Raw genomic sequence first — 55,775 nt, forward strand, 5'->3', positions numbered from 1 at the left:
CGCCCAGGACGGCGGCGGCCCCGACGTCTTCGCCCACTTCTCCGCGATCTCCTCGACCGGCTTCCGCAGCCTCGACGAGAACCAGCGGGTCGAGTTCGACATCACCCAGGGCCAGAAGGGCCCGCAGGCGGAGAACATCCGCTCGCTCTGATCAACAGCTTCTCGCCGAACGGCGACCCGACTGGTTCAGCGGGCCGCCGTTCGGCGTTTCTGTAAGCGGTAGCTCGAGCGGGGACCATGCCCGTGTCCCACAGCAGCTACCGGGCACCCCCGTCGGTCGAGGTCCTTCCACCCGGCCGCATCGATCGTGCGCCACCCCGTGTACGCGAGCACCTCACGCAGATGATCCGTACGGGTCTGCTCCCGATTCCCCATAGCGGTGCCTGACATGACACGGCGCATCGCGGACCGCCGCTGGGGCTCACCGGGTCAGCGGCGCTTGTGAACTGGTCAGCGCCTCCAGCAGGCCGATGATCTGCAGAACTCGCCGGACCCCGGGCTGAAGGTTCGCCAGCCGAAACGAAAGACCTCGCGCGGCGGCGTCGGCATACAGCTCGTCGAGGGCGGCGATGCCGGACGAGTCGCAGAAAGTGACCTCGGTGAAGTCGACGAGGAGCGAGTCCGGTGCTTGCATGTCGGCCATGGATGATCGGAGCCGGGTGAGGAACTCGTCCGCTGTGGCAATGTCGAGCTCACCGGCCATGTTCAGCCGCGTGCCGCTGTCGGCGTCGCGGTTGCTGATGATGATCACCGGGGAACTCGCTTTCGGGGTACGAAGCCGGCACCGCCAGATGCGGCCCTGACAGTGTGCACGGCAGAGTGTGTGCTGCCGCTTCTTGGTGGGTAACCTCCCACTCCTGGTGCGCGCACACAACGCCAGCCCAGCCGGGTACGGCTAGCATCGAGGCTCCTTCTGGGAGGGGTAGCGTGGATCAGACTGCGTTGATAGATGTCGAGCTTGACCGCGGTCATCTGCCGGCGGCGCTGGTTGTCCGGATCAGCGGCGAGCTGGATTTTGGTACCACGCCGAAGGTGCTGAGCGTGATCGAGGGTGAACCGCCGGCCGGATCTTCGATGATCGTAGATCTCAGTGAGGTGGGTTTCTGCGATTCCAGCGCTCTGGGTGTGCTGATCCTGGTTCAGCAGGCCACGGAGACCGTGGGCGGCCGAACGTTTCTGGCCGGGGCACAGCGGCAGGTGTCCTCAGCGTTGAGGGTGACCAGCCTGGACCAGCTTTTTGTCATGTGCGCCGATGTCGACGCCGCTCTGCACGAGATCAGAACGGCGTGAATGCCTTATGTCGGCCGGGTACGGGGCATGCCCGTGTCGGGGTCGCATCGTGACACGCAAGCACAGTGAGAGTGACAAGCTGCGCGAGCAATTGGCGTCCCTGCAAGCGGCAGTCGATGCGCGCACGGCTGACCTGGCCGAGGCAGAGGCCCGTTTGCAGGCCGAACGGGACTTGGTCGACCGGCTGCAGGCCGTGGGGCAGCGGTTGACGTCACAGCTGGACATGGACTCCCTGGTACAGGACGCGACCGACGCCGCCACGCACGCCACCGGAGCGGCGTTCGGGGCGTTCTTCTACAACGTCGTCAACGAACGCGGCGAGGCGTACACCCTCTACACCTTGTCCGGGGCACCCCGGGAGGCGTTCTCGTCCTTCCCCATGCCCCGCAATACGGCGGTTTTCGGGCCGACGTTCGCCGGCGAAGGCGTGGTGCGCTCCGACGACATCACCACTGACGCCCGATACGGGCAGAACGCCCCCTACCACGGCATGCCTGCCGGGCACCTGCCGCTACGCAGCTACCTCGCAGTCCCAGTGGTCTCCACCACCTCCCGGGAAGTGCTCGGCGGCTTCTTCTTCGGCCACCCGGCGCCGGGGCAGTTCACCAGCCGTCATGAACAGCTCGCTGTCGGTATCGCCGGGTACGCGGCTATCGCCCTGGACAATGCCCGCCTGTTCGCCCTGCACCGCAATACCGCCGTTGAGCTGCAACGCAGCATGCTGCCGACCATCGATCCCGTTCCGGGCTTCGAGATCGCCTCCAAGTACCTGCCCGCGGCGACCGGATCCGAGGTCGGCGGGGACTGGCTCGACGTCATCGGCCTTCCCGGTCGGCGTACCGCGTTCGTCATGGGCGATGTCATGGGGCGCGGCGTCGGCGCGGCTGCCGTCATGGGTCAGATCCGTACCGCCGTACGCGCCTACGCAGCTCTCGATCTGCCCCCGGACGAGGTTCTGCGGCACGTGTCCGACCTGGCCCGTACCATGCCCGGCCACCAGTTCATCACCTGCGTGTACGCCGTGCACGACCCGGTGAACAGCACCCTCAGCTACGCCAACGCCGGCCATCTGCCACCCGCGGTCGTCGCTCCCGACGGCACCGTGACGTTTCTGCAGGAGCGCCTCGGGCTCCCCCTTCGCATCGGCACCCGTTTCCTCCAGCGCCAGGTCGACTTCCCACCCGGGTCGGGTCTGGCCCTGTACACCGACGGGCTCGTGGAACGCCGCGACCGACCGGTCGACGACGGTATCGACGAACTTGGCCATGCCCTGCGCGAGCTGGCCACGCGGCCGGACAGCGAAACCGACGTCGCGTGCGACAAACTCATCCACCAGCTCACCGGCGGCCACTACGACGACGATGTCGCCCTGCTCTACGTCCGTAACACCCACCCCGACAGCGTGCTGGCCATCCAGCCGCTGACCGCCAGCCCCCACGCCGCCGCTGAGGCGCGCCGCTTCGTCCGTAACGCTCTCACCGCCTGGCAGCTCGAACACGTCACCGACCAGGCGATCACCGTCGCGACCGAATTGATCAGCAACGCGGTACGCCACACCCAGGCCCCGCTGCAGCTACGCCTGCACCACTGCCACGACCGGCTCGTCATCGACGTCAGCGACCGCGACGGCCGCGTCCCCCGCCGCAGAGAACCCGTCGCCGACATCCCCGGGCATCGCGGATTGGTCCTGGTCGAAGCCCTCGCCCATCGATGGGGCACCCGCCCGATCAGTGATGGAAAAATCGTCTGGGCGGAACTAGTAGTGCCAGCCGCGTCCCCCAGCGACGAATCGTCATAGCGTTGGCGTCGTTCACCTTCTCGTTCGTGGAGGCCAACCACACCATGACGACGGTCCCCGCCAGCGACCGACGTTCGCGGATCCGGCGGTTGCAGGCAATCAGCCGACGAGTACCTCTCGTAGTTCCTCCACATGAGCTGGCAGTGCGTTACCGACAACGGCCGACAGTGCCCGAGCCTCTCGGTTGCCAGTGACGACCTTGTGCCCGATGGTTTGCCGCATGTAGTTCGGTTCCGGCCAGGGCTGCGTCGCCGAGAGACGCTGGCGCAGGTCAGCAGCGTCCACCTCGCCCCTGGGGCGTCGTGGTGGCGGCGATCTACAGTGACGGCGTACTGACCGGCTGGAGGGAGCATCACGTGGCGAAGTCTCGGTCGCAGAACGCGGGGCTGATGGGGGCATATGCCATCCTCCTCGCGGTTGGTGGTTGCGTTCTGGTCGGGGACTTCTTCAGTGCGGACCGCGACTGGTGGGACATCGGCTTCCACCTGTTGATGGTCAGCTTTTGGGCCGGTGCTCTCGTCAAAGAAATCAGGCTGCCGACGGCTGGGCCTGCCAGCTAGCAGGTCGATCCTGTCCGTCAGCGCCTCGACGACCGCCCAGAAGCTGTTCCGGTCACCTCGGTGATTTGTCTCAACGGAGCTACCGGCCTCCTCGACGCCGCTGACCTGCGCCCGCCAGGTTGGAGCCTGCTGGCTGGCTGTCGCGAGCGCCCGGCCGGCGCGCTTGTGCATGATCACGCCACCGCCTGGTTGTCCATGTCACGGCTGTCGCCGACGAACGGTGACCGGCCACGCGCAGGCTGACCTCGGCGAAACGGTGGGCGCCGTCCAGGGCCTCGCGGACGATGAGCAGGGACCAGCGCTCGCCCGAGGAGGACCGGAGGCGGTCGAGGCTTGGTCGCCGAGCATGTCCACGAGCACCTGGACGTTGTGGAGGCGGGGGCAGTGCCCCGGCGTTCTCTCGTTTGACGAGGCGGGGAACGTACTGTTCAGCAAGCCGCCGCCTAGCTTGGAGTCGTGTTGTCGCAGAACGACCGGAACGCCCTGACCCTGCCCGGTGTGCTGGTGACCGCTGGACTGGTCGGCAGCTCGGATTTCCGGGCTCAGGTCGGCGGCCGAACCGTGCTCACGCTGGAAGCCCACGGCGACCACTGGGCTCCCGGCGAAGACCTGAACCCCTCCGTGACGGCTCTTCCCCGATCGAGCGCCGGCCCCACCGAGCTGCTCCTCACCGGCATCGCACTGCCGTTCGTCCGCACCTGCCCGCTGGGCGGGTGGGTTCTGGACGTCGACGGTGTCCCGATCCACGTCGGCACCTCCTACCCGGATCCGCCACCGGCCGCCGGGCAACGCGTCCGGTTCCGCGGCACCGTGGAGGTCGCCGACGGGTACGTCGCCGACGAGGTGCAAGCGGCGTTGCGGCGCCCCACCGATCGGTCCTGGCTGGTCCAGCGCATCGTGCGGCTCAAGCCGGTCACCGGCGGCGGGCAGCGGACAGTCCGCCCGGAGCCCATCACGTCGATCCGTCACACCGCCGACAGCAGCAGCTACTTGATCGACCTGCGTGACCAACGCTGAGGACCGGTGGTCACGCCGTGGTCAGAGGGTTTCCGGGATGCGGATCGTCTCGATCCAGGGTGGCGGTTCGGGGGCCCGGCGGCCGACCAGCCCGGCCACCACGCGGACGCTGCCGGGCGCCGCGTCCGGCCATGGGGTGTAGCCGTCGGTGAGGACCACGACGATGCTGGGTTTCGGGCGGGCGCTCAGCGCGTGCGCGATGCCGACCCGCATGTCGGTTCCGCCGCCGCCGGCCAGTTCCACCTCGCCGACGCTGCCGACCCGGCGGACGGCGTGCACGTCCGCGTCGCAGGGGAGAACCGTGACGCGCTCGCGGCCGATGCCGACCGCGCGCAGGACGCCCGCCAGCTCGCCGAGGACGGTGCGCCGCCGATGGCGCCGGCCTCCGCCGGGCTGACCCGCGGCGCGTCCCCGGACTCCCAGGGCATCGGCTGCCCGTGCGCGCCGTGGCGAGTTCGGTGACGGTGAGCGCCCGGAAGTCCGACATGGGGCAGACGGTAGCGGCCGGGTACGACAACAACATCCGGAGCCGGGTCAGCGCCCGCGAGCGCGGTCGCGCCGAGTCCGGCGCGACCGAGTCGTACGCCGGCCGGCCGTCGTCACGCTTGACAGGTGACCAAAAGGTCACATAACTTTGCGTCATGACGGACGACGATCGGGTGTTCAAGGCGCTTGCCGACCCGAGCCGTCGCTTCTTGCTCGACCTGCTGTTCGCGCGGGACGGCCGCACGCTCACCGAGCTGCAGTCCGAGCTGGAGATGACGCGGTTCGGCGTCGCCAAGCACCTGAGGGTGCTGGAGGAGGCGGGACTCGTCGTCACGCGCCGGTCGGGCCGGGAGAAGTTGCACTTCCTCAACCCGGTGCCGATCCGGCAGATCCACGACCGGTGGATCGACAAGTACACCGAGCACCAGATCACCACCCTCATCGATCTCAAGCGCACGCTGGAGGAAGAGCCATGAGCGACACCAAGGTGTTCCGGATCTGGATCAAGGCCGCCCCGGAGAGGATCTGGCAGGCGATCACCGATCCGGAGTGGAACGCGAAGTACGGCTACGCGACTCCGCAGTACTACGAGCTCAAGAAGGGCGGCCGGTACCACTCCACGGCCAACCAGGGCATGCTCGACCACGCCGCGGCGCAGGGCTTCGAGCTGCCCGACCCCATCGTGGACGGCGAGGTGCTGGAGGCGGAGCCGCCGCGCCGGCTGGTGCTGTCCTGGCGGATGCTGATGGACCCGGGCACCGCCGCCGAGGGGTTCACCACGCTGACCTACGAGATCGAGGACTCGGCGCCCGGGGTCTGCCGGGTCACCATCACCCACGACGTGACCGACGCGCCGGTGACCGCCGCCATGGTCTCCGGCAACCCGGACGCGGCGGCCGAGGGTGGCGGCGGCTGGGCGTGGGTCCTCAGTGACCTCAAGTCGCTGCTGGAGACCGGCAGGGTGCTGGCCGACGCCTGATCGCCGACCGGCCCGCGCGGCCCCGCGGGAAGGGGGCCGCGCGCTGCCCGTCAGCCCACGTAACGGCGCGCCGTGGAGCGCCGTTGCGTCTCGTCGAGAACGCTGAGCCGGGCCTCCACCTGCAACGGGCGGGGCCTGCGGTGGGCCAGCACCCAGCCCAGGCCGCGGGCCGCGTCCAGGGCGGCGAGCAACGAGGTCCGATCGCGGGGCACGGTCCGCGCGAGAAAGAGCGTCCGGCGTACGGCCGGTCCCACCGGCCGCCGCAGCCAGGTGAACCAGAGCGTGTTGCGCAGGCCGACCCGACGCCGGTGGGTGGCGTCGCGCAGCCGGGACGCCCGGTGGTGCACCGTGAGATCCTCCAGATAGCACAGTTCCCAGCCGGCGGTGATCAGGTCGGTGGCGAGCAGCTCTTCCTCGCCACCCAGCCAGAGCCGCTCGTCGAAGCCGCCGGCCCGCTCGAACGCGTCCCGCCGGACGACCGAGGCGCCGGCCAGGAAACTGCCCAGCGCCGGGCCGGGCAGGCCGTCCGGGCCGGGCACCGGGGAGTCCCGCAGTTCCGCGACGATCGGGTCCTCCACGCCGGACGGCTCGACCACGATCCGGGCGTTCAGCAGCGCCACCCGCGGGTGGGCGTCGAGCACGTCGGCGGCCCGGGACAGCGAGCCGGGGCTCCACCACGTGTCGTCGTCGCAGAACGCGACATAGGGGGTGCGCAGCCGGCGTACGCCCACGTTGCGGCCCACCGCTCCCAGGTTCTCGGCGAGAGCGACCACCTCGACCCGCGGATATCGGGCGCGGACCGCGTCCGCGGTCCCGTCCGTCGACCCGTTGTCCACCAGCACCACGTGTGGTCGCTCCGGCAGCGCCAGCAACCGCTCCACACAGGCCAGCGCCTCGTCCCGCCGCTGCCAGGTGATGACAACGACCCCTACCCGCGAATCCTGCACGAACTCGCCGATACCCCGAATCCCGCGCCCGTCACCTACCCAGAAGGGTGAAGACGGTCCAACCGCCGCAAAAAACGCATTTCACCTGTCGACGGCGAGAGCACGGACAACGGCAAGCGAAGCGTGGCCGCTTTCCGCGCTCTCGCCATCGATTCAAAGGACGATGTGCCGCCGAGCGAAGCGAGGCGATCAGGCAGAGAACACATCCTTGATCCAGTTGACCGCGTCCATCACCCATTCGGTCTGGCGCAGGAACGTGAAACCGACACCGGTCAGGTAGAGCCCGGCGACGACGTGCGCGCCCCGGGCGGTGTGCCGGGGCCGGTTCAGGTACCGCTCCAGGACCAGGCGGCCGACCAGCCGGGCCAGCGCGAAGACGCCGACGCCGACGAGCAGCGTGATCACGAAGACCACCACCGGGGTGCCCAGCGCGCCACCCCCGGAGAGCGCCCAGATGCCCCAGCAGACGAACGCGAACAACGCGGCGGCCGTGCTCCACTCGCCGCCGCGGCGCAGCCGGCGCAGATGCCAGCCGATGCTGTGCTGTTCCCGCGGGACGTCGGCGCCCGGCCAGCCGGTGCCGGTCGGCTCGTGCACGGCGGTGTCGTCGCGCGGCGGGGTGCGCGGCGTCACCTGCGCCCGGCCCTGGCTGAACGGCGACTGCGGCGCCGGGGAGACCGGTTGGTGATACGGCCGGGTGGGCTCGCCCGCCTCCGGGGAGACCGGTTGGTGATGCGCCCGGGTGGGCTCGCCCGCCTCCGGGCCGGCCGGCGTGGTCACCGTCGGCGGCTCGGCCCACGGGTCCTGCGGCGGCATGTCGAGCGTCCGCTCGGACCACTGCGGTTGCTCCGGCATGATTCCCCTCTCCGATCAGGTGGCCGGACGACCACCTGATCCGAGAGTAACGAGCGCGCAAATGGCTGGCCCGGACCCACACGCGTCCGTTACACAAGCTCCATGGACGATGGCATCCGGGTCCGCCCGGGCACGATCGAGGACTTTCCGGCGATCTCCGAGCTGCTCGGCGTGGTCTTCCACGAGAATCTGGAGGGTGCGGCCCGGGCCGCCGAGGAGGCGGTGTTCGAGCCGGCGCGCTCGCTGGTCGCCGACGACGGCGGGCTGGTGGCCGGGCACACGGTGGCCTACAGCCGGGAGCTGACCGTGCCCGGAGCGGTGCTGCCGGCCGCGCACATCTCCTGCGTCGGCGTGCGGCCCACGCACCGCCGGCGCGGCCTGCTGACCGCGCTGATGCACCGCCAGCTGCGCGACATCGCGGAGGGCGGGCGGGAGGCTCTCGCGGTGCTGTGGGCCAGCGAGACCACCATCTACCCCCGATTCGGGTACGGCCCGGCGTCCTCCCGCCTCAAATTCTCGATCATGAATCGGGAGGTACGGCTCACCGTCCCGCCCGCGGAACCCGCCGGCCGGCTGCGGATGGGCGATCCGGCCGAGCTCCTCTCGGACATCGCCAAGACGTTCGACCAGCTGCGCGTCACCCGGGTCGGCTGGTCCGACCGCGACGACCGGTGGTGGCGGTACGTGCTCGCCGATCCGTGGGACCGCCGGGACGGCACGACCCGGCGGTACGCCGTGGTGCACGACGGCCCCGGCGGCCCCACCGGCTACGCGCTCTGGCGGGTCAAGCGGGGCTGGACACACCACGGGCCGGACGCCGAGGTGCAGGTCCGCGAGGTGGCCGCCGCCGACCCGGCGACGTATCAGACGCTCTGGCGGTTCCTGCTCGGCATCGACCTGAGCCGGACCGTGTCGTTCGACCTGGGCGCGGTCGACGAGCCGCTGCGCCACCTGGTGGACGAGCCGCGGCGGCTGGGCACCATGCTCTCCGACGCGCTCTTCGTGCGGCTGGTGGACGTGCCCGGCGCGCTCGCCGCCCGGCGGTACCAGGCGCCGGTGGACGTGGTGCTGGAGGTCGAGGACCCGCTCCTGCCGGCGAACGCCGGGCGCTGGCGGCTGACCGGCGGGCCGGGCGGGGCGTCCTGCGCGCGGACCGGGGACCCGGCCGACCTGGCGTGCTCGGTGACCGATCTCGGCGCTGCTTACCTGGGCGGGACGTCGCTCGGGGTGCTCGCGGCGGCCGGTCGGGTGCGGCAGCTGACCGCAAATGATCCGAGTCTGGCGTTCGGCTGGCACCACGCGCCCAGCGCCACTGAGGTGTTCTGAGGGTACCGTCGGGTTCATGGTCGAGCCCGAACGCCGCCGCCGGCGTGTGCGCCCTTCGTCCCGGACGAGCGGCGCCGCACCGGAGCCGCCGCCGGCTCCGGTGCCCGCCCCGCCACCGTCCGCGCCGGCGCCCGCCGGGCCGGGAAACGCGACGCCGGGAAACGCGACGCCCGGCAACACCCCGGTGCCGACCGCGCCGGCGAGCGCACAACCGGGAAACACGCCGGTGCCCACCCCACCGGCGAACGCGCGGCCGCCGAGGCGCCCCGCGGCTGCCGGCGGCGGTGCGGACCGGGAGGCCGAGCGCGGCCCGCGCGGCCCGGTGAAACGCCCGGCGACCGCCGGCAACGGCGAGGACCGGGAGACCGAGCGCGGTCTGCGCGGCCTGGTCGGTTCCGGATCCTCGCAGGTCAGCGTGGGTGCGGCGCTGCGCGCCCGGGACGCCGCGCGGCCGTCCGGGGAGCAGCTCGCGGCGGCCGACCGCGATCTGGTGATCGTCCGGCGCAATTGGCTGCCGCGCGAGGACCTGCCCCGCCGCTGACTACGATGGAGCCGACCACCGACCGCTCGTGGAAACGGTTGACTAGCCCATGCAGTGGAAGCACCGCCCCAACGGCCTGACCTGGTCAGGTGCCATCAAGAACGAGGAAGCCAAGCGGGAGGCGGCGGCGCGGCTGGCCGCCGAGCTGCAGGACGGGCAGACGGTCGGCATCGGCTCCGGCTCGACCAGCTTCCTCACCCTGCAGGCCCTCGCGGCCCGCGCCGAGAAGGAGGGGCTCGCCTTCACCGCGATCCCCACCTCGATCGAGGTGGCGAACGCGTGCGCCGCGCTGGGCGTACGCACCGCGACGCTGAACGAGGTCCGGCCGGACTGGTGCTTCGACGGCGCCGACGAGGTGGACCCGGCACATCGGCTGATCAAGGGCCGCGGCGGCGCGCTCTACCAGGAGAAGCTGATGATGGCGGCGGCGCCGAAGGCGTTCATCGTGGTCGACCGGTCGAAGATCGTGGACCGGCTGGGGCAGAACTTCGCGGCCCCGGTGGAGATCGACCCGGCCGCGCTCAGCCTGATCTTCGAGAAGCTGGCGGGCTTCCCCGGCCTGGCGGAGGTCACCCTGCGGGCGGCCGGCGGCAAGGACGGGCCGGTCCTCACCGAGCGCGGCAACCTCATCCTGGACCTGCGGTTCAGCGAGATCGCCGACGACGCCCACACCCGCCTGAAGCAGATGTCGGGCGTCGTCGAGACGGGCCTCTTCTTCGGGTACGACTTCGAGCTGATCCTGGCCGATTAGAACGTCAGCGCGGCGCGGAGGGCGGCGGCGACCTGGTCGGCGGCCGCCCGCGCCGCGTCGATCGTGGCGATCTTGCGGGCGAAGCCGTGGTTCACGCCCATGTACCGGGTGTGCACCACCGGCACGCCCGCGGCCACCAGCGCGTCCGCGTAGTCGGCGCCCTCGTCCCGGAGCGCGTCGTACTCGGCGGTGATGAGCAGGGTGGCCGGCATCCCGGAGAGGTCGGTGACGGCCAGCGGCGCCACGTCCTCGGTGAGCCGCCGCATCGGGTCCGGGACGTAGGTCTCCCAGGCCAGCTTCATCGAGGCGCGGTCCAGGCCGTACTCCCCCAGCTCGTCGTAGGACTCCGCCGAGGTGAGCGGGTCCAGAGCGGGATAGATCAGGACCTGGAAGTCGAGCGGGGTGCCCGCGTCCCGCTGCCGCCGGGCGGTGACGGTGGCCAGCTGGCCGCCGGCGCTGTCCCCGCCGATCGCCAGCCGGGACGCGTCGACGCCCAGCTCGCCGCCGGTCTTACGGACGTGGTCGAGCACCGTCTCGGCGTCCTGGAGGGCGGCCGGGTGGACGTGCTCCGGGGCGAGCCGGTAACCGACCGACAGCACGGCCAGGCCGGAGCGGTCGGCGACCCGGCGGCAGAACCGGTCGACGGTTTCGACGCTGCCGTAGCACCAGCCGCCGCCGTGCAGGTAGACGAAGACGGGCGCGCCGGCCCGGGTGGCGTAGAGCCGGCAGGGCACGCCGCCGGCGTCCAGGTCGGCGACGACCGGCAACGGCAGCGCCGGGCCGGTCTCCGCCTCGTTGGACTCCTCCATCGCCGCGCGGGCGAACTGGAGGCGTTCGTAGGGTCCGGCCGCGAGCTGCTCGGCGGAGGGGCGGCGGCGAAGCTTCGCCGCCGCCGTCACCTGGGGGTGGAGCATCCCGCCTCAGCCGAGTTGGGCGAGGACGAGACCGCCGCGGGCCTTCGGGGTGAACCAGGTGCTCTTGCGGGGCAGCTTCAGCCGGGCCAGGTTGACCTCGACGAAGTCCTCCACGGTGACCGGGGCGATCAGCACGGCAAGGGCGGCACGGCCGGCGTCGACCTCGCCGCGCAGCCACTCGACCGGGTAGTCGCCGCCGATGTAGGAGATCCGCTTGTCCCCCGGGTCCAAGCCCAGGGCGTCGTGCAGCAGCACCCGCTCGACCAGGGCGTGGTCCAGGTTCTCCACAGGCGTGCCGGCCGGGTCGGCGGGCAGGGCGACGGCGTACGAGCGGCCCGCCGCGTACACCTCGATCGTCCCCTTGCCGGGGAGCTCCGCGGCGCGCGGCAGCTCGGTGACCGTCGCACCGGCCGCGCGCAGGCGCTCCAGAAGCTCCTCCGGCCGTGCCGGGAGCTCGCTGATCAGCCGGTTGTACGGCTGGATGGCGACCGACGCGGGCGTGGTGATCACCGCCAGGAAGCGCTGCAGCCCGCCGGTCTGCGCGGCCAGGCTGCGGTGGTTGCCGTCGGCGACCACCAGCTCGCCGCCGCCGGCCAGCGCGGTGAGCCGGTCCTGCAGCTCGCCCGGTCCGACCACCCAGATGGCGTGGGTACGACCGGTCTGGTCGGTGTCGGTGGCCTCCGGCTCGCCCGCCGCGTCGCAGGCGTCGGCCAGAGCGGCGTGCAACTCCTCGCCCTTGCCGGTCTGCAGCAGCAGCACCGGCGACAGCAGCGTGGACAGCGCCTCGGCGAGCGCGACGCGCTCCCGGACCTTGGCGATGAAGACGTCCTCGTTGCGGATGACCAGGCCCGGCTCGTCGGCGCTGGTGGAGATCTGGGCGGTGTCCACCATGCTCCACAGGCCGTAGGCGGGGGCCTCGTCCTTCCCGGTGATCCGGTAGAGCACCACGACGTGCTCAGCCTGCCGGTAGTGGCCCTCGGACTTCTCGTTCTCCAGCCGGACGACGGCGTCCGGGAGGGATTCGGTGAAGGTCTTCCCGAGGGACTCGGGCGCGAGATGCGGCATTTCCACGGCCAGCGCGCTGTGCGGGTTGGCCGTGATGATGTCGGTGATTTCGGCGTCGTCGGCGAACTCGTCGTAGTTCTGGGCTCCGGTACCGCCAGTGGTGATCCAGGCCCGGCTGATCGGGTGCACGACCGTCATGGCAGGGAACTTACCCGGCCGGACGACGGCGCCTGCCCACCGGCATGTTCCCCCGTGACCGGCTCGACTGGGGCCGTCGATGCGGGTTCACCGGCCGTTCGACCGGCCTGGCCGTGACGATGATCGGCGGGGCCACGAATCCGGCCAGCTCAGGGGGCAAATCCACCCATACTTCGCGCTGAACGCCGATCGTCATGCCCGCGGCGTCGTTGAATGAGGTGTGCATCACCTCATCCAACGACGGGCTCGGTGAACAAGTGGCGAACTAATCGAAAATCGGACCGATCTCCCGGCTGCGCTTGATCTCGTAGAAGCCGGGCGTGCCGGCGACCAGCAGGACGCCGTCCCACAGCCGGCCGGCGGCCTCGCCCTTGGGCGCCGGGGTGATCACCGGGCCGAAGAACGCGACGGTGGAGTCCGGGTCCGGGCCGGGCGCGTGGATCACCGGGGTGCCGACGTCCGTGCCGACCGGCTTCATCCCGGCGTTGTGGCTGGCCCGCAGGGCCTCGTCGCGCGCGTCGGTGTGCGCCGCCGCGGCCAGCTCCGGATCGAGGCCGACCTCGGTCAGCGCCTCCCGGAACAGTTTCTCGTCCAGCTCGTACTTCTGCAGGTGGATGCGGGTGCCCAGGGCCGTGTAGAGGTCCCGCAGGACCTGCGGGCCGGCCGTCTCGGCGGCGGCGATGCAGACCCGGACCGGGCCCCAGCCCTTGGTCATCAGGGCCTGGTACTCCTCGGGGAGGTCCCGGCCCTCGTTGAGCACGGAGAGGCTCATCACGTTGAAGCGGATGTCGAGGGGGCGGACCTTCTCCACCTCGAGCAGCCAGCGAGAGGTGATCCAGGCCCACGGGCAGAGCGGGTCGAACCACATGTCGACGGTGGCGCGTTCAGTCATGGATCGATACTGCCACCGCCGAAGGCGGTGCGGATGAGGTGCGACTCGAGCGCGGCGAATAGGCTGCGAGGAAAAGCAGTCAGCTCGAAGGAGAGTGCACGTGGCCGGTGTTCACAACCTGACCCAGGTCGAGGCCGCGGAGCGGAGTCGATTGCTCGAGGTGACCGGGTACGACATCACCCTCGATCTGACCGACGGAAACGGCAACCCCGGTTCCGGCACCTTCCGCTCCACCACCATCGTTTCGTTCAACTGCAGCGAGCCCGGCGCCGAGACGTTCATCGAGGCCGCCGCGGTCGAGCTGCACAAGGCCACGCTCAACGGCGCGCCGCTGGACCTGAGCACCTGGTCGGCCGAGAAGGGCCTGCCGCTGCCCGGCCTGGCGGAGCGCAACGTCCTGGTCGTCGAGGGCGACTTCGCCTACTCGGCCAGCGGCCAGGGCCTGCAGCGCAGCGTCGACCCGGTCGACCAGGAGATCTACCTCTACAGCCAGTTCGAGACCGCCGACGCCCAGCGGGTGTACGCGGCCTTCGACCAGCCCGACCTCAAGAGCGAGTTCACCTGGCACGTGATCGCGCCGGATCACTGGAAGGTGATCTCGAACATGCCTGTCGACTCCGAGGAGCCGGCCGGTACGGGCGCGCGGACGGTCCACTTCACCACCTCGCCGCGGATGAGCACGTACATCACGGCGATCTGCGCCGGGCCGTACCACGAGGTCCGCGACTCGCACGACGGCATCGACCTGGGCGTCTTCTGCCGGGCCTCGATGGCCCGGTACCTGGACGAGGCCGACCTGTTCCTGATCACCAAGCAGGGCTTCGACTTCTTCCACGAGCAGTTCGGGGTGCGCTACCCGCTGCCGAAGTACGACCAGCTCTGGGTGCCGGACTTCAACGCCGGCGCGATGGAGAACTTCGGCTGCGTCACGCACGCCGAGGCGCACTACATCTTCCGCTCGCAGGTCACCGACTACGAGTACGAGCAGCGGGCCAACACGATCCTGCACGAGCTCGCCCACATGTGGTTCGGCGACCTGGTCACCATGCGCTGGTGGAACGACCTGTGGCTGAACGAGTCGTTCGCCGAGTGGGCCAGCCACTGGTGCAACACGCACGCCACCCGCTTCACCGACGCCTGGTCGACGTTCCTGTCCATCCGCAAGGCCTGGGGCTACCGGCAGGACCAGCTCTCCTCGACCCACCCGGTCTACTGCGAGATGCCGGACCTGGAGGCGGTCGAGGTCAACTTCGACGGCATCACCTACGCCAAGGGCGCCAGCGTGATCAAGCAGCTGGTGGCTTACGTCGGGCTGGAGCCGTTCCTCACCGGCCTGCGGGAGTACTTCGCCAAGCACGCGTGGGGCAACGCCACCTTCGACGACCTGCTCACCGAGCTGGAGACGGCGTCCGGCCGGGAGCTGCGCAAGTTCGCCGCGCAGTGGCTGGAGACCGCGCAGGTCAACACGCTGCGCCCGGTCGTCGAGATGGACGACCGGGAGCGCTACACGAGCGTCACGGTGCTGCAGGAGGCCCCGGCCGGGTACCCGACGCTGCGTACCCACCGGATCGGCATCGGCCTCTACGACCTGGACGGCGACCGGCTGGTGCGCCGGGAGCGGCTCGAGGTCGACGTGGCCGGCGAGCGCACCGAGATCACGGCGCTGGCCGGGATCAAGGCGCCGGACGTGCTGCTGATCAACGACGACGACCTGACGTACGCGAAGCTGCGCCTGGACGAGCGCTCGCTGGGGGTGCTGGTCAACCACATCGCCGGGTTCGACTCGGCGCTACCGCGGGCGCTGTGCTGGGCCGCCGCGTGGGACATGCTGCGCGACGCCGAACTGGCCGCCCGGGACTACGTGCGGCTGGTCTGCTCCGGCCTGCCGGCCGAGGGTGACATCAACCTGACCACCGCCACGTTGCGGCAGGCGGCCAGCGCGCTGGTGTCGTTCGCCGACCCGCAGTGGGCGCCGGAGGGCTGGACGATGCTGGCGCGGCTGGCCGAGACCCAGCTGGCGGCGGCCGAGCCGGGCAGCGGTTGGCAGCTCACCTGGGCCCGGGCGTTCATCACCGCCGCCCGCACGCAGGAGCAGGCGGCCGTGCTGCGCGGCTGGCTGACCGGCGGCGCCAAGCCGAAGGGCCTGGTCGTCGACACCGAGCTGCGCTGGTCGCTGCTGCAGGCGCTGGCCGCGATCGGCGCGGCCGACGAGTCGGAGATCGACGCGGAGCTGGCCTCGGACAAGACGGCCAGCGGTGAGCGGGAGGCGGCGATCGCCCGTGCCCTGCTGCCGACCGCGGAGAACAAGGCTCGCGTCTGGGCCGAGCTGACCGGGCCGCAGCAGCCGCCGAACTGGCTCAACCGGTCGCTGCTGCAGGGCTTCCAGAGCACCCGCCAGGTGGCCCTGACAGCGCCGTACGCGGAGAAGTTCTTCGCCGTGGTGGGCTCGGTGTGGGCGCGCTCGGACAGCGAGCCCGCGCAGGAGTTCGCGACGCTGGCGTACCCGACGTTCCAGATCAGCGAGGAGACGGTCGCGCTGACCGACGCCTGGCTGGCGCAGGACGGGCACCCGGCGTCGCTGCGGCGTCTGGTGGCCGAGGGCCGGGACGGCGTGCTCCGGGCGCTGAAGGCCCGCGCCAAGGACAGCGCGGCTGCCTGATCAGGGCGAAACGGCCTCTCCGACTCGGAGGGGCCGTTTTTCCTGCGTACTGCAAGTTGCATCGGCGTGCCGTCAGTAGGCTGACACTCCGCGGTGTTGGAGGTGGCCCGTGACGATGGTGAGCCAGCGGTGGAGCGCGCCGGACGGCCGGTGGACCGAGCCGGATCTGCATCTGTTCCCGCAGGACGGGCACCGGTACGAGATCGTCGACGGCAGCCTGCACGTCACCCCGCCCCCGGACGGGGTGCACGAGGCGGGCGTCGAGGCGGTGATCGCCGCGCTGCGCACGGCCGCCCCGCCGGACTGGTGGGTGTGTGACCGGCTGGGCGTCGGGATCGACATCAGCAGCCTGGTGCCGGACGTGATCGTGCTGCGGCCGCGGTCGTCCGGGGGGATCTGGGTGGACCCGGCGGACGTGGCGCTGGTGGTCGAGGTGGAGGCGCCGGAGACCCGGCGTTACGATCGCCTGCTCAAACCGGCGGTGTACGCGTCGGCCGGCATCCCCGCCTACTGGCTGGTGGAGCCGGGCGAGGCGCTGTCGGTGCACACGCTGGACGGTCCGTCCTACCGCCTGGCGCGCCGGATCGAGGGCGCCGAGCGGGTGAAGCTCGACGCCCCGTACCCGATCCGGGTGGGGGTCTTCTAGGAACGACCCGCGCGCGACGCCAGCTGGTCGAGGCCGATCAGCAGGCCGCCGATCAGGTCGCCCCCGGAGAACGAGCCGGCCATGCCGAACGCTGCCAGCTTCGCGTCGCGGTCGCTGACGCGCCGGCGGGCCTCCTCGCCCGTGACGATCTCCAGGCGGCGCTGGTTCGGCGAGACGGCGATCAGCACCGCCCGCTCCGGGCGCGCGATCTGGCTGTGCAGTTTCTCGGCGGACTCGCGGAGCGGCTCCTCCAGCTCGCCGAGGTAGATGCTGAACGTCAGGCCGGTCGCCTGGTCGGCGATCCGCAGCGCCTCGTCGAGGCGCAGCAGCTGACTGGTCGTGAAGGGAGTCTCGCGGTCGGCCTCGGCCAGCTCACCACTTGTCACTTGCGCCTCCTGTCGGGCCGGGCCGGACCGGAGCGCCGGAACTGTCCTCGATGACCAGTCCGCGCTCGATCGCCGGGGTGGCGTGACCGTGGCCCGCCGCGACGGTGCGCTCCGGCGAGGCCAGGAACCACATCGGCGCGAACTCGTACGGCCGGCCCGGGCGGTACCGGCGGGACGGCTTCGCCTTGTCGGAGGTGGCGAACACGATGACCGCCACCGTGCCGATGATCGCGGCCGGGATGATCACATAGACCAGGATGGTTGTGATTACAGACAACTGAACGCCCCCAGGCGCCGGTGATCCTATTTATGTCGAACGTCAATCACGGTAGCGGAGCACGAGTCGTGCCGGACCGTCGGGTCTCGAACCCGAGTCTCACGCCGTCGGGATCTACGCGGATCGTGCTCGACGGTGCGAAAATCACCTTCACGCGCCGTCCGCGGGCTTTTCGCCCGGGCACGGCTGGAGGGGGGATTCCATGGGCCTGGCCGTCGGACTGATTCTTCCGGTGACGCTGGTCTTCCCGGCGCACGCCGCCGTTGCCGTGTTCGTGGAGCTCAACCCGAGCACCGTGCGCGCCGGGGACCCGGTCACCCTGCGCGCCTCCTGCGACGACAACCTGAAAGCCGCCACGGTCGGCGCCGAGCCGATCGGTTCGGTGCCGGTCGAGCCGGAGTTCGGCTTCCTGACCGCGACCGCGAAGGTGCCGTCCGGGCAGCGGACCGGCGACTACCGGGTCACCCTGCGCTGCCCGGACGGGCGGACCGCGAGCACCACCATGCACGTGGTGGCCCGGGTGGAGCCGGCCCGCGGGCCGGCCACCGGCGGCGGCGGGACGGCCGCCGAGCGGACCACGCCCTGGCTGGTCGGCGGCGGCCTGGCCGCGATGCTGGCGGGCGCCGGGCTGGGCGTGCTGTCGATCCGCCGCCGGCGGCTGGGCTGAGGCCGCGATGACCGACGACCCCGGGCCGCCCCGCGACGTGCCGGAGTCGGTCCGGCGCAAACGCCCGGCGCAGGTGATCAGCGCCCCGCCGCCGGGCGTGGTGACCGGCCCGCTGCCGGCGCCCCGGCCACAGGGCGGCCGGCCCGCCTTCCGGGTGCCCCAGCCCCGCCGCCGGGTGCCGGCCCCGCCCGCGATCCGGGGCCGCCGGCGCCTGCCGATCGGCTGGATCGCGCTGCTGCTGTTCTTCGCCGGGCTCTTCGCGGTCAGCATGGGTCTCGGCGTGTCCACCGGCTTCGACCTGGACCCGTTCGGCGAGCCGGGCCAGCCGCCGCCGCGCGCCTTCCCGGTGCTGGAGCCGAGCCGGCCGGAGCGGCTGACCATCCCGGACCTCGAGGTGGACGCGCCGGTCCTGCCGGTCGGGCAGGCCCGCGACGGGTCGGTGGACGTGCCACCGCTGCGCCGGCACAACGAGGTGGGCTGGTTCGACGGCGGGCCGACGCCGGGACAGTTCGGGCCGGCGCTGATCGTCGGGCACGCGGACACCCGTACCGGGCCGTCGGTCTTCCACGACCTCGGCAGGCTCAAGCCGAAGCAGCGCGTCGAGGTGGGCCGGTCGGACGGCACGGTGGCCGTGTTCGAGGTGAACACGGTGGAGCGGTACGACAAGGACCGGCTGCCCGTCCAGCGTGTCTACGGTGACTACAGCCGGCCCTCGTTGCGCCTGATGACCTGTGGTGGCAAGTGGCTCGGCGGGGACCAGGGTTACTCCGACAACGTCGTCGTCTACGCGTCGCTCATCGAGGCCAGGAAATGATTACGCCGCCTCGGCGGGTGCCGGGGCGGCGTGGGTGTCGGGCAGGTCCAGCCAATCCATCCAACGGGGGTCGGGCGTGCGGTGCCCGAGCACCCGCCAGGCGACGCCCCGTGGCGCCTGCGGTATGGAGTGCAACCGCCAGCCCAGCTCGGCCGGCGTCTTGTCGCCCTTGCTGTGGTTGCACTTGGCACAGGCGGCCACCACGTTCTCCCAGGCGTGCAGACCGCCCCGGCTGCGCGGGAAGACGTGGTCGATGGTCTCCGCGGAGCCCCGGCAGTAGGCGCAGCGGCCGCCGTCGCGGGCGAAGATGGCCCGGCGGGAGAGGCCGACATGCGTGCGGTACGGCACCTTCACGTACCGCGTGAGGCGGACCACTGACGGAACCGGCAGTTCCTCGCTCGCGCTGTGCAGGATGCCGTCGCCGTCGGAGACGCACTCCGCCTTGGCGGTCAGGACGAGGATGGTCGCTCGACGCACCGATACGACGCACAGAGGCTCGTAGGTAGCGTTCAGCACTAACGCGGAAGAGCCCACCATGGGTCGTATGTCAGGCATCGCGATCACCCTTCCGGTGTCAGTTGCTGTGTAGCGCTCCCGTAGCTCAGCCGTGTGTGATCTGGGCCTCGCCGACGAAGCCTGTGCGCCAATAGTCCCTGATGGATGACCAAATTGCGAGCACAATCTGTGGCCACGCGGTAAACGTCTGAGGCGCCCGTTCAGTCGGACCCGGTACTTTGACTCTCCGTGCTCCTTGCTCCGTCTCCGGATCCCAGCCTCCCCACGGTCGACCTCACCAAGTCGTGCGACGCCGACTCGGTGTGCAGATGGCTGCTCGAACAGGATGTCAGCCCGTGGCTGGCCAAGAGCGGCTACGTCTTCGTGGTGAAGCCGGTGCGGGTCATCGCGATCGTCCTGATCGCGATGCTGATCCGCTGGCTGCTGCACCGGGCGATCAGCCGGCTGACCGCCAGCACCTCGCGGGCCGCGATGCCGGCGCTGCTCAAGCCGCTGAAGGAGCGGGCCGACGTCGCCGCCGAGGAGGCCCAGTTCATCCCGGAGCGCCGCCGGCAGCGCGCCGAGGCGATCGGGTCGGTGCTGCGCAGCTTCATCAGCGCGGTGGTCTTCACCATGGCCACGCTGCTGGTGCTGGGCGAGTTCGGGTTCAACCTGGCGCCGCTGCTGGCCAGCGCCGGGATCGTCGGCGTGGCGCTCGGCTTCGGCGCGCAGAGCCTGGTCAAGGATCTGATCGCGGGCCTGTTCATGCTGCTGGAGGATCAGTACGGGGTGGGCGACACGGTCGACCTGGGCGAGGCCACCGGCGTGGTGGAGAGCGTCGGTCTGCGGATCACCACGGTGCGCGACGCCCGAGGCGTGCTCTGGTACATCCGCAACGGCGAGATCGTCCGGGTCGGCAACAAGAGCCAGGGCTGGGCCATGGTGGTGATCGACATCCCGATCGGCTTCGTCAACTCGGAGGAGGCGATCGCGGTGCTGAGGGAGGCCGCCGACGCGGTCGCCGGGCACCCGGAGCACCGGACCGAGTTCATCGAGCCGCCGGACGTGGTCGGCGTCGAGCAGCTGACCGTGGACGGCGCGACGATCCGGACGATCGCCAAGACGACCGCGGACAGCCAGGTGGCCGTGCAGCGGGAGCTGCGCCGGGCGCTGACCGAGGCGTTGGAGAACACCGGGCTGTCCGAGCGGATCGCCGCGTCCCGCCTGGTGCCGCGCTCCGCGGTGCCGCCGCCCTGGTACTCGGGCCGGGAAAATTCTTCTCCGTCGATCGATGTGCCGCGCCCGGGTGGATCCGTCTGACCTGCGCTTACGCGACACGCCGCGGTTACACTCTCCACCGAACGGCTTGAAATCGGACCAACCGCCCTAGCATCCACTAGGACGATCGGGCAGAATCCGATAAAGCTCTTGCACATGCACGTTCGCGCCGGTCGATGGAGGACCCGTGGCCAACGACCCGGAGGGTCCGCAGCGTTCCAAAGAGGCTACGGAAGGCGACCAGTTAGTCACCTTCCGTAGCCTTTTTTCGCTGCGCGAATTCCGGGCGATCTACGCGTCCATGCTGATCAGCTGGGTCGGCGACTACCTGACCCGGGCCGCCGTCACCGTCCTGATCTACCAGCAGACCCGGTCGGTGCTGCTCTCCGCGATCTCCTTCGCGATCGGGTACCTGCCCTGGATCACGCTCGGGCCGGTGCTCTCCGCGCTCGGCGACAGGTATCCGTACCGCCGGGTGATGGTCGTCTCGGACCTGTTCCGGATGGCTCTCACCGGGGTGCTGCTGATCCCCGGCCTGCCCACCGCGGTGACCCTGCTGGTGGTGCTGCTGGCCAGCCTCGGCGCTCCCCCCGCGCAGGCCGCCCGGTCCGCGCTGATGCCGCTGGTCGTCGGGCGCGAGCGGCTCACCCTGGCGCTCGCCACCACCACCACGTCCGGGCAGATCGCCCAGGTGATCGGCTACCTGGCCGGCGCCGCGCTGGCGGTCAGCCTGAGCCCGCGCCTGGCGCTCAGCCTGGACGTCGGCACGTTCGCCCTCTCCGCGCTGCTGATCGCGACCTGCGTGCGGGTCCGGCCGGCCGGCGTGGCCCCGGAACGCCGCCGGCACCTGCTGCGCGAGACCGCGGAGGGCTTCCAGCTGGTCTTCGGCAGCCCGGTGCTGCGCGCGATAGCGATAGTGGTGTTCACCACCATCGCCTTCAGCGTCGTCCCGGAGAGCCTGGCCGCCTCGTGGGCCGCCGAGGCCACCCCGGACGGCATCCCGCAGGGACTGGAGCAGGGCCTGATCATGGCGGCTGGCCCGTTCGGCATCGTCGTGGGCGGGCTGCTGTTCAGCCGGCTGGTCCCGGACGAGCGGCGCTGGCGCCTGGTGCCGCTGCTGGCCGTCGCCACGCCACTGGTGCTCACCCCCACCCTGGCCGGTCCCCCGGCGACAGTGGTGGCGGCGCTGGTGGCGCTCTCCGGCATGGCCCAGGGGGCCGGGCTGCCCTCGCTCAACGCGTCGTTCGCGCTGGTCCTGCCGGCCAGCCACCGGGCCCGCGCGTTCGGGGTGATGACCAGCGGGATCCAGGCCAGCCAGTTCCTCGCCGTGCTGATCAACGGGGTGCTCTCCGAGCGGTTCCGGATCCCCCTGGTGGTCGGCCTGTGGAGCGTCGCCGGCACGGTCCTGATGATCCTGGTGGCGACCCGCTGGCCGGACCGGGGGAAGCTGTCCGCCGCCAACAGCGCCGCCGCCCCACTGGCCACCTGAGATCCGGCTGGCAAAATGGGAAGGTGAGCGCACCCGAGTCCTTCTTCGCCGCCGTGGGCGGCGAACCCACGTTCCGCAAGCTGGTCGGCAAGTTCTACGAGGGCATCGCGACGGACCCGCTGCTGCGGCCGATGTACCCGGAGGAGGACCTCGGGCCGGCCACCGAGCGGATGACGCTTTTCCTGATGCAGTACTGGGGCGGCCCGAGCACGTACTCGGAGACCCGCGGCCACCCCCGGCTGCGGATGCGGCACGCGCCGTTCCGGGTCGGCCCGGCCGAGCGGGACGCCTGGCTGACCCACATGCGCGCGGCGGTCGACTCGCTCGCGCTGCCCGAGGAGCAGCACACCATGCTCTGGGACTATCTGGAGCGCGCGGCCTATTTCATGGTGAACAGCGACTGATCGTGACTTATCTGGCGGTGACTCGTTAATCGGAGTGTCCGTCACGATCCGGGAGCCGCCCCATGCGCCGTCGCCTGCTGGCCGTCGCCACCGTTCTCCTCGCCGGCCTGGCCGCCTCCCCGCCGCCCGCGATGGCGGACATCGCGCAGTCCGGGGTGGTCTCGGAGAACCCGGTGGACTGGACGCCGCACGTGCTCGACGGCACCGTGTGGGCGCTGGCGGTGGTCGGTGACACGGTGATCGTCGGCGGCGCGTTCACCAAGGTCACGGACGCCGGCCGGCACACCACCCTGACCCGGAAGAACATCTTCGCGTACGACCTGCACGACGGCACGATCCGCAGTTTCGCCCCGGAGGTCGACGGCGCGATCTACTCGCTCACCGCGGGCGCCAACGGGACGGTCTACGTCGGTGGCGCGTTCAAGACGGTCAACGGCGTCAAGCAGCGCGGCATCACCCGCCTCTGGCTGGCCAGCGGCAATCGCGACACGTCGTTCCGCGCCAAGGTGAACTGGGGCGACGTGCGGGCCCTGGCCACCCGCGGCGACCACCTCTACGCGGCCGGCACGTTCTCCGCGATCAACGGCGTCGGCCGGGTCGGGCTGGCCCGGATGGACGCCCAGACCGGCACGGTGGACCAGGGATTCGACGCCCACCTGGCCGGGCCGGGCCTGAGCCGCACCCGGGTCGAGCACTTCGACCTGACCGCGGACGGCGGCAAGCTGGTCGCGGTCGGCGCGTTCCTCAAGGCCGGCAAGGACGACAGGACCCAGATCGCGATCTTCGACGTGGGCGGGTCGTCGGCGGAGCTGACCGGGTGGTACACGCGTGCCTTCGAGCCGCAGTGCATGAAGGGCTTCGACACGTACCTGCGCCAGGTCAAGTTCTCGCCGGACGGCTCGTACTTCGTGGTGGCCGCGACCGGCCGGGCCTCCTCGGCGCAGAAGCTGTGCGACTCGGCGGCCCGGTTCGAGACGAACCGGACCGGTGAGCAGTTGCCGACCTGGGTGCAGCGGACCGGCGGGGACTCGCTCTACGCGGTGGCGGTCACCGGGCCGGCGGTCTACCTGGGCGGGCACCAGCGCTGGTTCGACAACCCCTACGGCACGGACGGCAACGGGCCGGGGCCGGGTGCGGTCTCCCGGCCGGGGATCGGCGCGGTCGATCCGGCCACCGGCAAGGCCCTGTCCTGGAACCCGACGCGTGCCCGGGGGGTCGGCGTCCGCGCGTTCCTGACGGTGCCGCAGGGCCTGCTGGTCGGCTCGGACACCGACCAGCTGGGCAAGGAGTACCACGGCCGCATCGGCATGTTCCCGCTGGACTGACCCAACCGGCCGGGCGCCGGGAGGCGTCCCGGCGGCCGAGAGACCTTCCCGGACAGCCGGCTGTGCCGGGCCGGCCGTCAGGGCCGTGTCCAGGTTGTCGAGACGCCCCCGGGGGCCAGCCGGGAGCGGGGGCCGCGCCGCGACCTGGGCGGGTGCGGAGCCGGCGGGTCGTCACCGGGAGGGATCGGGCGGTGGGTTCAGAGGAGGGCGCCCTCGTCGTGGAGCCAGTCCACGAACGACGTCGCCACGGCCGCCCCGCAGTCCAGCAGCTCGACCAGCAGCGCGTCGTGGGCGCCGGCCGCCAGCGGCACCTGCAGCTCGGCGTATATCGGCAGCTGACCCCGCTCGGTCGGATCCCCCACGTACGCCTTGCAGAAGCGCCGCGTGTGGTTCCACTCGTTGACGATCCGGTACGCCCGGTCGGCCCAGTCCGGCGGGACCGTCGCGTGCGGACGCGCCCGCATCACCAGGATCTCGTCGTCCGGACCCTCCAGCGTGAACAGCACCGCGTGCCGCTCCCACATCGCCAGGAGGCTGCCGCCGCCGTCGGCCAGGAACCGGATGTCGAGCAGGTCGAGGGCCTTGCCGATGCGGGCCAGCGTCACCGTCTCGGCGGCCGGCTCGCAGGACGCGGCCGGGGGCAGTTCGGAGGGCGCCGGGGTCCGGGCCGGCTCGCGCTGGGCCGGGACTTCGACGCGGACGGTGCTCTGCACCGCGACCTCGCCACCGGTATCCGGTTCGTTCTCCGCGGCCGTTCCCGGACGCCAAGACCACCACGGCATCGTGCGCACCTCGCTCCCCATCGAACCCGCTGCCGGACGTTGCAGTAGATCCGAGGGCCGACGGTACCCAACCGTTTCCTAAAGGTCATCCCCCCAACGGGAGGGCGGGACCGGAAGGACGAGGTGGCCTCACCCGAACGGGTGATTCACCATCGGCATAACGGTCAATTTGTGGGCGCTCTGTCGCCACGCGACTCCATATGGTGCCGAAATTCCCACCCAGGTGCCCGCTGTGCGCACCCGAGCCACCACCGGCTCGGCGTCGTCCGAACCCGGAACAGTGGTCCGCGGACCCAGGAAACCCATCCGGGCGACCGCCTGAACGAGTCGCTGGGAGACCTCGACCGGGCCGCCGCTGGCCGGAGTGACGACCAGCGCGACGTGATCGAGAAGCGCGTCGCGGACCGCCCGCTGCCCGACCGCGCGTCCGGCGAGACCGCCCGCGGTGACCTCGCGGAGGGTTCCGGCGGCGGCCGCGGCGAGCCGGACCAGCTCCGTACCGGAAATCGATTCGACAGCCGTGCTGAGCGCCGGCGGCAGCGCCCAGCGCCACCGGGTGTCCCGGCGCTCCGGCAGGCGCTCGCCGCCGGTCGCGAGCACCGCCAGCAGCTCGGCGGCGGACACCGTGGCGTCGCCCGGACCGGGGCCGGCCACCTCGCGGGTGACCAGCACGTCCCAGGGGAGATGCGCCCAGAGGGCGGTTCGGCCGCCGGCCGACCGGAGCCGGACCGGCGCTCCCGGATCCAGCCGGGTCAGGCGGGCCAGGAACGCGCCCGCGTCGGGAACCCCGAGCAGGCCGTGCCCAGTCATGACCGGCCCCCGGCGGAGCCGGATCCGACCGTCCCGTCCCCGGCGGCGCCGGGCTCGGGTGACCCGCTGCCGACGTACGGCATCAGGAACTCCCTCTCCTCCGGCGTCAGCCGCCGGGGATGCCCGGCGACCAGGTGGTACGGCACACACACCGACTTCGCCCGGCTGGCCAGCACCCCGTCGTCGAACAGCTCGTAGGAGACGGTGAACGCCGCCGCCCGCAGCTCGGAGATCCACATCTCCACCCGCACCGGCTCGCCGAAGTCCACCGGCCGCAGGTAGTCGATCTCGTGGCGGGCGATGACGATGCCCTCCTCGAAGGACCCGAGCCCGTGCTTGCGGGCCCCGACGAAGAACATCGCCACCCGCGCCTCCTCGTAGAGGGTGAGGAAGCGCGCGTTGTTGACGTGCCCGTACGCGTCCATGTCGGACCAGCGCACGGGCACGTCGTAGACGAACCGCTCAGTCACGGGTGAGCTTGCGGTAGGTCACCCGGTGCGGTCGGGCGGCCTCCGCGCCGAGCCGGTCGATCTTGTTCTTCTCGTACGCCTCGAAGTTGCCCTCGAACCAGAACCACTTGTCCGGGTCCTCCTCGGTGCCCTCCCACGCGAGCATGTGGGTGGCCACCCGGTCCAGGAACATCCGGTCGTGGGAGATCACCACGGCGCAGCCGGGGAACTCGAGCAGCGCGTTCTCCAGGCTGCTCAGGGTCTCCACGTCCAGGTCGTTCGTCGGCTCGTCGAGCAGGATCACGTTGCCGCCGATCTTCAGCGTCATCGCCAGGTTGAGCCGGTTGCGCTCGCCGCCGGAGAGCACCTTCGTTGGCTTCTGCTGGTCCGGGCCCTTGAAGCCGAACGCCGCGATGTACGCCCGGGACGGCATCTCGACCTTGCCGACCATGATGTGGTCGAGCCCGTCGGAGACGACCTCCCACACGGTCTTGGACGGGTCGAGGCCGGCGCGGCTCTGGTCGACGTACGACAGCTTGACGGTCTCACCGATCCGCACGTCGCCCTCGTCCGGCTGCTCCAGCCCGACGATCGTCTTGAACAGCGTGGTCTTGCCGACGCCGTTCGGGCCGATGATGCCGACGATGCCGTTGCGCGGCAGCGAGAACGACAGGTGGTCGATCAGCGTCCGCCCGTCGAAGCCCTTGACCAGGTCGCTGACCTCGATGACGGTGTTGCCCAGACGCGGGCCCGGCGGGATCTGGATCTCCTCGAAGTCCAGCTTGCGGGTCTTCTCCGCCTCGGCGGCCATCTCCTCGTAGCGGTCCAGGCGGGACTTGCTCTTGGTCTGTCGCGCCTTGGCGTTCGAGCGGACCCACTCGAGCTCCTCGGTGAGGCGCTTCTTGAGCTTGGCGTCCTTGCGGCCCTCGACCGCGAGGCGCTGCGCTTTCTTCTCCAGATACGTCGAGTAGTTGCCCTCGTAGCCGATCGCCCGGCCGCGGTCCAGCTCGAGAATCCAGCCGGCCACGTTGTCCAGGAAGTACCGGTCGTGGGTGATCGCCAGGACGGTGCCGGCGTACTTCGCGAGATGCTGCTCCAGCCAGTGCACGCTCTCCGCGTCCAGGTGGTTGGTGGGCTCGTCGAGCAGCAGCAGGTCGGGGGCCTCGAGCAGCAGCTTGCAGAGCGCGACCCGACGGCGCTCGCCACCGGAGAGCTGGCTGACGTCGGCGTCCGGCGGCGGGCAGCGCAGCGCGTCCATCGCCAGCTCCAGCTGCGAGTCGACGTCCCACGCGTCGGCGTGGTCCAGCTCCTCCTGGAGCTTGCCCATCTCCTCCATCAACTCGTCGGAGTAGTCCGTGGCCATCTGCTCGGCGATCTTGTTGAACCGCTCCAGCTTGGCCTTGGTCTCCGCGACCGCCTCCTCGATGTTGCCGAGGACGGTCTTCGCGTCGTTCAGCGGCGGCTCCTGGGCGAGCATGCCGACGGTGTAGCCGGGCATCAGCCGGGCCTCGCCGTTGCTCGTCCTGTCGAGTCCCGCCATGATCTTGAGCAGGCTGGACTTACCGGCGCCGTTCGGGCCGACGACACCGATCTTGGCGCCCGGCAGGAAGCTCAGCGTCACGTTGTCGAGCACGACCTTGTCGCCGTGCGCCTTGCGCGCCTTTTCCAGGACGTAGATGTACTGGGCCACGGTGTGCCCTACCTCCGAGGTCGTCGATTTCCGGTGCCGAATCAAAGGACAATCTTTCCAGGTCCCACGGCCGCCGTGAACGCCAACCCCGGCCGGTCAGTCCGGAACCACCTTCCGCACTTCCTCGGCGCCGCTGGACCGGCGGATCACCACGCGCTCACCGCTCACCGTGAAGACCGTCCTGTCCCAGGTGGCGACGGCCCGGAAGCTGCCGTCCGGCAGACGCTCCACGTCCGGGAGGAAGAGCGCGGTCCGTCCCTCCTCCCACGGCGCGTCCTGGCCACCCTTGTTGGCGTGGTAGAAGAGCTTCCCCGCCTCGTCCTGGCAGATCCACACGACCGACTTGCGGTCGGTGGTGATCCGCAGGACCTGGGACAGTGTTCCCAACGCTCCCGCGCCGCCTCCCATTTCCTGGCTCTGCTTCGGGCACGGGCCGTCGGTGGCCAGCAGGATCGGCGCCGGCGAGGCCCAGGCCGAGGGCGATCCGGGGCCCGTGGTCACCGGCTTCCGGCCGCGGCGCTCGCTCAGCAGGTACCCCCCGATCATGCCGATGATCGTGAGCAGCACCGTGGCGATCACCACAGGAAAGAAGATCAGGCGGCGCGGCTGGGAATGATCATCGAGGGGGGCCACCGGCACAGGATGGCATCCCGGTCAAAACCATATGACCAGAGTGGGTACGACCCGGGCTGGCTACGCACAGTAGGCTCGGCTTGGGAACAGAAACCACCCGGAGGTGTACTCAGCGTGGCCCAACGAAGTTCCTTCGTCGTCGTCGCCAACCGTCTACCCGTTGACGAGGTCACTCTGCCGAGCGGGGAGCGGCAGTGGCGGCCCAGCCCAGGTGGCCTGGTCACGGCCCTGCATCCGGTGCTCACCGAGCACCGCGGCACCTGGATCGGCTGGGCCGGCGGGGACGGCCCAGCCCCTGAACCATTCGATCTCGAAGGCATTCACATCCACGCGGTGCCATTGAGCGCCGACGAACTCGAACGCTATTACGAGGGCCAGTCGAATGCGACGATCTGGCCGCTTTATCACGATGCGGTGGAAACCCCGGTCTACAAACGCCGCTGGCGCGACTCGTACCGCGCGGTGAATCAACGGTTCGCCGAGGCGGCGGCCGACGTGGCGGCCGAGGGCGCCACCGTCTGGGTGCAGGACTACCAGCTCCAGTTGGTGCCCGCGATGCTCCGGGACATGCGTCCCGACCTGCGGATCGGGTTCTTCCTGCACATCCCGTTCCCGCCGATCGAGCTGTTCATGCAGATGCCGTTCCGGGCCGAGATCCTGCGCGGCCTGCTCGGCGCCGACCTGGTCGGCTTCCAGCAGCGGCTGGCCGCGCAGAACTTCGTACGGCTGGCCCGGCACCTGCTCGGCCTGCGCTACGAGGGCCAGTCCATCCAGGTGGACGGGCGCAAGGTGAAGGCCGGCGCGTTCCCGATCAGCATCGACACCAAGGACATGGAACGCCTGGCCGCCGACCCCGCGGTGCAGGCCCGGGCCAAGCAGATCCGGGCCGAGCTGGGCGATCCCGAGACGGTGATCCTCGGCGTCGACCGGCTGGACTACACCAAGGGTATCGAGCTGCGTCTCAAGGCGTTCCGTGAGCTGCTGGCCGACGGCAAGCTCAACGTCGGCGAGGCGGTGATGGTGCAGGTCGCGACGCCCAGCCGGGAGCGGGTCGAGCACTACCAGACGCTGCGGGTCAAGGTCGAGCGCGAGGTCGGCCGGATCAACGGCGAGTTCGGCAAGGTGGGCGTGCCCGCCGTGCACTACCTGCACCAGTCGTACAGCAAGCAGGAACTGGCAGCGATGTACGTGGCGGCCGACGTCATGATGGTGACCCCGCTGCGGGACGGGATGAACCTGGTCGCCAAGGAGTACATCGCCTGCCGCGGCGACACCGGGGGCGCGCTGGTGCTCAGCGAGTTCGCCGGCGCCGCCACGGAGCTGCGCCAGGCCTTCCTGTGCAACCCGCACGACCCGGACGGCGTGAAGGACGCGCTGCTGCGGGCGGTCGGCTCGGAGCCGGCCGAGCTCAAGCGCCGGATGCGGGTGATGCAGCGCCACCTGCGCACCCACGACGTCGCCAGGTGGGCCCGCACGTTCCTCGACGAGCTCGGGGCCGACGAGCAGGAGTGACGAACCACGCTTCCCGGCGCCGGGCCGCTTCGGGTCCGGCGCCGGGAAGCCTGGGTACGCCGGTCAGCCGGCGGCCGGGCGGAACGCCGCGGTGACCGCGACGACGTCGCCGATCACCACCACCGCCGGCGGCCGGATCCCGGCGGCCGTGACCTCGCCGGCCACCGCGCCGAGCGTGCTGCGCAGCGAGCGCTGGTGCGCCGTCGACCCTTCCTGGATCACCGCGACCGGGGTGTCCGCGTCCCGGCCCTCGGCGACCAGGCGCTCCGCGATCCCCGGCAGGTTCTTCAACCCCATCAGCACGACCAGCGTGCCGCGCAGCCGGGCCAGCGCGGCCCAGTCCACCAGCGAGTCCGGGTGATCCGGCGGGATGTGCCCGGAGACCACCGTGAACTCGTGCGCCACCCCGCGGTGCGTGACCGGGACGCCGGCCAGCGCGGGCGCCGCGATCGAGCTGGTCACGCCGGGCACCACCAGCACCGGGACGCCTGCCTGCGCACAGGCCAGGGCCTCCTCACCACCGCGGCCGAAGACGAAGTTGTCGCCGCCCTTGAGTCGGACCACGAACTTGCCCTGCAGCGCCCGGTCCACCAGGACCCGGTTGATCTCCTCCTGGGCGGCGGACGGCCCGTACGGGATCTTCGCGGCGTCGATCAGCTCGACCTCCGGCCGCAACTCGCCGAGGAGCATGCCGGGGACCAGCCGGTCGGCGACCACCACGTCGGCGGCGCCCAGCAGCCGGCGGCCTTTCACGGTGATCAACTCGGGGTCGCCGGGGCCGGCGCCGACCAGCGCGACGCCCTTGAGCTCGGGCGCGGCCGGCGGCGTCGCCTCCAGCGCGTGCGCGACCAGGTCACGGACCGCCATGGCGCGCCGGCGGTCGCCACCGTCGGTCACCGCGACGGTCACCTGCCCGTGCCGGGTGACCGCGGGCGTCCACGCGGTGGCGGCGTCCCGGTCGTCCGCCCGTACACAGAAGACTCGCTGATCCTCGGCGGCGGCGCTGACCTGGGCCGCCGACTCCGGATCGTCGACCGCGACATGGACCAGCCAGGCGCCCTCGACATCGCCCGGCGCGAAGCGCCGCGGCGTCCAGGTGGCCCGACCGGCGTCGACGTGCGCCCGCAGCGCCGGCGTCAGCTCGGGCGCGACGATGTCGACACGCGCCCCGGCCGCGATCAGCCCCGGCACCCGGCGGGTCGCCACCGAGCCGCCGCCGACCACCAGCACCCGGCGCCCCTGCAGGCGCAACGCCATCGGATAGAGGCTCATTTCTCGGACACCCCCGCGCTGTCGAACGTGGACACCTCGTGCAGCACCCGGACCGCGGCCGTGACGACCGGCAGCGCCAGCGCCGCGCCGCTGCCCTCGCCCAGACGCATCCCGAGGTCGAGCAGCGGTTCCAGGCCCAGGTGGGCGAGCGCCACGGTGGCGCCCGGCTCGGCCGAGCGGTGCCCGGCGACCATCGCGGCCACCGCGTCCGGGGCGAACGCGGCGGCGGCCAGCGCGGCCGAGGCGGCGATCACGCCGTCCACGATCACCGGCACCCGGTGCGCCGCGGCGCCCAGAACGAGACCGGTCAGCGCGGCGTGCTCCAGCCCGCCGACCGTGGCCAGCACGCCGAGCGGGTCGGCCGCCACCGGCGTGTGCCGGGCCAGCGCCGCGGCGATCACCTCGGTCTTGCGCGCCAGCGTCGCGTCGTCGATGCCCGTGCCGCGGCCGGTCACGGCGGCCGGGGCGGAACCGGTGAAGACCGCGATCAGCGCCGCGGCCGGCGTCGTGTTGGCGATCCCCATGTCACCGGTGAGCAGGCACTTCGCGCCGGCCTCGACCAGTTGCCCGGCGACCGCGATCCCGAGCTCGACGGCGGCCAGCGCCTCCTCGCGGGTCAGCGCCGGCTCCACGGTCATGTCCCGGGTGCCCCGGCGGATGTTCGCGTCCAGCAGGTTCGGCCCGCCGTGCAGCGGGATCGCCACCCCGGCGTCGATCACCATCACGTCCGCGCCGGCCTGCCTGGCGAACGCGTTCACCACCGCGCCACCGGCCACGAAGTTCGCCACCATCTGCGCGGTGACCTCCTGCGGCCACGGCGAGACGCCCTGCGCGTGCACGCCGTGGTCGCCGGCGAAGACCACGATCGTGGCCGGCTCCGGCAGCGGCGGCGGGCAGGTCCCGGCCAGGCCGGCCAGCCGCACCGACAGCTCCTCCAGGCGGCCCAGCGAGCCGGCCGGCTTGGTGAGCCGGGACTGCAGCTCGCGGGCGGCGGCCATGGCCTGCCCGTCGGCCGGGCGGATGGCCGCCAGGGTGGTCTCCAGGGTCACGGTCGCTCCTCGATCACTTTGTCGGTGCGCTCTCGTATCACTCGTCGATGCGGTCGCGGATCACTTCTCGCAGAGTCTGCGCGAACCGGTCCGTGGTGGCAGTGTCGCGCACCGCTATCCGGAGCCAGTCGGGGCCCAGGCCCGGGAAAGTGTCGCCACGACGCACCGCGTACCCACGTTTTCGCAGTTCAGCGCGCACCTGGTCGGCGCCGCGCAGACGTACCGCGACAAAGGTGGAGGCCGGGTCGCCGGCAACCGTGACACTCGGCACGTGTCGCAACTGTTCCAGCAGGTGGGCGCGGTCGGCGGCGACCGCCGCCGCGATCTCGCGTTCGGCGGCGACCGCCGCCGGCGACGCGCATGCGGCCGCCGCCGCGAGTGCCGGCGTGGAGACCGCCCAGAGTGGCTGCGCCGCGGCCAGCCGCGGCAGCAGGCCGGCCGGGCCCAGCAGGTAGCCGACCCGCAGGCCGGCCAGGCCCCAGGTCTTGGTCAGGCTGCGCAGCACGACCAGGCCGGGCAGGTCCCGGCGCTGGGCCAGGGACTCCGGCTCGCCGGGGCAGCCGGCCCGGTACGTGGTGTCCGCGAACGCCTCGTCCACCACCAGCACCCGTCCCGGGCGGGCCAGCTTCGCCACGTCCACGGCCGGGTGCAGCACCGACGTCGGGTTCGTGGGGTTGCCGACGAAGACCAGGTCGGCGTCGTCCGGCACCAGCCCCGGGTCGAGCCGGAAGCCGTCCTCCGCGCGCAGCAGCACCCGGTCCACCCGGTGGCCGGCGTTGCGCAGCGCCGCCTCCGGCTCGGTGAACTGCGGATGCACCACGACCGGCCGGCGCGCCCCGCGCAGCGCCTGCGCGAGCAGCACGAACGCCTGCGCGGCGCCGGCCGTGAGCAGCACCTCGGCCGGGTCCCGGCGATGCCGCGCGGCGACCGCGGCGGTGGCCGCGGTGGCGTCCGGGTACGCGGCGAGCCGGCCCAGCGACTCCCGGATCGGGTCGGCCAGCCAGGCCGGCATCTCCTGGTGCCGGACGTTGACCGCGAGATCGATCAGGCCCGCCCCGACCTCGGCGTCGCCGTGATGATCAAGATCGAACGTCATGCGCACAGCATGCCGCAGCCCGGACTGTCGCGGAAATGTCTCACTTCTGGCGTTCGTGAGGAACATGAGGGCTTCTGTCATAACTTCAGGGGGTGACTGACCGCCGCCCCACCGCAGCCGGACGAGTCGCCCTCCTGATCCGCGCCGGGCTCATCGCGGGCCTGGTGATCGCCGGGCTGGCCTATCCGTTCACGGCACTGGCCGGGATGGGCATCAAAGCCGGCAGCGACGCCCTGGAGGACATGCCGGAGCGGCTCACCGAGACGCCCGCGGCGCAGACCACCTACGTCTACGCCAACGACGGCAGGACGCCGCTGACCATGTTCTACGAGGAGTACCGGCGGCAGGTCCCGCTCAAGGACATGTCGCCGTACATCGCCCAGGCCATCGTGGCGTCCGAGGACACCCGCTTCTACGAGCACCACGGCGTCGACGTGAAGGGGGTGGCCCGCGCCTTCGTCGCCAACCAGCAGGCCGGCGGGGTGTCCCAGGGCGCGTCGACGCTGACCATGCAGTACGTGCGGATGGCCCTGCGGGACAGCGCGAGGACGCCGAAGCAGGCCCTGGAGGCCACCGAGCAGACCACCACGCGCAAACTGCGGGAGATGCGGCTCGCCGTCGAGGTGGAACAGCGGCTCAGCAAGCAGGAGATCCTGCAGCGGTATCTGAACGCGGCGTACTTCGGCCACCGGGCGTACGGGATCTACGCGGCCTCCGAGGTGTTCTTCTCCAAGCCGGCGCGGGACCTGACCCTGAACGAGGCGGCGCTGCTCGCCGGGCTGGTCAAAGCGCCGTCGGCGTACGACCCGGCGATCAGGGACCAGGAGGCCGCGCTGCAGCGGCGCAACTACGTGATCGACCAGATGCTGAAGATCGGCTCGATCACCGCGGCGCAGGCCACCAGCGCCAAGAGCGCCCGGATCAAGCTGCGCCTGAGCACCCCGCCGAACGACTGCGTCTCGGTCTCCGGCCGGCACAACGACTGGGGCTTCTTCTGCGACTACTTCAAGAACTGGTGGAAGGAGCAACCGGCCTTCGGCCGGACCGTCCAGGACCGTGAGGAGAAGCTGCGCCGCGGCGGCTACCGGGTGGTCACCTCCATCGACCCCAGGATTCAGGGGTACGCGATGAGCCACGTGCTCGACAAGGAGAGCCGCAACAGCCCCTTCGCGCACGGCCAGGTGGTGATCCAGCCCGGCACCGGCCGGATCGTGAGCATGGCCGTGAACCGGCGGTACTCGTTGCAGCAGGACAACAACGGCAGGCACAGCGACAGGTCCCAGCGCGACGTGCGCGGCAACTACCCGAACACGGTGAACCCGCTGCTCGGCGGCGGCGCCATGGCCGGGTACCAGGCCGGCTCCACCTTCAAGATCTTCACGCTGCTGGCCGCTCTGCAGGCGGGGCTGCCGCTCTCCACGTCGTTCTACGCCCCCGAACGCTTCGTCTCGAAGTACATCACCGCGCCCGGGCCGGCCACCTGCGGGACGAAGTGGTGCCCGAAGAACTCCAGCAAGTCGATGACCGGCAACCAGACCATGTGGAGCGGCTTCGGCAAGTCCGTGAACACCTACTTCGTCCAGCTCGAACAGCGGGTCGGCGCGGAGAAGGCGGTGGCCATGGCGGAGAAGCTCGGTCTGAGGTGGCGTACCGCTGTCGACCGGAAACTCGCCACTCCGGAACACGCGTCCGGGTGGGGCGCGTTCACCCTCGGGGTCAGCGACGCCACGCCCGTGGAGATCGCCAACGTGTTCGCCACGGTGGCCGCGGAGGGCAACTACTGCGAGCCGCTGCCGGTGCTGTCCATCCGGGGCCCCAACGGCAAGGAAGCGACGTACCAGGGCAGGCCCGTCGCGGCGCCGCGCTGCCATCGGGTCTTCAGCCAGGACGTCGCCCGGGCGGCGACCGACGCGGCCCGCTGCCCGACCGGTTACGGCTCGGCTCGCGGCAGCTGCGGTGGCCGGGGGACCTCCGAGATGGTGTACGGCACGATGAGGCGCCCGGTCGCCGGCAAGAGCGGCACCACGGACAAGAACAAGACGGCCTGGTTCAGCGGCTACACCCCGCAACTGGCGGCGTCGGCCTTCGTCGCCGACCCGGACAATCCGGAACACAACGTGGGCAAGGGGCGGTCGACGATCTCGAAGTACACGGTGGCGCAGACGTTGCGGGACGCGCTCAAGGGTCAGCCCAAGCTCAAGTTCACCCCACCCTCCGACAAACTCACCTGGTAGTCGCCGTTTTGGCGCGGCTCCGGGGCCGCGCGCGACCACCGGCACGCCCAGGTGCCCCTTCCGCAGCCGCCTTCGCGGGCCCCGCGTGCAGCGGCCGCCCCGCGCACTCCGCGGCGCTCGCCCGCCTGCCCGCTCCCCGCCGCGGCGCGGGCGTCACGCGGGGCGGGCCGCGGGTGGCTGCTCGCGGTGCCGCTGGGCCGGGGGGACGTCACGGCGCGGTGGTCGCCAGCGCGGGTCGCGGCCGGCCAGGGACAGGGCCCGGGCCAGGTCGGTGTCCTCCTCCGGATCCAGCCGGACACGGGGACCGAGGAAACCCGGCGTGCCCCCGGGCGGGCCGGCGGCGAGGAAGTCGATCAGCGTGGCCAGCACCCGCGGGTCGGCGGCGAAGTCCTGACCGGTGGCCCGGGCCAGATCCCACCCGTGCATGACCAGTTCGTTGGCGGCGACCGCGCCCAGCTCACGGGCCGGCATGGTGACGCCGCCGGCCCGGGCCGCGCCCCGCCAGGCCGCCGGCTCCTGCCACGCGGTGGCCAGCTCCTCCAGCAGCACCGGCAGGCGGCTGCGCCAGTGCGGCGGCAGGTGCCCCGCCGACGGCGGCGCCGGCGGGCCGTCGCCGGACGCGTCGGCGCCCTTGCGGGCGGCCTGGGTGAACGCCTCCGCCAGGCTGATCAGGTGATCGAGAAGGGTCGCGACGGACCAGCCCGGGCATGGCGTGGGAGCGGTCAGCTCGCGGTCGCCGACCCCGAGCAGCAGTGCTCTGAGCTGACGAACCGGCGGGTCCAGATCCAGCGGCAGGCGAGCGGCCACGATCGTCCTCCTTCGGTTCGCGGTGCCCCCTCACGGTACGAGGCCGGCACGACGGCTTCCGGACCGGCGGGCGTCGTATTGGCACGCCGGGCCGCTTCCGGCGGGTGTGGTCGCCGGAGTCTGCGCGAAGCGGGCCGGGCGGGCGGGAGCGGCTCCGCGGGTGGCCGCCGCCACCGTCCGGCCGACCGCGATCAGTGCGCCGCGTTACGGGGGCCTGCTGGTCGACGCGCCGGCCGGACGCCGGCCCGACTACCCGTGCGGACGGCCGGAATCGGTCAGCCGCCCGCTCTCCGACCGGCTGCCCAGTGTTGCCGGGACCGATGGTTGGAATCGGTCACGTGGCGCCTCAGGAGGAGATCGGGACGTCGGACGGCGGGCGGGCGTCCGGGCCGGTGTCGGGCGTTCCGTGGATCGGGCCACCGTTGGGCATGGCCCCGCCCGGTCGCTGCGGGAGCGGGCCGTGGCCGGGAGACATGCCGGGCCCGGCAGCGTCCGCCGGTGGCATGCCGAAGGCCGGGCCGGGCGGCGGGGACATCCCGCCCGGGCCCTCGGGCGGGAACATCCCGGGCACCGGGCCGGTCGTCGGGGCCGGGTCGGACGGCGGGCCCGAGGGCGCCGGCCCGCCCGGCAGCGGTCCCGAGATCGAGTCCTGGACCGGCCGGGGACGCGGCCCGGACATCGGCATCGGCTGGCCAGGCCCACCCAGCTGCGGCGCGGGACCGGCCAGCTGCGGCGCGGGACCGGCCAGCTGCGGCGCGGGACCGGCCAGCTGCGGAACCGGACCCGACACCTGCGGCGTAGGCATCTGCGGGCCGGGCATCTGCCCAGCCGGCCCGGACGGCTTGGCCGGACCGGCGATCGCGGCCGCGACCAGGCGCTTCGCGATCTCCGGCGCGGCCGCCCAGTGCAACCCGAGCTGCGACGCGTGCACCTGCCGCCAGACGAACCCCTCCGGGTTGCCACCCGACCAGGTCCAGGCCGGGGCGGCGCCGGCCCGCGGCGTCACCACCGCCCGGTGCTGCTTGTAGCCGGTGATCCGGGCGCCGGCCGGGGCCAGCACCGACGTGCCGGGCGCGGTCGCCTCGCGGTAGCCGGCCACGGTCTGCTCCCCCGTGCTGCCGGTGATGTCCAGCACCCCGCACATCGGCCGGCCGTCCAGCTCCCGGCCCAGCCAGGGCAGCGCCACCCCCTCGGCCACCACGGGCCAGCCGTCCCGGGCGAATCGCGCCACGTCGGCACAGAGGCGGCGGTTGGCGGAGAGCTCCTCCGCGTACCCCTCGGGCAGTCCGGAACCCACGACCAGGGCCCGTGTGCCGGGTGGCAGCGACTCGTCGCGCAGCGGATCCACGACGACCACCTCGGCGCCGGCGGCGGTCAGCAGCTCAGCGGTCTCCACGTAGGTGTAGGGCGCCCCCGGGCCACCGGCGAGCGCGACCAGCGGGCGCGTCTCGGCCGGGTCGCCGGCCGCCTCGGCCGGCGTCCACAGCGGGCCGGGCAGCGACGGCGCCGAGTTGGCCAGCGCCATCAGGCGGTCCAAGTCGAGCGACCGCGCGACCGCCTCGCCCAGCCGACGCACTGCGCGGGCCGCCTCGACGCTCCGGTGCGCGACCGGGACCAGGCCGTGCGTGCGGGACGGCAGCACGTTGGGCAGGTCGCCGCGACGCAGCGCGCCGAGCACCGGCATGCCGATGTCGTCCAGGGCGCTGCGCAGCATCTGCTCGTGGCGGGGCGAGGCCACCCGGTTCAGGATCACGCCGCCCAGGTGCACCATCTCGTCGAACATCCGGAAGCCGTGCACCAGCGCGGCGAGCGAGTGACCCATCGCGGCCACGTCCACCACCAGCGCGACCGGGGCGCGCAGGGCCGCGGCGACCGCGGCGGTGCCGTCGACCTCCGGCTGGCCGGTGAGGCTGTCGAACAGGCCCATCGCGCCCTCGATCACGGAGAGCTGCGCGCCGGACGCGCCGTGGCCGAACAGTGGCGCGATGCGTTGCGCGCCGACCAGGCGGGGGTCCAGGTTGCGGCCCGGACGGCCGGAGGCCAGCCCGAGGTACGCCGCGTCGGTGTGATCGGGGCCGACCTTGAAACCCGCCGTCGGGATGCCACGGGCCGCCATGGCGGCCAGCAGACCGACGGCTATCGCGGTCTTGCCGTGGCCGGATGCCGGCGCACTCACGACCAGACGAGGCTGGGCGGTGATCAATTTCTCCCCCGGTGGTTTCGCGGACCAGCGGTCACGTGCTATTGGCCGCCGGAGTTCGCACAGTACCCGGCTGCGGCGGAGGCTGCCGCCCAGCCGGGTAGCCTCGTGGGGTGTACCGGTTCCTGCTGACTCCTCGCTGGCTGGCCGCTGCTGCCCTGGCCGTGGTCGCTTCGGTGATCATGGTGATGCTCGGCAACTGGCAGCTCCGCCGGTATCACGAGCGTTCCGAAATCAACAGCCGGATCGACGCGGCGGACTCGGCGCAGGCCGTCCCGCTCACCGCGAAGCTCACCGCGCCGTCCGCGCAGGGCGACGCCGGCCCGTCCCCGGGCAAGGCGTTGGCCTGGACAAAGGTGACGGTGACCGGGCGCTACGACCCGGCCCACGAGATCCAGGCGCGGGGCCGCACGGTGCACGGCGAGGTGGGCTTCGAGATCCTCACGCCACTGATGCTTGCCGATGGCACGGCGGTGCTGGTCGACCGGGGCTGGGTGCCACCGGCCACCGGCGGGGCGACGGCCGCGCCGCAGGTGCCGGCCGCGCCTGCCGGCGAGGTGACCGTTGTCGGACAGATTCACCTGTCGGAAAGCCGACCTGCTCCGATCGAGCGACGGGACGGGCGGCTGGACACCCGCCGGATCAATCTGTCTCGCCTGGCCGATGAACTCCCCTTCCCGGTGTACGGGGCATACCTGCTGCTCACCGAGCAGACCCCGGCCAACGACGCGGCCTTCGCGCGGATCCCGATCGATCACGAGGACGCCTGGCAGAACGGCGGGTACGCGGTCCAGTGGTGGTTGTTCGCGGTCATGGCGCTGGTGCTCTACGGCTACCAGGCGCGCCGGGAGGCACGCGGCGCGAACGTGACGGCCGGTGAGCGGCCGAAGCCGGGCGGCACCGGTGACGCGGCTCCGGCCGCTGCCACGGTGAGCCAGCCGGTCGAGGCCGCCGCCACGGGCCGGCCCCGGGATCGCGTCGCGGCGGCCGACCAGCGTGCCGCCGCCCGCGCTGCCGCCGCCGCCGCGAAGAAGGCGAAGAAACCGGTGGACCGGGTCGAGGAAGCGGACCGTCGCCTCGCGGCCCGCAAGGGCGCCGATTAATGTCCCGGGCATGACCTTCCCGCCGGACGATCCCTGGGGCGCCCCCGCGCCGGCCGGCCCGCCCGCTCGGCCCGGTCCGCCGCGATTCCCGGCCGGCCCGCCGGCCGCCTCCGGGCCGGTGATCGTGCAGATCGCCGAGATCGAGATCACCTCCACGCTGATCCGCACCCCCGCCGGGGACTTCCCGCTGGCCGGATCCCGCTGGCAGGTGAACGAGTTCTGGGTGACCCACCGCCGTACCCCGCTCTGGGCCAAGATCGCGGGAATCGCCGGCACCTGTTTCACCCTCGGCCTGAGCCTGCTGCTCCTGCTGGTCAAGGAGTCGGCGCCGCAGGGTACGGTCCAGGTCACCGTCACCAGCGGCCCGCAGCAGTACGTCGCCCGCGTCCCGGTACACGACGAGGACGAGGTGATCACCATCAACCAGCAGGTCAACTACGTACGGAGTCTGGCCGCCCTATAACCCGCCGCCGATCGCCCGGACCGCGTCGATGGTGTCCGCCTCCGCCGCGGTCTTGTCCTCCCGGTACCGCAGCACCCGTGCGAACCGCAGCGCCACCCCGCCCGGATAGCGCGGCGACGTCTGCACCCCGTCGAACGCGATCTCCACCACCTGCTCCGGGCGCACCCGCACCACCCAGCCGTCGTCGTCCACGGCCAACTGCTTGAACCGCTCGGTCTGCCAGCGCAGCAGCTCGTCGGTGAGCCCCTTGAACGTCTTGCCGAGCATCACGAACCCGCCGGTCCGCGGATCGCGGGCGCCCAGATGCAGGTTGGACAGCCAGCCGCGGCGCCGCCCGTGTCCCCACTCGACGGCCAGCACGACCAGGTCCAGGGTGTGCCGGGGTTTCACCTTCACCCAGGCCGATCCGCGGCGGCCCACGTCGTACGACGCATCGGGCGCCTTGACCACGACCCCCTCCTGGCCGGCGCCGACGGCCGCGGCGAAAGCGGCAGCCGCCTGTTCTTCGGTCCCCACTGTCTCGCGCCCCACGATCAGCCCGGCCGGCAGCCCGTCGGCCAGCGCCGCCCAGCGCACCCGGCCAGGTTCGTCGAGCAGGTCGGCGCCGTCGAGATGCAACAGATCGAAGAAGTACGGCACCAGCGCGAGCGGATTCGACTTTCCGCGCGTGGCGGCGCGGCTGGACGTCTCCTGGAACGGGCGCGGCCGGCCCCGCTCGTCGAGCGCCATCGCCTCGCCGTCCAGCACCACCTCGCGCAGCGGCAGCGCCCGGACCGCGGCCACCACCTCGGGCAGCCGCTCGGTGATGTCGTCCAGGCTGCGGGTGAACACCGCCACCTCGTCGCCGGACCGGTGCACCTGGATGCGGATACCGTCGAGTTTCGTGTCGACCACCGCTGGCGTGCCGGTGGCCAGCAGCGCCGCGCCGACGTCCGGAGCGCTCTGCGCCAGCATCGGGCTGAGCGGCGTCCCGACCCGCAGGCCGATCCCGGCGAGCGCGGGAGCGCCGCCGGTCAACGCGGCGACGGCGACCTGCTTGAGATCACCACAGAGCAGGAGCGACCGGCGTACGGCGGCGACCGGCACCTGAGCGGCCACCGCGATCGCCTCGGCGAGCAGCCCGGCCTGCGCGCCCTGCCGCAGCTCCCCGCTGAACAGCCCGACCAGCAGCCGCTGCTCGTCGGTGGTGGCCGCCGCGAACAGCGCTCCGAGCAGCTGCCGCCGGCGCGCCTGCGACCCGGTCCCGGCGACAGCCGCGATCTCGGCGATCGCCGCGTCCACCGCACCGACGGTCAGCGTCGGCTCGGCGGCCGGCGCGGGCCGCTCCCGCAGTCCGGCATGCCCCACCCCGGTCTGGCGCTGCCGCAGCTCACCGGCGAGATACGCCGACCCGGCCGCGATCTCGTCGTCCGCCAGCCGCCGCAGCGCCCCGGCGAGCAGTTCGATCTTCGCCTTCCGCCCACCGGTCCGGGCGACCGCGGCCGAGGTGGCAGCAATGTCGATGAACCGCACGAATCCCATCCTGACAGCCTCACCGCGCACCCACAGCCCCACCGGAGCACCGCCGAGCGACTCACCGGGCCCCGGACACCCCGCACCCCGGCGGCCAGCCACGGTCAACCCGGCGGCCAGCCACGGCCAACCCGGCGGCCAGCCCCAACCAGCACAGTCAACCCGGCGGCCAGCCGCAGCCAGCCCCTGCGCCACTGGCCGAAAGCCCCTCGCCCCGCCCGAAACATCCCGGGGGTCGGCCGCCGGGTCCCAGTCACGACCTCAGCTGGCCGTGAGAGGTGTCTCCGAGCCGTGTCTCACAGCCGGCCAGAACCCGGCAGCGCGAAGACGGCCCGGACCCACGGCATCGCGTGCGGCCGCGAACGCGTAGGCGTAAAGAACAGCCACGCGACGCAGAGCCGCGCGAGGCACGGCACGGCTGGTGCGAGACCGCGGCACGGGCGCCCGCCTTCCGGCCAGCCATGAGGGCCGCCAAAAGGCCGTGGGCGGCCGGCGTGGGCGGCCGGCGTGGGCGGCCGGCGTGGGCGGCCGGCGTCGTTCGCGGTTAGGCGGCGAGGGCCTCGTCGATGCGGAAGCCTCTGGCGCGGACGGACTCGGCGACGCGGGTGAGCTCGGCGTCGAGTCCGCACAACGCCCGGGACAGCTCGTCCAGATGCTCGGTGAGGGTGGTGTCGTCCCACCCGGAGACGTCGACGTCCCCCATGGCCCGGACCGCGGCGCGCAGCCGTGCGATCGACTCGATGCGATCACGGGTCCGAAGCCGATCCAGAGTGGCGCGCGGCCCGGCGGGCTTGATCCGGGACGCGGTGCCGGACGGAGCAGCACTTATCGAACGCATGTTCGAATCCTAACAGGATTGATCGCCGATCACACCGCCAGCGCGTGCCGGAACTTCACCTCCGCCTCGGCGGGCCGGGCCCGGGCGGCGACGAAACCGTCCGGGCGGACAAGATAGAACAAACCGGGCTGAAGAGGCGTCGACGGCGCGGCCGGGAAGATGTGCACGGGCAGCCCCAGGTCGGGCGCCTCGGTGCCCTCGACGCCGCCGTAGCCGTGGATCTGCCAGTCGGCCGTGCGCAGGACCGCGAAATTGCCACCTGACCAGGGCAGCCGGCGGCCGACGACGGGGTCGCGGTGGCCATTCGGCAGGTTCGCCTCCGGGCCGATCGGGTAGTGGATGCGAACCTGCGAGACGTACTGGAACAGGCGGGAACCGCCCGCCGCCCGGGGCAGCGTGCGCACCGCGACCGGGGCCAGCAGCCGGACCAGGGCGGTGCGCAGCGCGCGGGTGGTCCGCCGGTCCGAGGTGATCGCCTGGAAGATCCGGTCAGTGGTGGCGACCAGCGTGCGGGCCACCGGGCGCCGCTCCGCCTCGTATCGGTCGAGCCAGTTGTCGCGGCGGCGGCCGCGGAGCACGTCGGCCAGCTTGAACGCCAGGTTGTGGGCGTCCTGCAGACCGGTGTTCATGCCCTGCGCGCCGACCGGCGAGTGCACGTGACCGGCATCGCCGGCCAGGAAGAACGGGCCGTCGCGGAACGCCGCGGCGACCCGGTGGTGCACCCGGTAGGTGGCGAACCAGCGCGCCCCCGTGTAGGTCACCGCGAAGCGTTCGCGGAGCCGGGCGCGTACGTCCTCCTCGTCCAGCGAGCCGTCGGCGTCCTCGTCGCGGACGATGCCGATCAGACGCCAGTTGTCCCGGCCGGACATCGGAAAGGCCAGCAGGAAGTCACGCCCGCCGGGTCGGACGTTCACCGAGTCGGCTACCAGCCCGGCTGCCGCGGCCGCGTCGAGCACGTAGAACCGGTGCGCGTTGGTGCTGCCCTCGAACGCGATCCGGCGGGCCCTGCGAACCGCCGAGTTCGTCCCGTCGCAGCCGACGCAGAAGCGGGCGTGCACGGTGTGGTTGCCGACCTTGGCCTGGATCCCGTCGTCGATCTGGGTGACCGCGGTGACCGGGGTCTCCCAGATCACGTCGCCGCCGAGCTTGCACAGATTGTCGTAGAGGATCTCCTCGTTGCGGCTCTGTTCGAGGACCTCGATGAAGGGGTACGGCGTGACGCCGTCCCCCAGCGCGCCGAGCGGGATCCGGCCGAAGACGCGGGCGCCGGTGCCGGGCGCCAGCGCCTCCGCCCGGCGGGCCGCGTCCAGCACCTCCTCGCCGATGCCGAGCTGGTCGTATATCTCCAGGCTGCGGGCCTGCACGACGAGCGCCCGGGACTCGCGGGTGGGGCCGTCCTTGCCGTCCACCACGAGCACGTGCACTCCGAGCCGGGTCAGCCAGTTGGCGAGCATCAGGCCGGTCGGGCCGGCGCCCACCACGAGGACCTCACACGACAGCTCGGTCATCAGCGACTCCGTCCTACTTCACTTCGTCAGGGTCTCCGCAATGTTCTTGAACAGCAGGGCCTCGGCCACGCAGACCCGCTCGAACTCGCCGAGATGCAGGCTCTCGTTCGGGCCGTGCGCCCCGGAGTACGGGTCTTCCACCCCGGTGACCAGGATCGTCGCATCGGGGAACAGTTCCTGGAAGGTGGCGATGAACGGGATCGATCCACCGACGCCCATGTCCACCGGTTCGGCCCCGTCCCACGCGGCGCGGAACGCGGCGCGAGCCGCCTCGAAACCGGGGCCGGTCGCCTCGATCACCGAGGGGCTGCCGTCGCTCTCCAGGGTCACCTCGACGTGCGCGCCCCACGGAACGTTCTTCTCCAGGTGACCCTTGACCGCGGCGTACACCGACTTGGGGTCGTCCCCCGGGGCGACCCGCACACCGATCTTGGCCTTGGCCGTCGCCTGCAGGGCGTTGGCGGCCTCCAGCGTGCGCGGCGCGTCGATGCCGAGCACCGAGATCGACGGCTTGGTCCAGATCCGGTCGGTGATCGTGCCCTGGCCGATCAGTTGGACACCGTCGAGCATCCCGGCCTCCTCGCGGAACCGGTCCTCCGGGTAGTCGACGCTGGCGCCCTCGCGCCCGACCAGGCCGCCGACCGCCACCTCGCCGGTGTCGTCGTGCAGCGTGCTGAGCACGCGGGCCAGGGCCGTCAGCGCGTCCGGAACCGGGCCGCCGAACATGCCGCTGTGCACGGCGCTCTTCAGCACCTTGACCTCGACGAACAGGTTGACCAGGCCGCGCAGCGAGGTGGTCAGCGCGGGCCGGCCGATGTCCCAGTTGCCGGAATCGGCGATCACGATCACGTCGGACCGCAGCTCCTCCAGGTGAGCCTGGATGATCGCGTCGAGGGAGTCCGAACCGTACTCCTCCTCGCCCTCGACGAAGACCACCACACCCACCGGCAGCCGGTCGCCGAAGGCGCGCAGCGCGGCCACGTGGGCCATCACGCCGGCCTTGTCGTCGGCGGCGCCCCGGCCGTAGAGGCGGCCGTCGCGCTCGACCGGCTCGAACGGGTCACTGGCCCACAGGGCGGGGTCGCCGGTCGGCTGCACGTCGTGGTGCGCGTAGAGCAGCACCGTCGGGGCCCCGGGCGGGGCGGGCTTGCGACCGATCACCGCGGGCTGGCCGCCGTGCCGCACGATCTGCGTGTCCAGGCCGCAGCCCCGGAGCAGCTCGGCGACCGCCTCGGCGGAACGCTCCACGTGCGAGTGGTCGAAACCCTCGAAAGCGATGCCCGGGATCCGCACCAGCCGTTCCAGGTCGGCGCGGACACCGGGCATCTGCTGCGCGATTGTGGCGCGCAGTTCGGATTCAGTCAGGCTCATTTCCCGATCGTAATCAGCCCGCTTCGCCCGCGCCGCCGTCGCCGTCACCGCGGGCCCGCCGCCGCGCGTCACTCGCCCAGTTCATCGCCCGGCCGGCCGCCGCGCCGGCCATGTCGGAGGCGCCGTCACCGACCCGGCGCAGCAGCCCGACCAGCGGATCCTGTGAATTGGCGAAATCTTCCCGGTACGACTTCGCGGCCGCCTTGACGTCCTCGGTGACCGACGAGTCGCCGTCCGAGTCGCGGTGCGGGTAATCGCCGCCGAGAATCGCCGCGTACGCCCCCGAGTCGATCCACTTGCGCAGTTCGGCGGCGCGGGCGACCGGGAACGGGTGGGTGCTCCAGGCCGTCATCCCGAGCTTGTGGATGCTGTCCCGGATGTCGCCGCCGCTCTCGTACTCCGCGGCCTGCTCCAGGAACGCGGTGGTGTCGATCTGCGAGAGGTCCCCGCCGCCGGCCAGCTTCATCAACAGCCGCAGCGAGGCGGCCGGGTCCTGCCCGGCGAGCAGGCCGGCGCGGTCGGCGGAGAGCTCCGCCTTGCGCCACCACTCCAGCATCCCCGCGATGATGGCCCGCAGCGCTATCGCGCCGACCGGGATCCAGCTGATGTTCGCCGCCCAGCTGGTCAGGATCATCATGATGGTCTTGTAGACCGCGTGGCCGCTGCGCACGTGTCCCAGCTCGTGCCCGAGCATGGCGCGCAGTTCGTCGTCGTCGAGCCTCTCCACCGCGCCCGTGGTGACCACGATGAACGGCTTGTCCAGGCCGATCGCCGAGCCGTTGATGATCGGCGACTGGGTCACGTACAGCTCGGGCAGCTCGGCGATGTCCAGCGTGCTGGCCGCCTCGGTGAAGCGCTGGTAGACCCGCGGGTACTGCCGGTGGTCCACACGGATCGAGCCGGCCAGGTAGCTGAGCCGGAAGCCGCGCTCGTTCCACATGCCGAAGAACGTCTTCACCACGTCGTCGAAGCCGCGCAGCTCACGCAGGGCCGACAGGGCGCCCCGATCGGCGGGATGCTCCCAGGCCCGCGAGCTGATGCCCGTCAGCGTCACCCGGCGGCGTACCGGTCGGTTCTCCTCGTCGGTCGTCATCGATCACACCCCGTCCTCGTGGCACATCCGGCCCCGCGCGGCGACCGCCGCGCCGGACCAAACGTACGCCCGGAACGCAATGCTGTCGTCAGGGTCGCACCCTTACGGGGCGCCCGGCCCGACGAACGGCAGCCCGGCCGGCGGACCCTCCTCCAGCAACCGCATCAGGGCCCCGGTGTCCAGGTGCTCGGCCACGAGATCGCCGAGCACGTCCAGCGCACGCTCCCGGATCCGGGCGTACCGGGTGTCCGGGGCGACGGTGAACCCGTGCCGCCCGGCCTGCGCGGCCGCCACGGTCAGGAAGCGGCGGCGGAACTCGTCGGACTCGAACGCGCCGTGCCAGTGCGTGCCGTAGACGTGGCCGGCCACGGCCCCCTCCGGCCGCCCGTCGGCGTACCGCAGCAGCGGCTCCGGGCTGCCCCGCGACACCAGCCCGTGGTGGATCTCGTAGCCGTGCACCGCCGCGCCCAGCGCCGACCCGGCGCTGCGGGCCAGCGTCTTGCGGGCGGCGAACGTGATGCCGACCGGTAGCAGGCCCAGGCCGGGCACGGTGCCGTGGCCGCTCTCCACCTCGTCGTGGATGGACTCGGCGAGCATCTGGAATCCGCCGCAGACGCCGACCAGCGGCTTGCCGGCGGCGGCGTGAGCGCCGACCGCGCCGGCCAGGCCGGTCTCGCGCAACCAGGCCAGGTCGCTGACGGTGGCCTTGGAACCGGGCAGCATCACCAGGTCGGCGTCGGCGACGTCACCGGGCTCGACGGTCAGGTGCACCCGCACGCCCGGTTCGGCGGCGAGCGCCTCGGCGTCGGTGGCGTTGGAGATCCGGGGCAGGCGGATCACCGCGACCCGCAGCCACTCCCGGCCGCGCGGCGGGCCGGGACGGCCCAGCGTGGTGCCGTACGCCAGGGAGTCCTCGGCGTCCAGCCAGACGTCGCGGTGGAAGGGCAGCACGCCGTGCACCGGGCGCCCGGTGACCGCGGCGATCATGTCGTTGCCCGGCCGCAGCAGACCCAGGTCGCCGCGGAACTTGTTGATCACGAAGCCGGCGACCAGCGCCTGGTCCTCGGCGGAGAGCAGCGCCAGCGTGCCGAAGAAGGCAGCGAACACGCCACCCCGGTCGATGTCCCCGACCACCAGCGTGGGCAGGTCGAACCGGCGGGCCAGGCCCATGTTGACGAAGTCGCCCTCGCGCAGGTTGATCTCGGCGGGGCTGCCGGCGCCCTCGCAGATCACCGCGTCGAACGCGGAGCGCAGCTCGGTCAGGGTGGCGTGGGCGACCTCGGCGAGCTTGGGCCGCAGCGAGCGGTAGTTGCCCGCGGTGACCGTGTCGACCGCCTCGCCGAGCAGGACCACCTGGCTGGTCCGGTCGCTGCTGGGCTTCAGCAGGACCGGGTTGAACCGCAGGTCCGGCGCGAGGCCCGCGGCCTCGGCCTGCATCGCCTGGGCGCGGCCGATCTCGCCGCCGCGGCCGTCCGGGCCGATCACCACGACCGAGTTGTTCGACATGTTCTGCGCCTTGAACGGGGCCACCCGGACGCCGTTGCGGTGCAGCCAGCGGCAGATCCCGGCGGTGAGGACGCTCTTGCCGGCGTCCGATGTGGTCCCGGCGACCAGCAGCCCGCCGGTCATCGCGAGCCCACGCGGGAGCGGACCAGCGCGGCGCCCGCGGCCAGCAGCACTGCCACCGCGCCCACCGCCCCGGAGATCCGCGCCGCCCGCCTCAGGTGCACAGCCGACGGCCGCGGCCCGTCGCCCAGGAACGGCCGGGTCTCGCTGCGTCCGGAATAGACGTTGCGGCCGCCGAGCCGCACACCGAGCGCCCCGGCCATCGCCGACTCGCACTGTCCCGCGTTCGGCGAGGGGTGATCGTTGCGATCGCGACGCCAGACCCGCAGCGTCTCCCGCGGCGCCCCCCCGCCGATCGGCGCCACCGCGACGGTCAGCAGTCCGGTCAGCCGGGACGGCGCCAGGTTCAGCAGATCGTCCAGCCGCGCCGAGGCGGTCCCGAACCGCTCGTACCGCGCCGACCGGTGCCCCACCATCGCGTCCAGCGTGTTCGCCGCCCGGTAGCCCAGCAGCCCGGCCGGCCCCAACAGCGCGCCCCAGAACAGCGGGGCGACCACCGCGTCCGACGTGTTCTCAGCAACCGACTCGACAGTGGCCCGGGCCAGTTCCGGCTCGTCCAGTGCGGACGGGTCCCGCCCGCAGAGGTGGCCGAGCCGCCCGCGGGCCGCCGCCAGGTCACCGGCCTCCAGGTGCCGGGCCATCACCAGGGACTCCGCGCGCAGGGTGCGGCCGCCCAGCACGGCCCAGGTGGCCGCGGCGGTCAGCGCGAACCGGGCGGCCGGGACGCGCCGGGTGGCCCGTGCGGCGGCCAGCCCGGCCAACGCCGGCGCACCCACCGCCACCGCGGTGAACAGCGCTCCGGCCCGGCGCCGGGGCTGGTAGACCCGGCGCTCCAGCGCGGCGGCCGCCGTGCCGTAACCGGCGACCGGGTGGAACCGGCGCGGATCACCGATCACGGCGTCCAGCAGATATCCGGCGATCAGTCCGGCCGCGTCCGCGGCCCACCGGTACGGCACGGTCTTCCTCTCCTCGGGTGTGACAGGTCGTTCAGCGGCCGAACGGCGTTCGTTCAGCGGCCGAACGGCGTGAGGTCGAACGCCCACACGGCCATGGTCGCCGGCTCGGCCTCCGGGTACGGCACCGGCTCCAGCGCGCCCCACTGGATCGATCCGGGCGCGCGGTCCTCCAAGAACTCGGTCACGATCGCGTGCAAGTCGTCGGTCACCTGGTAGGCGACCGGGAACTGCAGGTCGCCCGGCTTCCGGGTGCAGGCCGAGCAGCGCAGCTGGCCGGCCTCCGCGTCGTGCCAGACGTAGAACGTCGCGGTGCCCCGGTGGCCGGAGGCGGCCACCTGGTCCCGCAACGCGACAGCGGTCTCCTCGAAGGCGGCCACCACCTCGTCGGCAGACGTGCCCATGCGCTCGTGCGGTGGCGCGCCGAACCAGCTGGTGTTGGCCTGCTCGGCATCCTGATCCTCGGGCGTTAGCACCATCGTCTCGTCGGCGATGGCACGGATGTCCTTCAGCATCACCGCTTCAGTCTGCCGGTTGGGGTTGTCTTGAGACCAATCGGGCCGCTCGGCCGGGCGGCCCGGGAAAGCCGCCCGATCGGCCCATCCCGATCGAGGGAGCCGGCTCGTCCACCGAGCCGGCCGGCAGCCGGCGGCCCGGCCTCGGACCCCGGTACGGCCGGGCCGCCGGGCGCCGGCCACCCCGTCGGGTCCGCAGGGAAAGACCCTCCGGGGCGGCGGCTACCGGTAAAGTCTCAGGCCGCCACCGGCTCCCGCCTGGGCCGGCGCAGGCGCCGCACCTCCGCGGTCGCCGGCTCCGGCTGCGCGTCCGGCTCCTCCGGGGCGGGCGCCTCCGGGTCCGCCGGATCCAGGACGGGCGCCTCCGGGCCGGCCGGATCCAGGACGGGCGCCCCGGGGTCCGCCGGATCGGGCTCCATCAGCCCGGCCACCACCTCCAGGAACTCCGGCTCGGCCTCGCCGGGCAGCGGCTCGGGCAGGCCGTCGCCGAACCCGACCGGCACGTCGGTCACCAGCTCGGCCGCCTCACCGGCGATCCTCGACTCGGCCTCGGCGTCCTCGACGGCCGCGGTGGCCGACGGCGGGTTGCGGTAGAACCGGGCCCGGCCCCGCGCGAGGTCCAGCCCGACCGCGTGCGCCTCCATCTCGTACGAGACCCGGCGGTTGCCGTCCTCGTCCGTCCAGTCCCGGCTGTAGACCCGGCCGAAAGCGATCACCGGGTCGCCGGCCCCGATCGAGGCGGCGACGTTCTCCCCGAGCTTGCGCCAGGCGGAGACCCGGATCCGCAGCGTGTTGCCGTCCACCCAGCAGCGCTTCTCCCGGTCGTACCGGCGGGCCGTTGACGCGATCTTGAAGTTCGCCACCAGCAGGTCGGACTCCTTGGTGCGGCGCCACTCCGGCTTGGCCAGCGCGTTGCCGACGACGGTGACGGTTGTGTCGAACACTGATCTCTCCTCGTGTCGTCGAATGCCGCGGCCGGTGCGAGCCGGGCGCGGCGGACCGGGCAAGCCTGGCCCGGACGGCGCCGGCGTGCGGATCTCCCTGTGGACGGCGCGGGAATGTGGACGAGGGCCCGGAACAGTGGTGGATCTGATATGGCGCACCCCCGCATACCCGCGGGTAACCTGTCCGGGTGGAGATCGACGTCCTGGGCTCGCCGTACGAACGGCACACCATCGAGCTGGGCACCGACGACGAGGGGCCGGTCGTGGCCACACTCGTGCGGCGGCGCGCCGAGCGTCCGGCCCGCCGGGCGGTGCTGCACGTCCACGGTTTCGTGGACTACTTCTTCCAGACCCACCTGGCCGACTTCTTCGTCGAGCGCGGCTGGGACTTCTACGCCCTGGACCTGCGCAAGTACGGCCGCAGCCTGCTCCCCCACCAGACGCCGAACTTCGCCCGCAGCCTCACCGACTACTACCCGGAGCTGGACGAGGCGGCCCGGATCGTCCGCGAGCAGGACGGCCACGACCAGCTGCTGGTCACCGGCCACTCCACGGGCGGGCTGATCACCTCGCTGTGGGCGCACTCCCGTCGCGGGCAGGGCATCGTCGACGGGCTGTTCCTGAACAGTCCGTTCTTCGAGTTCAACCTGCCCTGGGCGGTGCGGCGACCGGCGCTGTCCGTGGCGATCGCGCTCACCGGACGTACGCCGTACCGCAAAATGCCGACCAGCGGCCTGGGCCTCTACGGGCAGAGCCTGCACCGGGACTACCAGGGTGAATGGTCCTACGACCTGGCCTGGAAGCCGATTCTCGGCTTCCCGGTCCGGATGGGATGGCTCGCCGCCATCCGGCGCGGCCAGCGCCGGCTGCAGGCCGGCCTGGCCATCGACGCGCCGGTGCTGGTCGCCTGCTCGGACCGGACATTCCGCGGAAACGCCTGGCACGACGACGTCCACGTGTCCGATTCCGTGCTTGACGTCGAGCACATCGTCCGATGGGCGCCCGGGCTCGGGCCGCGGGTGACGATCGCCCGGTTCAACGGCGGCAAGCACGACCTCACCCTGTCCGGCCCGGAGGTCCGCGCCGAGGTCTTCCGCGAGCTGGGCAGATGGGTCGACGCGTACCTCCCGGCGCCCGGCACGCCGCAGGTCGAGGTCCCGCCGGCGCCGGAGGAACAGGGCGCCCGCGCGGCCGCGCTGGAGGCGGCCGAGACGGCGGTCGAGAAGACGGGCGACAAGGCGGACGACAAGTCCGGCACCACCGCCTAGTATGTGCTGGCCAGCGCTCGTAGCTCAGCGGATAGAGCACCGGACTTCTAATCCGATGGTCGCAGGTTCGAATCCTGCCGGGCGCGCCATAACTTCGATCTACCAGGGCGAGGGCATCTGATGATGCTCCACCTCAAGACCCGATTACCTGTTTTGTTACCTATTTTGGTATTCCGGCATCAGAGGAACGCCGCGACCGACGCCTTGTCGCCCATGAGGTCACGCCCAAGGTGCACGCGGGCGGTCATGGCCGGATCGGTGTGACCGAGCTGGTCGGCAATCGTGGCGATCGGCACGCCGGACTGGTCGAGGATCGTCGCCACCGTACGGCGAGGGGTGTGCGGGGTGACCCAAGGGAACCCGCTCCCGATGAAGATCCGAGCGAGCGCCTTGGCGGAGTTGCTCTGGTCCCACACCCGTTCCGACTTGTTCAGGTGGTGCGGTGAACTGAAGACCAGCCCCGAGAGGCTGAGCCTCTCCGCTCGAGCCTTCATCCTCTCAGTGAGCCACGGAGGCTACGCACACCCGGCGGCAGGATCAGATGGTCCAGGACCCCATGCGTCCCCATGCACACCGCACACAACGGCATGGCCGCGTCGTCGTACACCACCGTCGATTCCTCATACGGATGCGGCGGGTACTGGACTACCTCCACCACGCCGCGATTCTGCAACATGAAGTGGAAGCAGTTGTGCATCCGGCCGTGCGGGTAGGTCCGGGCTATGGCGGGCGTGATCATCGGGATCAGGGTCACCCCGCGTCGCCGCAGAATCGCTACGCCAGGACAAGGTTCGGCATGCACAAGAACGGCCGGCGGGTACTCAGGCTTCCGTCATGCCCGGCATCCGTTCGGGAGCGCAACGCCAGCGTCCCAGGCGGTCACGATGGCCTTCACGGCTTCGTCCTGGGCGTACCGGCCGAGGAGATCGCCGCTGGTACCGGGACGCCTCACGTAGGCACTCCACCGGTCGCCGACGCCGGCGTGGATCCAGCCGATGTAGTCGCCCTCTCGTTCGACCGAGTAGCCACCCATGACGCTCACCTTGAGGACGACGCCGGGCGAGACCTCATGCTTCGTGGACTGAACGCGGTGATCCACTGTTCACCTCCTCGCAGGCGAGGCAGGCAAGACTCGTCCCACAGCCGGGACACCAACGGTTCTTCGCCTTCAAGCTGAGCACGCCGCCGACGAACCCGACGACCAGCGAGGCCACTGCGACTATCAGCACCATGGTTCACATCCCTCATTGGCAACAGGGATAGACGCTAGGTAAGGGAGATCTCACGGGTCCACGATGTTGCGAATAGTTGCTTCAGTTCAGTTCGCTGGCCACGCGGGTGATGAGGTCTCTCGCTGGCTTGCCATACAGCGCGACGTTGTGAAGGTTCTCGAACATCCGCCCGTACAGCTCGATCTCACTTGGTTGAGTGACCTCGATGCTCGCGGTCGGGGTCTCCAGAGCCACAAGCTGGTTGTCGAACATCCAGAACCCGGCCGACGGCACGGCTCCTCGCTCGACCATCAGCGGGATCACGCCGAGCGCCACGGTCGGGAGCGACATGACGGTCAACAGACGGTCTAGCTGGTTGGCCTGGGTATCCGCATCGCCGAACCAGGTTCTCAACGCCTGCTCTTCCAGGATCACGGCGAACCGCTTGCCGCGCTGATAGAGGATCCGTTGACGCTCCATCCGGACAGCGACCGCCTCGTCCAGGTCGTTGGGAGCGTCGAGGAATCGACTCCAGAACGACAGCATGGCGGCGCAGTAGTCGGGGGTCTGGAAGAGGCCGGGGATCACGTTGTGCTCGTAGATCCGGAAGAGGCGCGTCTCCTCGTAAAGAGTGGGAGCGCGGATGCCCAATACCCGCTTCATGCCGGCTCGCGCCTGGCGGCGGAACTCGACGTACGCCGACTCAACAGCCCGCAACGTGGCCAGAAGATCGGGAGCTTCGGCCTCAGCCCCACAGGCGCGACACCAGTCCCGGATGTCGTCGGAGGTCGGCTGTTGGACGCCGTTCTCCAGCTTGCTCACCCTGGTGTAGTGCTGACCCGTCGCAGCAGCCAGCGCCCGACCCGTGAGTCCAGCATCTCTGCGGATCTCACGGAGTCGGGCGCCGAGCGCCTGTTGCGCCTGCTTGGCGGAGCTACTTGGGTTCGTAGTCACGATGCGGGATCGCGAGTTTCCACACCGCGTCGAAGGCGGATCGGCAGAGGCTGACGACTGCGGGATCGGTCGAAGTCTCCATCCCGGCGTTCAGTCCGCTTCCGGTATAGAGCAGGAAGACCACTAGCCGGTCGTCGAACAGGTAGAAGTCGTTTCCGGGGAGAGCCAGCGACGACACCAGCGAGCGGGGAGTCCAGCGGATGTCCTCGCCAGCGGCCACCATCGGGCCGGCGATGCTGAAACTCCATAGTTGGTAATCGCTCAGCGGCTCAGAGACCACACGAGCCCGACGGACGCTCTTGCCCGCGGCCACATGGCTCCGCAGGGTGGAACACCAGTCATCCAGCCAACTCAGGTCATCCGGTTCCTGAGCCGCCCACTTGGCCATGTACGGAATCTCAACCTCGGTTCCGTAGGCGTCACGCGTCTCCAGGTGGTCTGACGACCTCTCAAAGGTGCGGAGCAGGCGATCAAACTCCGCCTCATCCAGCGACGCCACGACCCTCCTCGGTGAAGAACTGGATCATCCTGTCAGGAATCTCGACCACAGACTCTCCCTCCGGAATGTCCATCTCCGCCAGCGCGTCGGGATCGGTCACCACGAAGCCCTGCACCAGCCAGCTACCCCGGTCAGTCCGGTAGAGGGTCGGCGAGTTCGTGGGGTTGGAGTTCGGGTCCTTGGCTACGAACGTTAGGCGCACGATCGGCTCCCTGTCTCGTGGGTTGCGAGGTGTTGCGCGCTCCGCCATCGTGGCCGCTCCGTCACCGACAGTCAACCGTTCACGTCTTTCGACCCCGATCAGCAATGCCTCGTCCTACTCCGCCAAGGCTTCTCGCTCACGAGTGCTTCGCCTACTCCCTCGGCGGCAAACCCGCGATTCGGTCCACAGCGCGTTCAAGTCGTCCTACATCGCTCCACCCATGAATACGCTGAACGATCTTCGGAAGTCCTTGCTTTTCGAGCCCTGCACGCAGGAGCAAGCAGAGCCTGGTGACATTGAACAAGCTCTCGGCCAGCCAGTACAGATCCGCACCATCGAACTTCCGCCGAGACTCATCGAGGTGTGTCAGGTTATTCCGAGCCTTCTTGACGGCAGCCACCCACGAATCGACATTACTTCCGACGAGGTAACCGGATAAATCTCCTAGCTCGGCAACCAGATCCCTCAAGCGCCGATCAAGATTGAAGTCATTGGCATGAACCATCAAATTGTTGAACCATGTGCGATGCACATCCGGGATAAGCTGGCTCCGAATAGCTCTTCGCAGCTTGTCAAATTCCTTCGTGGGCATGTATTCCCCGCCACCGATGAGTGCCCTGTGGAGTCCTTCCGTGGCCGACGCAACGTTCAGGAACCTATTCTCACTGTAGATACTTTGGGCCCGCATAGTGAGCAGTGAGCCCACAATCGGAGTAATAGCAGGAACACAATCCAACCAGGTTGCTATCGCCTGAACACCGCCGAATTCCTCTAAGGGAACGATAACGTCATGGGAAGACAATGCTCGCACCTCTCGCTGCCGCCCCGGCTCCTGCATACGAGCCTTCAGCTCTATAGGTCGCCGCGTATTATAGAATGGCTCTCCATTAATGCTGACCTCCGGAAAATCTTTCCGGTAGGCGCGTAAGCTAATGAAGGCGTCCGCGCGGTCAACACAAAGCGACGACAAGCTATTCAGATGCCCGGCATCCTCGATGATCTCTGCGAGTGAGGTCATCTTGTCGTACTCGATCACAAATTCGGGCCAGTATGTAACCTTGAAGCTTTCGAGTTCAGCATCGTCCCGAGACCAGTGGAATACGACAGTGATCTCCCCTCGCGAGAATCTAGCCTGGTTCTCCCCTGGCATATCGAGGCGACAAACAACCTGACGCCGATCCA

General features: G+C 71.3%; 60 protein-coding genes and 1 tRNA gene (1 of these 61 running past the window's edge). 25 read left to right on the forward strand and 36 right to left on the reverse strand.

All coding sequences use genetic code 11. The features are described from left to right. The coding region (locus tag Asi03nite_RS30235; RefSeq protein WP_203683975.1) for a cold-shock protein at positions 1–151 on the forward strand (151 nt) is incomplete at its 5' end. Between the two features lie 270 nt (positions 152–421). Here the strand turns inward: Asi03nite_RS30235 and Asi03nite_RS30240 are convergent. Next, on the reverse strand, positions 422–751 hold the full coding sequence (locus Asi03nite_RS30240; protein WP_203683906.1) for an STAS domain-containing protein: 330 nt from the start codon (positions 749–751) through the stop codon (positions 422–424). A 176-nt stretch (positions 752–927) separates the two neighbouring features. Here Asi03nite_RS30240 and Asi03nite_RS30245 point away from each other — a divergent pair, with 176 nt between their 5' ends. The 4 genes from Asi03nite_RS30245 to Asi03nite_RS30260 all read left to right on the forward strand — a co-directional run bounded on the left by Asi03nite_RS30245 (position 928) and on the right by Asi03nite_RS30260 (position 4,665). Beyond that, positions 928–1,290 carry an STAS domain-containing protein gene (locus Asi03nite_RS30245; protein WP_203683907.1) on the forward strand — a complete coding sequence of 121 codons (363 nt, stop codon included), beginning with the start codon at positions 928–930 and terminating at the stop codon, positions 1,288–1,290. A gap of 49 nt (positions 1,291–1,339) precedes the next feature. Then, positions 1,340–3,088 (forward strand): ATP-binding SpoIIE family protein phosphatase, encoded by a 1,749-nt coding sequence (locus Asi03nite_RS30250; protein WP_203683908.1) that lies wholly within the window; start codon positions 1,340–1,342, stop codon positions 3,086–3,088. 305 nt (positions 3,089–3,393) lie between these two features. Then, positions 3,394–3,648, forward strand: a complete 255-nt coding sequence (locus tag Asi03nite_RS30255; RefSeq protein ID WP_203683909.1) for a hypothetical protein — start codon at positions 3,394–3,396, stop codon at positions 3,646–3,648. 456 nt (positions 3,649–4,104) lie between these two features. Further along, a complete protein-coding gene (locus tag Asi03nite_RS30260) occupies positions 4,105–4,665 on the forward strand; it encodes a hypothetical protein (protein ID WP_203683910.1) in 561 nt (186 codons plus the stop codon). Between the two features lie 21 nt (positions 4,666–4,686). Here Asi03nite_RS30260 and Asi03nite_RS30265 read toward each other — a convergent pair whose 3' ends face one another. Then, complete coding sequence (locus Asi03nite_RS30265; RefSeq protein ID WP_307834039.1) at positions 4,687–5,013, reverse strand: VWA-like domain-containing protein; 327 nt, start codon at positions 5,011–5,013, stop codon at positions 4,687–4,689. Here Asi03nite_RS30265 and Asi03nite_RS38140 point away from each other — a divergent pair. The 3 genes from Asi03nite_RS38140 to Asi03nite_RS30275 all read left to right on the forward strand — a co-directional run bounded on the left by Asi03nite_RS38140 (position 4,939) and on the right by Asi03nite_RS30275 (position 6,130). Beyond that, positions 4,939–5,127: a hypothetical protein gene (locus tag Asi03nite_RS38140; RefSeq protein ID WP_239103038.1), complete on the forward strand. Its 189-nt coding sequence runs from the start codon at positions 4,939–4,941 to the stop codon at positions 5,125–5,127. The genes Asi03nite_RS30265 and Asi03nite_RS38140 overlap by 75 nt on opposite strands. Positions 5,128–5,306: 179 nt before the next feature. Next, on the forward strand, positions 5,307–5,627 hold the full coding sequence (locus Asi03nite_RS30270) for an ArsR/SmtB family transcription factor (protein ID WP_203683911.1): 321 nt from the start codon (positions 5,307–5,309) through the stop codon (positions 5,625–5,627). Beyond that, a complete protein-coding gene (locus Asi03nite_RS30275) occupies positions 5,624–6,130 on the forward strand; it encodes an SRPBCC domain-containing protein (RefSeq protein WP_203683912.1) in 507 nt (168 codons plus the stop codon). Before Asi03nite_RS30270 ends, Asi03nite_RS30275 begins: the two co-directional genes overlap by 4 nt. Before the next feature lie 50 nt (positions 6,131–6,180). On the opposite strand, the gene Asi03nite_RS30280 is transcribed toward Asi03nite_RS30275, so the two are convergent. Both Asi03nite_RS30280 and Asi03nite_RS30285 read right to left on the reverse strand, forming a co-directional pair. Continuing rightward, entirely contained in the window at positions 6,181–7,077 is an 897-nt protein-coding gene (locus Asi03nite_RS30280) for a glycosyltransferase family 2 protein (protein ID WP_203683913.1), read from the reverse strand. A 189-nt stretch (positions 7,078–7,266) separates the two neighbouring features. Further along, on the reverse strand, positions 7,267–7,932 hold the full coding sequence (locus Asi03nite_RS30285; protein ID WP_203683914.1) for a DNA-directed RNA polymerase II: 666 nt from the start codon (positions 7,930–7,932) through the stop codon (positions 7,267–7,269). A 102-nt stretch (positions 7,933–8,034) separates the two neighbouring features. On the opposite strand from Asi03nite_RS30285, the gene Asi03nite_RS30290 reads away from it, so the two are divergent. From Asi03nite_RS30290 to rpiA, 3 genes are read left to right on the forward strand one after another with little or no spacing between them, the layout of a single operon-like run. Further along, positions 8,035–9,258, forward strand: a complete 1,224-nt coding sequence (locus Asi03nite_RS30290; protein WP_203683915.1) for a GNAT family N-acetyltransferase — start codon at positions 8,035–8,037, stop codon at positions 9,256–9,258. A gap of 16 nt (positions 9,259–9,274) precedes the next feature. After that, entirely contained in the window at positions 9,275–9,799 is a 525-nt protein-coding gene (locus Asi03nite_RS39005) for a hypothetical protein (protein WP_373872186.1), read from the forward strand. A gap of 49 nt (positions 9,800–9,848) precedes the next feature. Further along, complete coding sequence (gene rpiA / locus Asi03nite_RS30300) at positions 9,849–10,550, forward strand: ribose 5-phosphate isomerase A (protein WP_203683916.1); 702 nt, start codon at positions 9,849–9,851, stop codon at positions 10,548–10,550. On the opposite strand, the gene Asi03nite_RS30305 is transcribed toward rpiA, so the two are convergent. From Asi03nite_RS30305 to Asi03nite_RS30315, 3 genes are all read right to left on the reverse strand, one after another. Next, positions 10,547–11,464, reverse strand: coding sequence for an alpha/beta hydrolase (locus tag Asi03nite_RS30305; RefSeq protein WP_203683917.1), 918 nt, complete (start codon positions 11,462–11,464; stop codon positions 10,547–10,549). The two genes, rpiA and Asi03nite_RS30305, sit on opposite strands and share 4 nt — an antisense overlap. Before the next feature lie 6 nt (positions 11,465–11,470). Next, on the reverse strand, positions 11,471–12,667 hold the full coding sequence (locus tag Asi03nite_RS30310) for a DUF1015 family protein (protein ID WP_203683918.1): 1,197 nt from the start codon (positions 12,665–12,667) through the stop codon (positions 11,471–11,473). A 265-nt stretch (positions 12,668–12,932) separates the two neighbouring features. Then, positions 12,933–13,559, reverse strand: coding sequence for a mycothiol-dependent nitroreductase Rv2466c family protein (locus tag Asi03nite_RS30315; protein WP_203683919.1), 627 nt, complete (start codon positions 13,557–13,559; stop codon positions 12,933–12,935). 100 nt (positions 13,560–13,659) lie between these two features. Between Asi03nite_RS30315 and pepN the strand changes: the two genes are divergently transcribed. After that, a complete protein-coding gene (gene pepN, locus Asi03nite_RS30320; protein WP_203683920.1) occupies positions 13,660–16,218 on the forward strand; it encodes an aminopeptidase N in 2,559 nt (852 codons plus the stop codon). A gap of 115 nt (positions 16,219–16,333) precedes the next feature. Then, a complete protein-coding gene (locus Asi03nite_RS30325; RefSeq protein WP_203683977.1) occupies positions 16,334–16,864 on the forward strand; it encodes a Uma2 family endonuclease in 531 nt (176 codons plus the stop codon). Here the strand turns inward: Asi03nite_RS30325 and Asi03nite_RS30330 are convergent. After that, entirely contained in the window at positions 16,861–17,250 is a 390-nt protein-coding gene (locus Asi03nite_RS30330) for a DUF5130 family protein (protein WP_203683921.1), read from the reverse strand. The two genes, Asi03nite_RS30325 and Asi03nite_RS30330, sit on opposite strands and share 4 nt — an antisense overlap. Continuing rightward, the gene (gene ctaJ / locus Asi03nite_RS30335) at positions 17,237–17,527 is read right to left on the reverse strand and encodes an aa3-type cytochrome oxidase subunit CtaJ (RefSeq protein WP_203683922.1); all 291 of its coding nucleotides are present in this window, start codon (positions 17,525–17,527) and stop codon (positions 17,237–17,239) included. The genes Asi03nite_RS30330 and ctaJ overlap by 14 nt, the downstream gene beginning before the upstream one ends. Before the next feature lie 202 nt (positions 17,528–17,729). On the opposite strand from ctaJ, the gene Asi03nite_RS30340 reads away from it, so the two are divergent. Both Asi03nite_RS30340 and Asi03nite_RS30345 read left to right on the forward strand, forming a co-directional pair. Continuing rightward, on the forward strand, positions 17,730–18,194 hold the full coding sequence (locus tag Asi03nite_RS30340; protein ID WP_203683923.1) for a hypothetical protein: 465 nt from the start codon (positions 17,730–17,732) through the stop codon (positions 18,192–18,194). Positions 18,195–18,201: 7 nt separating this feature from the next. Continuing rightward, positions 18,202–19,008, forward strand: coding sequence for a class F sortase (locus tag Asi03nite_RS30345; protein WP_203683924.1), 807 nt, complete (start codon positions 18,202–18,204; stop codon positions 19,006–19,008). Here the strand turns inward: Asi03nite_RS30345 and Asi03nite_RS30350 are convergent, their stop codons facing one another. Further along, complete coding sequence (locus Asi03nite_RS30350; protein WP_203683925.1) at positions 19,009–19,563, reverse strand: HNH endonuclease; 555 nt, start codon at positions 19,561–19,563, stop codon at positions 19,009–19,011. A 189-nt stretch (positions 19,564–19,752) separates the two neighbouring features. Here Asi03nite_RS30350 and Asi03nite_RS30355 point away from each other — a divergent pair, with 189 nt between their 5' ends. From Asi03nite_RS30355 to Asi03nite_RS30370, 4 genes are all read left to right on the forward strand, one after another. Beyond that, entirely contained in the window at positions 19,753–20,823 is a 1,071-nt protein-coding gene (locus Asi03nite_RS30355) for a mechanosensitive ion channel family protein (RefSeq protein WP_203683926.1), read from the forward strand. A 145-nt stretch (positions 20,824–20,968) separates the two neighbouring features. Beyond that, complete coding sequence (locus Asi03nite_RS30360) at positions 20,969–22,270, forward strand: MFS transporter (RefSeq protein ID WP_203683927.1); 1,302 nt, start codon at positions 20,969–20,971, stop codon at positions 22,268–22,270. 23 nt (positions 22,271–22,293) lie between these two features. After that, the gene (locus Asi03nite_RS30365; RefSeq protein WP_203683928.1) at positions 22,294–22,674 is read left to right on the forward strand and encodes a globin; all 381 of its coding nucleotides are present in this window, start codon (positions 22,294–22,296) and stop codon (positions 22,672–22,674) included. A 62-nt stretch (positions 22,675–22,736) separates the two neighbouring features. Further along, complete coding sequence (locus tag Asi03nite_RS30370) at positions 22,737–23,999, forward strand: delta-60 repeat domain-containing protein (protein WP_203683929.1); 1,263 nt, start codon at positions 22,737–22,739, stop codon at positions 23,997–23,999. Between the two features lie 197 nt (positions 24,000–24,196). Here the strand turns inward: Asi03nite_RS30370 and Asi03nite_RS30375 are convergent, their stop codons facing one another. The 5 genes from Asi03nite_RS30375 to Asi03nite_RS30395 form a co-directional block, all read right to left on the reverse strand. Further along, positions 24,197–24,781, reverse strand: coding sequence for a type III secretion system chaperone family protein (locus tag Asi03nite_RS30375; RefSeq protein WP_203683930.1), 585 nt, complete (start codon positions 24,779–24,781; stop codon positions 24,197–24,199). A 129-nt stretch (positions 24,782–24,910) separates the two neighbouring features. Further along, the gene (locus tag Asi03nite_RS30380) at positions 24,911–25,591 is read right to left on the reverse strand and encodes a DUF8185 domain-containing protein (RefSeq protein ID WP_203683931.1); all 681 of its coding nucleotides are present in this window, start codon (positions 25,589–25,591) and stop codon (positions 24,911–24,913) included. Continuing rightward, positions 25,588–26,061, reverse strand: coding sequence for an acyl-CoA thioesterase (locus Asi03nite_RS30385; protein WP_239103039.1), 474 nt, complete (start codon positions 26,059–26,061; stop codon positions 25,588–25,590). The genes Asi03nite_RS30380 and Asi03nite_RS30385 overlap by 4 nt, the downstream gene beginning before the upstream one ends. Continuing rightward, positions 26,054–27,730, reverse strand: coding sequence for an energy-dependent translational throttle protein EttA (gene ettA / locus Asi03nite_RS30390; RefSeq protein WP_203683932.1), 1,677 nt, complete (start codon positions 27,728–27,730; stop codon positions 26,054–26,056). The genes Asi03nite_RS30385 and ettA overlap by 8 nt, the downstream gene beginning before the upstream one ends. Before the next feature lie 96 nt (positions 27,731–27,826). Further along, positions 27,827–28,363 carry a hypothetical protein gene (locus Asi03nite_RS30395; RefSeq protein ID WP_239103040.1) on the reverse strand — a complete coding sequence of 179 codons (537 nt, stop codon included), beginning with the start codon at positions 28,361–28,363 and terminating at the stop codon, positions 27,827–27,829. Positions 28,364–28,477: 114 nt separating this feature from the next. On the opposite strand from Asi03nite_RS30395, the gene Asi03nite_RS30400 reads away from it, so the two are divergent. Further along, positions 28,478–29,875, forward strand: coding sequence for an alpha,alpha-trehalose-phosphate synthase (UDP-forming) (locus tag Asi03nite_RS30400; RefSeq protein WP_203683934.1), 1,398 nt, complete (start codon positions 28,478–28,480; stop codon positions 29,873–29,875). A gap of 63 nt (positions 29,876–29,938) precedes the next feature. Here Asi03nite_RS30400 and cobA read toward each other — a convergent pair whose 3' ends face one another. The 3 genes from cobA to cobC are packed head-to-tail and all read right to left on the reverse strand — an operon-like array spanning position 29,939 to position 33,292. Beyond that, a complete protein-coding gene (gene cobA / locus Asi03nite_RS30405; RefSeq protein WP_203683935.1) occupies positions 29,939–31,147 on the reverse strand; it encodes a uroporphyrinogen-III C-methyltransferase in 1,209 nt (402 codons plus the stop codon). Beyond that, positions 31,144–32,196: a nicotinate-nucleotide--dimethylbenzimidazole phosphoribosyltransferase gene (gene cobT / locus Asi03nite_RS30410; protein WP_203683936.1), complete on the reverse strand. Its 1,053-nt coding sequence runs from the start codon at positions 32,194–32,196 to the stop codon at positions 31,144–31,146. Before cobT ends, cobA begins: the two co-directional genes overlap by 4 nt. Positions 32,197–32,233: 37 nt before the next feature. Continuing rightward, on the reverse strand, positions 32,234–33,292 hold the full coding sequence (gene cobC, locus Asi03nite_RS30415) for an Rv2231c family histidinol phosphate aminotransferase CobC (protein ID WP_203683937.1): 1,059 nt from the start codon (positions 33,290–33,292) through the stop codon (positions 32,234–32,236). Between the two features lie 92 nt (positions 33,293–33,384). Between cobC and Asi03nite_RS30420 the strand changes: the two genes are divergently transcribed. Beyond that, entirely contained in the window at positions 33,385–35,526 is a 2,142-nt protein-coding gene (locus Asi03nite_RS30420) for a transglycosylase domain-containing protein (RefSeq protein WP_203683938.1), read from the forward strand. A gap of 153 nt (positions 35,527–35,679) precedes the next feature. On the opposite strand, the gene Asi03nite_RS30425 is transcribed toward Asi03nite_RS30420, so the two are convergent. Both Asi03nite_RS30425 and Asi03nite_RS30430 read right to left on the reverse strand, forming a co-directional pair. After that, on the reverse strand, positions 35,680–36,333 hold the full coding sequence (locus tag Asi03nite_RS30425; RefSeq protein ID WP_203683939.1) for a TIGR03086 family metal-binding protein: 654 nt from the start codon (positions 36,331–36,333) through the stop codon (positions 35,680–35,682). Between the two features lie 346 nt (positions 36,334–36,679). Then, complete coding sequence (locus Asi03nite_RS30430; RefSeq protein WP_239103041.1) at positions 36,680–38,509, reverse strand: cobyrinic acid a,c-diamide synthase CobB; 1,830 nt, start codon at positions 38,507–38,509, stop codon at positions 36,680–36,682. A gap of 137 nt (positions 38,510–38,646) precedes the next feature. Between Asi03nite_RS30430 and Asi03nite_RS30435 the strand changes: the two genes are divergently transcribed. Continuing rightward, positions 38,647–39,636, forward strand: coding sequence for an SURF1 family cytochrome oxidase biogenesis protein (locus tag Asi03nite_RS30435; RefSeq protein ID WP_203683940.1), 990 nt, complete (start codon positions 38,647–38,649; stop codon positions 39,634–39,636). Positions 39,637–39,646: 10 nt separating this feature from the next. Beyond that, positions 39,647–40,099 (forward strand): hypothetical protein, encoded by a 453-nt coding sequence (locus Asi03nite_RS30440; RefSeq protein ID WP_203683941.1) that lies wholly within the window; start codon positions 39,647–39,649, stop codon positions 40,097–40,099. Here Asi03nite_RS30440 and Asi03nite_RS30445 read toward each other — a convergent pair. From Asi03nite_RS30445 to Asi03nite_RS38645, 9 genes are all read right to left on the reverse strand, one after another. Next, positions 40,094–41,620 carry an ATP-dependent DNA ligase gene (locus Asi03nite_RS30445; protein ID WP_203683942.1) on the reverse strand — a complete coding sequence of 509 codons (1,527 nt, stop codon included), beginning with the start codon at positions 41,618–41,620 and terminating at the stop codon, positions 40,094–40,096. The genes Asi03nite_RS30440 and Asi03nite_RS30445 overlap by 6 nt on opposite strands. 535 nt (positions 41,621–42,155) lie before the next feature. Then, positions 42,156–42,449, reverse strand: a complete 294-nt coding sequence (locus tag Asi03nite_RS30450) for a hypothetical protein (RefSeq protein ID WP_203683983.1) — start codon at positions 42,447–42,449, stop codon at positions 42,156–42,158. Between the two features lie 29 nt (positions 42,450–42,478). Then, complete coding sequence (locus Asi03nite_RS30455; protein WP_203683943.1) at positions 42,479–43,957, reverse strand: FAD-dependent monooxygenase; 1,479 nt, start codon at positions 43,955–43,957, stop codon at positions 42,479–42,481. An 18-nt stretch (positions 43,958–43,975) separates the two neighbouring features. Then, positions 43,976–45,322: a dipeptidase gene (locus tag Asi03nite_RS30460; RefSeq protein ID WP_203683979.1), complete on the reverse strand. Its 1,347-nt coding sequence runs from the start codon at positions 45,320–45,322 to the stop codon at positions 43,976–43,978. Positions 45,323–45,341: 19 nt separating this feature from the next. After that, positions 45,342–46,421 (reverse strand): M48 family metallopeptidase, encoded by a 1,080-nt coding sequence (locus Asi03nite_RS30465; RefSeq protein ID WP_203683944.1) that lies wholly within the window; start codon positions 46,419–46,421, stop codon positions 45,342–45,344. 102 nt (positions 46,422–46,523) lie between these two features. After that, positions 46,524–48,050, reverse strand: a complete 1,527-nt coding sequence (locus Asi03nite_RS30470; protein ID WP_203683945.1) for a cobyric acid synthase — start codon at positions 48,048–48,050, stop codon at positions 46,524–46,526. Continuing rightward, the gene (locus Asi03nite_RS30475; RefSeq protein ID WP_203683946.1) at positions 48,047–49,003 is read right to left on the reverse strand and encodes a cobalamin biosynthesis protein; all 957 of its coding nucleotides are present in this window, start codon (positions 49,001–49,003) and stop codon (positions 48,047–48,049) included. Before Asi03nite_RS30475 ends, Asi03nite_RS30470 begins: the two co-directional genes overlap by 4 nt. A 53-nt stretch (positions 49,004–49,056) precedes the next feature. Further along, entirely contained in the window at positions 49,057–49,515 is a 459-nt protein-coding gene (locus Asi03nite_RS30480) for a hypothetical protein (protein ID WP_203683980.1), read from the reverse strand. 236 nt (positions 49,516–49,751) lie between these two features. Then, on the reverse strand, positions 49,752–50,459 hold the full coding sequence (locus Asi03nite_RS38645) for a single-stranded DNA-binding protein (RefSeq protein WP_203683947.1): 708 nt from the start codon (positions 50,457–50,459) through the stop codon (positions 49,752–49,754). Between the two features lie 188 nt (positions 50,460–50,647). Between Asi03nite_RS38645 and Asi03nite_RS30490 the strand changes: the two genes are divergently transcribed. Then, positions 50,648–51,727: an alpha/beta hydrolase gene (locus tag Asi03nite_RS30490; RefSeq protein ID WP_203683948.1), complete on the forward strand. Its 1,080-nt coding sequence runs from the start codon at positions 50,648–50,650 to the stop codon at positions 51,725–51,727. A gap of 13 nt (positions 51,728–51,740) precedes the next feature. Then, positions 51,741–51,816, forward strand: a tRNA-Arg gene (locus Asi03nite_RS30495). A gap of 90 nt (positions 51,817–51,906) precedes the next feature. On the opposite strand, the gene Asi03nite_RS30500 is transcribed toward Asi03nite_RS30495, so the two are convergent. The 7 genes from Asi03nite_RS30500 to Asi03nite_RS30530 all read right to left on the reverse strand — a co-directional run. Then, positions 51,907–52,221 carry a tyrosine-type recombinase/integrase gene (locus Asi03nite_RS30500; RefSeq protein ID WP_203683949.1) on the reverse strand — a complete coding sequence of 105 codons (315 nt, stop codon included), beginning with the start codon at positions 52,219–52,221 and terminating at the stop codon, positions 51,907–51,909. After that, on the reverse strand, positions 52,218–52,466 hold the full coding sequence (locus Asi03nite_RS30505; protein WP_203683950.1) for a hypothetical protein: 249 nt from the start codon (positions 52,464–52,466) through the stop codon (positions 52,218–52,220). Before Asi03nite_RS30505 ends, Asi03nite_RS30500 begins: the two co-directional genes overlap by 4 nt. A 93-nt stretch (positions 52,467–52,559) precedes the next feature. Further along, complete coding sequence (locus tag Asi03nite_RS30510; RefSeq protein ID WP_203683951.1) at positions 52,560–52,826, reverse strand: hypothetical protein; 267 nt, start codon at positions 52,824–52,826, stop codon at positions 52,560–52,562. A gap of 214 nt (positions 52,827–53,040) precedes the next feature. Then, entirely contained in the window at positions 53,041–53,892 is an 852-nt protein-coding gene (locus tag Asi03nite_RS30515; protein ID WP_203683952.1) for a helix-turn-helix domain-containing protein, read from the reverse strand. Next, positions 53,873–54,391: a DUF6879 family protein gene (locus tag Asi03nite_RS30520; protein ID WP_203683953.1), complete on the reverse strand. Its 519-nt coding sequence runs from the start codon at positions 54,389–54,391 to the stop codon at positions 53,873–53,875. Before Asi03nite_RS30520 ends, Asi03nite_RS30515 begins: the two co-directional genes overlap by 20 nt. Beyond that, the gene (locus Asi03nite_RS30525) at positions 54,375–54,593 is read right to left on the reverse strand and encodes a hypothetical protein (RefSeq protein ID WP_052164059.1); all 219 of its coding nucleotides are present in this window, start codon (positions 54,591–54,593) and stop codon (positions 54,375–54,377) included. Before Asi03nite_RS30525 ends, Asi03nite_RS30520 begins: the two co-directional genes overlap by 17 nt. Positions 54,594–54,744: 151 nt before the next feature. Next, positions 54,745–55,775 carry the 3' portion of a HEPN domain-containing protein gene (locus tag Asi03nite_RS30530; RefSeq protein ID WP_203683954.1) on the reverse strand. The gene runs 403 nt beyond the window's last position, so 1,031 of the gene's 1,434 nt are visible here — the last part of the coding sequence; its start codon lies off the right edge, out of view — the gene reads right to left on this strand; it ends in the stop codon at positions 54,745–54,747.

This window comes from Actinoplanes siamensis (genome assembly GCF_016862395.1).
Classification (GTDB): domain Bacteria; phylum Actinomycetota; class Actinomycetes; order Mycobacteriales; family Micromonosporaceae; genus Actinoplanes; species Actinoplanes siamensis.

Bases quoted from the DNA above. Each gene is read 5' to 3' on its own strand.
- Asi03nite_RS30270 (WP_203683911.1), top strand. From the start codon at position 5,307: ATGACGGACGACGATCGGGTGTTCAAGGCGCTTGCCGACCCGAGCCGT.
- Asi03nite_RS30275 (WP_203683912.1), top strand. From the start codon at position 5,624: ATGAGCGACACCAAGGTGTTCCGGATCTGGATCAAGGCCGCCCCGGAG.
- Asi03nite_RS30285 (WP_203683914.1), bottom strand. From the start codon at position 7,932: ATGCCGGAGCAACCGCAGTGGTCCGAGCGGACGCTCGACATGCCGCCG.
- Asi03nite_RS30290 (WP_203683915.1), top strand. From the start codon at position 8,035: ATGGACGATGGCATCCGGGTCCGCCCGGGCACGATCGAGGACTTTCCG.
- Asi03nite_RS39005 (WP_373872186.1), top strand. From the start codon at position 9,275: ATGGTCGAGCCCGAACGCCGCCGCCGGCGTGTGCGCCCTTCGTCCCGG.
- rpiA (WP_203683916.1), top strand. From the start codon at position 9,849: ATGCAGTGGAAGCACCGCCCCAACGGCCTGACCTGGTCAGGTGCCATC.
- Asi03nite_RS30305 (WP_203683917.1), bottom strand. From the start codon at position 11,464: ATGCTCCACCCCCAGGTGACGGCGGCGGCGAAGCTTCGCCGCCGCCCC.
- Asi03nite_RS30310 (WP_203683918.1), bottom strand. From the start codon at position 12,667: ATGACGGTCGTGCACCCGATCAGCCGGGCCTGGATCACCACTGGCGGT.
- Asi03nite_RS30315 (WP_203683919.1), bottom strand. From the start codon at position 13,559: ATGACTGAACGCGCCACCGTCGACATGTGGTTCGACCCGCTCTGCCCG.
- Asi03nite_RS30325 (WP_203683977.1), top strand. From the start codon at position 16,334: ATGGTGAGCCAGCGGTGGAGCGCGCCGGACGGCCGGTGGACCGAGCCG.
- Asi03nite_RS30340 (WP_203683923.1), top strand. From the start codon at position 17,730: ATGGGCCTGGCCGTCGGACTGATTCTTCCGGTGACGCTGGTCTTCCCG.
- Asi03nite_RS30345 (WP_203683924.1), top strand. From the start codon at position 18,202: ATGACCGACGACCCCGGGCCGCCCCGCGACGTGCCGGAGTCGGTCCGG.
- Asi03nite_RS30350 (WP_203683925.1), bottom strand. From the start codon at position 19,563: ATGCCTGACATACGACCCATGGTGGGCTCTTCCGCGTTAGTGCTGAAC.
- Asi03nite_RS30370 (WP_203683929.1), top strand. From the start codon at position 22,737: ATGCGCCGTCGCCTGCTGGCCGTCGCCACCGTTCTCCTCGCCGGCCTG.
- Asi03nite_RS30375 (WP_203683930.1), bottom strand. From the start codon at position 24,781: ATGCCGTGGTGGTCTTGGCGTCCGGGAACGGCCGCGGAGAACGAACCG.
- Asi03nite_RS30380 (WP_203683931.1), bottom strand. From the start codon at position 25,591: ATGACTGGGCACGGCCTGCTCGGGGTTCCCGACGCGGGCGCGTTCCTG.
- cobA (WP_203683935.1), bottom strand. From the start codon at position 31,147: ATGAGCCTCTATCCGATGGCGTTGCGCCTGCAGGGGCGCCGGGTGCTG.
- cobC (WP_203683937.1), bottom strand. From the start codon at position 33,292: ATGACGTTCGATCTTGATCATCACGGCGACGCCGAGGTCGGGGCGGGC.
- Asi03nite_RS30440 (WP_203683941.1), top strand. From the start codon at position 39,647: ATGACCTTCCCGCCGGACGATCCCTGGGGCGCCCCCGCGCCGGCCGGC.
- Asi03nite_RS30445 (WP_203683942.1), bottom strand. From the start codon at position 41,620: ATGGGATTCGTGCGGTTCATCGACATTGCTGCCACCTCGGCCGCGGTC.
- Asi03nite_RS30450 (WP_203683983.1), bottom strand. From the start codon at position 42,449: ATGCGTTCGATAAGTGCTGCTCCGTCCGGCACCGCGTCCCGGATCAAG.
- Asi03nite_RS30455 (WP_203683943.1), bottom strand. From the start codon at position 43,957: ATGACCGAGCTGTCGTGTGAGGTCCTCGTGGTGGGCGCCGGCCCGACC.
- Asi03nite_RS30465 (WP_203683944.1), bottom strand. From the start codon at position 46,421: ATGACGACCGACGAGGAGAACCGACCGGTACGCCGCCGGGTGACGCTG.
- Asi03nite_RS30470 (WP_203683945.1), bottom strand. From the start codon at position 48,050: ATGACCGGCGGGCTGCTGGTCGCCGGGACCACATCGGACGCCGGCAAG.
- Asi03nite_RS30480 (WP_203683980.1), bottom strand. From the start codon at position 49,515: ATGCTGAAGGACATCCGTGCCATCGCCGACGAGACGATGGTGCTAACG.
- Asi03nite_RS30500 (WP_203683949.1), bottom strand. From the start codon at position 52,221: ATGAAGGCTCGAGCGGAGAGGCTCAGCCTCTCGGGGCTGGTCTTCAGT.
- Asi03nite_RS30505 (WP_203683950.1), bottom strand. From the start codon at position 52,466: ATGATCACGCCCGCCATAGCCCGGACCTACCCGCACGGCCGGATGCAC.